The following is a 55,977-nucleotide window of genomic DNA, read 5'->3' on the forward strand; positions in this document are numbered from 1 at the left end:
AAGCTCAAACTAAAAGGCCTGAGCCCGGTGGAGTACCGAACTCAGGCCTTGAGCCGCTAACATTCAACTGTCCAACTTCTTGGGGTCAGTTCAAAGGCGGCCTGGCTGCGGCGGACAAGCGGCGGGCGCTAGGCGATCAGAGCGTGGCCACCAGCTGCTGCAGCTCACCCGATTCGTACATTTCCATCATGATGTCCGAGCCGCCGACAAACTCGCCTTTGACGTACAGCTGCGGGATCGTGGGCCACTGGCTGTAGTCCTTGATGCCTTGGCGGATCTCGGGATCTTCCAGCACGTTAACGGTGGTCAGACCACGGGTCTCCACGCCACTGGCTTTGAGAATCTGAATGGCACGGCCGGAGAATCCGCATTGCGGAAAGCTGGCTGTTCCCTTCATGAACAGCACGATGTCATGGCCTTTGACCAGCTGGTCGATGCGTTGTTGGGTATCGCTCATGGATGGGCTCCGTCGGGGCGTGTGGGTTGCAATGTAATCGGGTCGTCGCTTGCCTAGATACGGGCGTTTGGCCGCATATCAAGCGCAGGCATGGTCACTATTATTTCACGGAAGGCCATTGCCCGCCGCTGGCGCGCTCGATGCCAGCCAGGTCCTTGCGGCTTTGCACCTGGGCAAAACCGCGCTGGGCCAGCAGCGCGCGCACGTCGTCTGCCTGGTCCCAGCCATGCTCGATCAGCAGCCAGCCGCCTTCGCGCAGATAGCCGGGAGCGGTATCGACGATATGGCGGATGTCGTCCAGGCCATCGGCGCCGCTGGTCAGTGCCTGGCGGGGCTCATGGCGCAGCGCGGGCATGTGCGGGTCGTCGTCGCGGATGTAGGGCGGGTTGCTGACGATGGCATCAAACAGGCCCTGCAGGGCCGACAGCCAGTGGCTGTGCGCAAAACGCAGCGGCAGCTGCAAGCGCGCCGCATTGGCCTGGGCAACGGCCAGTGCATCGGTACTGGCATCCACCGCCCAGACCTCGGCTGCAGGCCGCGCATGCTGCAAGGCTAGCGCAATCGCGCCGCTGCCGGTGCCCAGGTCGGCCAGGCGCAGGGCTGGCTGGCCTGGGGTGGCATCGGGCAGCAGCTCCAGCGCCCAGTCCACCAGGGTTTCGGTGTCGGGGCGCGGGTCCAGCACGCGGGCATCCACGGCCAGGTCCAGTCCGTAAAAGCCTTTGTGGCCCGTCAGATAGGCCACCGGCTCGCCATCGGCGCGGCGCTGCAGCCATTGCTGCCACTGCGCGGTCTGCGCGCTGGTCAGATAGTCGCCATCATGGGTGATGAGCCAGGCGCGCGCATGGGTGGGCTGGCCGCAGAGCTGCAGCAGCAGCATTTGCGCATCGATGCGGGCAATGCCCAGCGCAGCGGCTTGCGCCAGCGCCTGGGTGACCGTGATGGGGGTGTCGGGGGTGGGAGTATTCATGTCGGTGCGCGATTCGCTGGTGCTGCGGGCTAGCGGTTGGCGGCCTGCACAAAGGGCCGCGATTGCAGGATCAGGACCTGGTCGCCAGCAACCGCCCATTCAATATCCTGGGTGCGGCCGCCAAACTGCTTCTCGATCGCAGCGGCGGCATCGGCCAGTCGTTTGACCAGCGCATCGCTCAGCACCTGGCGCTGCGCGACGGCCACTTCCTGCACGCCACCGCCGGGTGCCAGGCGCAGCTCGGTGTCCTCGGCCGAGCGGCTGAGCACCTGCACGGCCTTGCTGCGGCGCGAGTACAGCACCTGCTCGGCCACCCTCCGGCCTTCCACCACGCGGATGCCGATGCCGCGCTTGGCGGCGATAAACACGCTGTGCGGGCTGTGGCCCAGCGGGTCGCGCGTGACCATCACACCCGAGGCCTCAGAGTCCACCGCCTTTTGTACCAGCACGGCCATCGCAACGGCGTCCTGCGCAATGCCGGCGGCACGGCGCGCCTCCCAGGCCTCAAAGTTGAAGACCGAGGCCCAGACCTTGCGCACGGCATCCTGCAAGGCCGCCTCGCCCTTCACATTGGGCACGGTGGTGTAGAGGCCGGCACCGCTGAAGCCGGGCAAATCCTCCGAGCTGGAGGAGCTGCGCACAAACACGCCGGCCTGCTGCAACTGGCTGGTCCAGCGCGCCTGCAGGCTGTTCACAAAAGCGGCATCCAGCGGCATCTGCTCGATCTCGGCGCGCAGCGCGGCCAGGGCGCTGCGACGCAGGGCGGCATCGCTGTCAAAGCCTGGCTGCTGCTGCATGCGCGCCACTTTTTCCGCCAGGCCAAAACGCTGCATTGCGCTGGCATAGGCGCCAAACGGCAGGCAAAAACCATCGGGCACCTGGACCCCGGCAATGCCCGCATGCCGCACCTCACCCAGGTTGGCGGCCTTGGCCCCGCACTGGCGGCGGTGGCTGGCGCGCAGGGCCGCCAGCGGCTGCAGCGCGCTGCTGCGCGTGTCGGTCTGAATACTGGCGCCCGCCAGGCTGCGCTTGATGGCTGTGCGCTCCAGGGCCTGGCTGCGCTCGGCATCGGTGGCGGCACGCAGCTGGTAGTCCTTGGCGCTGACCGCCAAATGCACCCATTGGCCGTTGTAGGCGGCCAGCAGCTGGCTGGCATCACGCACATAGGCATTGGGCACGCCCCAGCCCTTGGCCAGCAGGTTGACATGCGACACCATGGTCGAGGGTTGCTCGGTCAGCACGCCAGCCACGGGCGGCAGCGCGATGGGCACCTGGCGCAGCAGCACGATGTCGCTGGGCTGCAGGTCATGCACCTGGTCGATATCGTCTACCAGGCGCAAGCGGCCCACGGCCTGGCCCGGGTTCAGCGGCAAAAAGGTCTGCTGGCCGATCAGCGTGCTTTGCGTCAGCGCGGGGATGCCTGCGGCGACCGCCACCTGCTCTTGCGCGCTGGCATTGGCCTTGAACTGCACGGCCGCAAAAAAGTGGTTGCGCAGCTGGGCTTCGGTTTCGCGCAACAAGCTGCCGGTCAGCTGGTCGCCTTCCCAGAATTCATAGACAAAGCCCTCGATCTGCGGCTGCCAGCTCAGGGTGCCCAGGATAAAGCGGCGCCCCGCGTCGCGGTAGTTGCGGTTCAGCGCATCCTTGCCACCGCGCAACAAGCCTTGCTCGCGCAGAAAACGGTCGTGCAGCTGGTAACGCGGCGTGTTGATGAAGTAGAGCTTGGCCACAGGCCGGGCCTGGCGGTCGACCACAAAGATCACATGGGGCTGGGCCAGCGGCGTGCCGGCGTTGTAGACGCGGGCCAGCTGGTCAAAGGCGGCCTGGTTGGGCAGATCGGCGGCAAAGGGCTGGCTGCTGTGGTTGGCCATGGCCTGCGCGGGTGTGCTGCCTGGCCTGGCGATCAGCTCCTGCGCTGCGCGGCCATCCTCATACATCGAGGGCTTGCGCGCCAGCTGGGCCGAGGCGCTGCTGGCGACCAGCGCCAGGGTCATGTATCCCGCCGCACGCCAGGCAGCGCGCAACGCAAAACCGGGGTGGTGGCTGGGCATGGCTGGCCTTATTGGTTGACTTCCAGCTCGGCCAGCAACTCGGCCTCGCGTTCCGACTGCAGCGCTTCCATCAGCTCGCTCAGGTCGCCGTCCATGATGAAGCTGAGCTTGTACAAGGTCAGGTTGATGCGGTGGTCGGTGACACGGCCCTGCGGGAAGTTGTAGGTGCGGATGCGGTCGCTGCGGTCGCCCGAGCCGATCAGGCCCTTGCGCATGGCGGCCTCCTTGGCGGCGCGCTCGCTGCGCTCTTTTTCCTGGATACGGGCCTGCAGCACCTGCAAGGCCTTGGCCTTGTTGCTGTGCTGGCTGCGGCCGTCCTGGCATTCGGCGACGATGCCGGTCGGCAAGTGGACGATGCGCACAGCCGAATCGGTCTTGTTGATGTGCTGGCCGCCGGCGCCGCTGGCGCGGAAGGTATCGATGCGCAGATCGGCCGGGTTCAGGGTGATGGCCTGCTGCTCATCGGGCTCGGGCATCACCGCGACCGTGCAGGCGCTGGTGTGGATGCGGCCCTGGGTTTCGGTGGTGGGCACGCGCTGCACGCGGTGGCCGCCCGATTCAAAGCGCAGGGTGCCGTAGACGTTGTCGCCGCCGTCGACGCGCAGCACCACTTCCTTGTAGCCCCCCAGCTCGGCCTCGTTGGCGCTCATGATCTCGACCCGCCAGCCCATGCGCTCGGCGTAGCGGGTGTACATGCGGGTGATGTCCCCGGCAAACAGCGCCGATTCATCACCACCAGTGCCGGCCCGCACTTCGACAAAGGCGGGGCGGGCATCGTCCGGGTCCTTGGGCAGCAGCATGCGTTGCAGCTGCGCGGCCAGCTGCTGCAGCTCGGCTTCGCCATTGCTGATTTCTTCGCGCGCCATGTCGGCCATGTCCGGGTCGGCCAGCATCTCCTTGGCGCCTTCGATATCGGCCTCGACCTGCTGGTAGCGCGCATAGCGCTCGGCCACGGCGGCGACATCGGTGTGCTCCCGCGAGAGCTTGAGGAACTGCGGCATGTTGGCCATGATGTCCTCGCGCGAGAGCAGAAAATTCAGCTCATTGAGGCGCTCGGCATAGCGTTCCAGCTGTTGGCGGAGAAAGTCTTTCATGGCGGTCTGGTAGGCAGGGCCTGCGCCGGGGCTGCCGCAAATGCAGCGATCAAACCGGCAGGCCGAGAAAAAGAGGGGGGCGGGGAGCGAGCAGGGGCGGCAAGCCGCGCAGCGTCGCTACAAACCCGATTGGTGGCCGTTGCCACCGCCGCGCTGGCTGCGCAGGAACAGGCGCGACACCATGTCCGCGGTCTGGGCACGTGCCTGGGCGTCGCCCGCGTGCAGCTCGGCCATGGTGCCGTGCAGAATCTTTTGCGACAGGCCGCGCGTCAGCGCATCGAGCACTGCGTCCATGTCTTCGCCCTTGGCCAGGCGCTTTTTGGCACGCTCGATCTCCAGCGCACGCCAGACATCGGCCTGCGCATGGATCTGCTGGATCAAGGGCACGGCGCCGCCTTCCGGGGCGCGCTGGTCCATCCAGTGCATGAAGCGCTGCACACCGGCATCGATGATGGTTTCGGCCTGCACCACGGCAGCCTGGCGCTGCTCCTGGCCGGCCTTGACCACATGGGCCAGGTCATCCACGGTGTAGAGGTAGACATCGCCCAGGTTCTTGACTTCGCCCTCGATATCGCGGGGAACGGCCAGGTCCACCATGAAGATCGGGCGGCGCTTGCGTTTTTTCAGCGCACTCTCGACCGCGCCCAGGCCGATGATCGGAAGGCTGGACGCAGTGCAACTGATGATGGCGTCGTATTCGTGCAGGTGGTCGGGCAGGTCTGCCAGGCGCATGGTGCTGGCGCCAAAATGGGCCGCCAGTTTTTCGCCGCGCTCCAGGGTGCGGTTGGCCACCGTGATGTGGGCGGGCTGCTTGGCCGCGAAATGGGTGGCGCAGAGCTCGATCATCTCGCCAGCGCCGACAAACAGCACGCGGATCTTGGTCAGGTCTTCAAACAGCTGGCCTGCCAGGCGCACCGCAGCGGCGGCCATGCTGATGCTGTGCGCGCCGATCTCGGTGGCACTGCGCACTTCCTTGGCAACGGCAAAGCTGCGCTGGAACAGTTGGTTGAGTGTGGTGCCCAGCGAGCCGGCTTCTTCCGCAGCGCGCACGGCGTTCTTCATCTGGCCCAGGATCTGGGCCTCGCCCAGCACCATCGAATCCAGACCGCTGGCGACGCGGAAAGCGTGGCGGGCGGCCAGGTCGTTTTGCAGGGTGTAGGTGTAGTTTTTCAGCGCTTCAGCGGGCAGGTCGCCGCTTTGGGCCAGCCAGCGCAGGGTGTGGTCAAGCGCCGGCTCTTGGGCGGCGCAGTAGATCTCGGTGCGGTTGCAGGTGGACAGGATGGCGGTTTCCACACCGGCGTGGCTATGCACACCCGAGATCGTGCTGCGCAAACTCTGCAAAGTTGGCGCAATCTTGTCGAGTGCAAATGCAAACCGGCCGCGAATGTCGACCGGTGCCGTTGTGTGGTTGATGCCCAGGGCCCAAACTGCCATGCCACGGATTATAAAATCTCTGTAAATCCATTGCTTGTCGTATCAGTACCAGCTTGACTTATATCAACCTGCCCGCTCCATGCTTGCCTCCACCAGCCTCTGGCATCTGCTGAACTTCTGCGCCCCAGCCGCCTTTTTGGCGCTGTTGCTGGTGTTGGCCCGCTGGCTGTTTGCACGCAAGGCCACGCCCTTGCTGCCCTGGTACGGCCAGCTGGCGCTGCATTTTCTGATCGGCTGCGCCGCGCTTTTCATCGCGATGCTGTGGCAAGGCCGCGACGGCAGCCTGCTGGGCTATGCGCTGTTGGTGCTGGCGCTAGCCAGCAGCCAATGGGCGGTGCTGGGCGGCTGGCGGCGTTGAGGCCGGTGGCCACTACTATTTCTGCAACGATAGCTATACGTTTATTTACAATTCAGACATAATTGTGGGATGACCACCACAACGACCTTGTCTGGCCACCGCTCCCGGTGGCTTTTCTGTTTCTGCTTCCTGGTGGTGGCGGTTGTTGCGGTGGCCCTGGTCTGGGGCTCGCAGGCCTTGCTGTTTGCCGATACCAATGATTTCCAGCGCGTGGTGGGCCACCTCTACCTGACACCGATGGGCGATGGCATCCACTGGGCGCTGCCCGATCACCCCTTCCGCACGCCGGGCAATCCGGAGCTGGCCTCGCACATCTTCAGCTTCGCGGGCTGGGTGCAGCGCTTTATGCCGGGCCACCTGTTTGACCTGTCGCGCACCGCGCTGGCGGCCAAGCTGCTGCTGCTGGCCTATGCCGGCGTGCTGGCCTGGCAATGTGCGGCGGCGCTGCAGCGCGGCGCGCTGGGCTGGTCGGCCATGGCGCTGGCCTGGTTGGCCGTGTTCTTCATGGCACACAACATCGGCATGGCGCAGTCGTTTTATGCCGAATACGCCTGTCTGATTGCGCTGCCATTGCTGCTGCTGGGCCTGCTGGCCTCGCGCCGCGCGGTCCGGCTGCTGGGCCTGGGCCTGGGGGCGTTGGTCTGCGGCCTGGCCAAGGTGCAGTATTTCTATGTGCCGCTGCTGGCGCTGTTGTGTGTTTGGGCCGGCAGCCGCTGGCAGCGCATGCTGCCGGACAAGGGCCTGCTCAAGCTGCTGCTGGCGGTGCAGGTGCTGTGCCTGGTGCCCTTGTTGATCGGCAAGAATGCGAGCCTCAATGCCTACCATGGCGTCTACCTGGGCTCCTACATGGTGCTCAGCCCCGCGCAGTTCGATGGGCTGGGCGTGCCGGCCGAGCGCCGGGACTGCATCGGTGTCGATGCCTGGGGCAATGCGCTCTCGGGCCCCGGCGGCACCCAGGTGCAGCATATTGACCGTGATTGCTACCCGGTGGCGCCCAAGCTGGGCAAGGGCGATGTGCTGCGGCCCTATCTGCACTACCCGCTGACCTTGTGGCGCCTGGCGCGCTTTGCGCTGCCCAGCCATTTCACGGTGCAGTACTTCCATGTGTTTCCCGGTAACTTCTACCTGCACCGCCACGAAGGCGGCGCCAAGCCGGTGACGGATCTGTTGCAGCAGCTGACCCTGCTGCGCGACCGCAGCATCACGCCGCTGGCGCCGCTGTTTCTGCTGGCTGCATTGGCGCTGTTTGCCGCCAGCCGCTGCCGCCAAGCCGCTCGCATGCGCCCACTGGCCGTTGGCGGTCTGCTGCTGGCGCTGTTGGTGGTGTCGCAGGTCATCATCGTGCTGCTGGGCGAAGGCGTGCGCGACATGAGCAAGCACCTGTGGGCGGCGCAGCTGGCGCTGGACATGCTGGTGCTGCTGGTGGTTGTGCAAGGCCTGGGCTGGCTGGGGCTGCTGTGGCGGCGCAAGACCGCGCCCGCTGCCGAGGCGGCGGCAGCTACCGCCTGAAGGCGGCAACGTCAATTCGGAAAAAATGCGAGACAGGCGCTGGTTGTAGAAGCGGGGTGTGCCGGTCATGATGGGCTTTGCAGGCTGCGTTTGCGCTGCTTGCCTCTCTACCGATAACAAACCCAAGGAGACAAACCATGAAGCACATCGCACACGCCTGCCTGGCAGCGGTCGCCGGGCTGGCGTTCAGCGCCGCCGCCCAGGCGCAGCAGCCCTTTCCGACCAAGCCGGTGCGGGTGGTGATCGGCTTTCCCGCAGGTGGCCCGCTGGACCAGCATGCCCGCCTGCTGACCGACAAGCTCCAGGGCGTGCTCGGCCAGCCCATCATCGTTGACTACAAGCCCGGTGCCGGTGGCGCGGTGGGCGCGCAGGACGTCATGAAGGCGCCGGCCGATGGCTATACGCTGATGCTGGCCAACACCGGGGTGATGGTGATCAACCCCGCGCTCTACCCCAAGTTGCCCTACAGCACCCTGCGCGATTTCACGCCGGTGGCGCGCACGGCCATGCAGCCCTTGGCCTTGCTGGTCAACAACAAGGTGCCGGCCAAGAACCTGCAGGAGTTCATTGCCTATGCCAAGGCCAACCCGGGCAAGGTCAACTTTGGCTCGGCGGGCAATGGCGGCATCAGCCACCTGGTGCCTGAGATGTTCAAAAACGCCACCGGCCTGGACCTGGTGCACATCCCCTACAAGGGCAGTGCACCGGCCTTTACCGATCTGGTGGGCGGCCAGGTGCAGTTCATGGCCGAGAGCATTCCGCAGGCCGCTGCCTACCACAAGCAGGGCAAGGTGCGTGCGCTGGCCGTCACCAGCAAGGAGCGCAACCCGGCGCTGCCTGAGGTGCCTACGGCGATTGAAAGTGGGCTCAAGGGCTTTGAGGTGGTGGGCTTCTATGGCTTTCTTGCGCCCGCTGGTACGCCCAAAGCGGTGGTGGACCAACTCAGCGCCGCCTTTGGCCAGGTAATGCAGATGCCCGATGTGCGCGGGCGCATGGTGGAGCAGGGCGCCGACCCGGCCTTTCTCGGTGCCGATGCCTTCCAGCAGTTTCTGACGGCAGAGATGCCGCGCTGGGCCGAGGCGGTGAAGGCCTCGGGCACCAAGATGGACTGAGGCGCATTGCGCGCAAGCAAAAGCCCGGCATGGCCGGGCTTTTGTCTGGTGGTCAGCCAATGATGGCTGCGATGGCTTTACAGCAGCGGGCCGTCCTGCGCCGGGCTGAACAGATCCACCCGGTCGGTGATGATGCCGTCGGTGCCCAGGTCGATCAGGCGCTGCGCGGCCCATTCGTCGTTGACGGTGTAGCTGCTGCAGCGCAGGCCAGCGGCATGGACCTTGGCCACCAAGGCGGCATCCCAAAGCGCATGGTTGAGCACCAGTGCCTGGCAGCCCAGATCCAGCGCCAGCTGCAGCTCGGCATCGCCGCTGCCATCGGCCAGCTTGTCGACCAGCAGGCCGCGTGGGATATGGGCTGCCACTTCGCGGGCGCCACGCAGCGAATCGGCCTTGAACGAGGTGAAGAGCGGCGGCACCACGGTTTGCGGCCAGATGCGGTTCATCAACGCGCCGGTGGCACGGCCGGTTTCCAGCTCCTGGCCGGGGGTGGGCTTGATCTCGACATTCAGAAAAAGGTGGTTGGCCAGGCACCAGCGGGCCAGCGCCTCCAGGGTGGGCAGGTTCTCGCCCGCATGGCTGCGGGAATGCCAGCTGCCGGCATCGAGCTGGGCCAGCTCGCCCATGCCCAGATCGCTGCCCGTGCCCTGGGCATTGGTGGTGCGCTTGAGGTCGGCATCGTGCATCAGAAACAGCACGCCATCGCGGCTGAGCTTGGCATCGCATTCAAACATGCGGTAGCCGTGCGCGGCGCCCAGGCGGAAGGCGCTCATGGTGTTTTCGGGTGCCAGCTTGCCTGCGCCGCGGTGGGCCACCCAGCGTGGATAGGGCCAGTTGCTAGAAAGCGTCATATCAATCTCGATGAGAAAAAAGAAAAGCGCCACAAGTGCTGCACTTGGGCGCTGGTGTTCAACCGTTCAGGTCAGGAGCCAAGGCGTGGCCGCTGTGCACATCGCCTTGCCGCGCTCAGATGCGCTTGCCGGTTTCTGCGTGGAACCAGTGCAGGCGGTCTTCTCGGGCGCTGATGCGCGCCACTTCGCCGGGCTTGGGGAAGGCTTCGCCTTCTTCCACGCGCACAACGACTTCTTCACCGCCGACCTTGCCGTACAGCAGGCGTTCGGCACCCAGCAGTTCCACGGTTTCCACCTGGAACTCCCAGCCGCCCGAGGCCACCAGGTCGATGTGCTCGGGGCGGATGCCCAGGATCTGACCGGCCTTGCCGATGGGGGCGTTCTTCAGCAGGTTCATTGGCGGCGAGCCGATGAAGCCGGCCACAAAGGTCGAGGCTGGCGTGTGGTAGACCTCTTCGGGCGTGCCGAACTGCTCGACATTGCCGCCGTTCATCACGATCATGCGCTGGGCCAGGGTCATGGCCTCGACCTGGTCGTGGGTCACGAACAGGCTGGTGATGCCCAGCTCGGCGTGCAGCTTCTGGATTTCGATGCGGGTCTGGCCGCGCAGCTTGGCGTCCAGGTTGGACAGCGGCTCGTCAAACAGGAAGACCTGGGGCTGGCGCACGATGGCGCGGCCCATGGCCACGCGCTGGCGCTGGCCGCCCGACAGCTGGCGCGGTTTGCGGTCCAGCAGGTGGGACAGCTCCAGAATCTTGGCGGCCTTGTCCACGCGGCGCTTGATTTCGTCCTCGGGCACCTTGGCGAGCTTCAGGCCATAGGCCATGTTCTCGTAGTTGCTCATGTGCGGGTAGAGCGCGTAGTTCTGGAACACCATGGCGATGTTGCGCTTGGCGGGCTCCAGGTTGTTGACGTTTTTGTCGCCAATCATCAGGTCACCGCCGGTGATTTCTTCCAGGCCGGCAATCATGCGCAGCAGGGTCGACTTGCCGCAGCCCGAGGGCCCCACCAGGACGATGAATTCGCCGTCCTTGATTTCGGCATTGACGCCATGGATCACGGGCACGGCCGATTTGCCGGTGCCGTAGCGTTTGACAATGTTCTTGAGAGAGATGGAAGCCATAAGAAGGTTTCGTTGTATCGGTCAAAGATGGTGGAGGGACAAGATGGCGAGGGGTTACTTTTCGGTATCCACCAGACCTTTGACAAACCACTTTTGCATCAGCATCACCACCAGGGTCGGTGGCAGCATGGCCAGGATGGCGGTGGCCATCACGATATTCCAGTCCACAGCGGCTTCGCCGCCTGCCAGCATGCGCTTGATGCCGATCACCACGGGGTACATGTCTTCCGACGTGGTCATCAGCAAAGGCCAGAGGTACTGGTTCCAGCCGTAGATGAACTGGATCACGAACAGGGCCGCAATCGAGGTGCGCGATAGCGGCACCAGGATGTCCTTGAAAAAGCGCATTGCGCCGGCGCCGTCGATGCGTGCGGCTTCCACCAGCTCGTCCGGTACCGTCAGGAAGAACTGGCGGAACAGGAAGGTGGCGGTGGCCGAGGCGATCAGCGGCAGGGTCAGACCGGCATAGCTATTGAGCAGGCCCAGTTCTGCTACCACCTTGTAGGTGGGCAGAATCCGCACTTCAACAGGCAGCATCAGGGTGAGGAAAATCGCCCAGAAGCAGATCATCTTGAAGGGGAAGCGGAAGTAGACGATGGCAAAGGCCGACAGCAGCGAGATGGCGATCTTGCCGACGGTGATGATCATCGCCACCCAGAAGCTCACCCACATCATGTGCATGACGTTGGTGTTGGAGCCCAGCTTGCCCGAGCCGAACAGTGCGGCCTGGTAGTTTTCCCAGAGGTGGGCGCCAGGCAGCAGCGGCATGGGGGACTGCACGATGGCATCCGCCGTGTGGGTCGATGCAATGAAAGCCAGGTACAGCGGAAAGGCCACAATCGCCACGCCGAGCACCAGCACGGCGTGCGAGAAGAAATTGAGCCAGGGATTGCGGTCAACCATGATCAGTACTGCACTTTCTTTTCAACATAGCGGAACTGAACCACGGTCAGCACAATGACGATCAGCATCAGAATCACCGACTGCGCTGCAGAGCCGCCCAGATCCAGCGCCTTGAAGCCGTCCTGGTAGACCTTGTAGACCAGGATCGAGGTCGATTGGCCCGGGCCGCCTTGTGTGGCTGCATCGATGATGCCGAAGGTGTCGAAGAACGCGTAGACGATGTTGATCACCAGCAGGAAGAAGGTGGTGGGCGACAGCAGCGGCAGCTGGATGTTCCAGAAACGACGCCAGGGGCCGGCACCATCGATGGACGCCGCTTCGATCAGCGCCTTGGGGATGGATTGCAGGCCCGCGAGGAAGAACAGGAAGTTGTAGGAAATCTGCTTCCACACCGAGGCCATGACGATCAGCGCCATCGCCTGGTTGTCATTCATCATGTGGTTCCAGTTGTAGCCCAGCTTGCCCAGGTAATAGGTCACCACGCCGATGGAGGGCGAGAACAGAAACACCCACAGCACGCCGGCAATGACGGGCGCAACAGCGTAGGGGACGATCAGCAAGGTCTTGTAGACCATTGCGAAGCGCACGATGCGGTCTGCAAAGATGGCCAGCACCAGCGAGATGCCAATGCCGGCGCCTGCGACCAACACCGAGAACATGGCGGTGCGCTTGAAGGAATTCAGATAGGTGGGATCGGCGAACAGGTTGCGGAAGTTATCCAGCCCGACCCATTCGGTGCTCATGCCGAAGGCGTCTTCCATCTGGAAGGACTGCAGCACAGCCTGGCCAGCGGGCCAGAAAAAGAAAATGCCAATGATCAGCAACTGCGGTGCAATCAACACCCAGGGCAGCCATTTAGAGCGGAAAAGTACGCGTTTTTCCATGATGGAGCTCAAAAACAAAAAAACCGCCGGGGCTGCAGGCAGCCGCCGGGCGATGGTTCATCGACTGCGCCAGCCCCACGCGTGCAGGGTTGGCGCCTGTGATGAAAGGATTAAGGCTTGTACGACTTTTCGAAGCGAGCCAGCAGTTCGTTGCCACGGCTCACGATGGAGTCCAGGGCTTCCTTGCCGGTCTTCTTGCCAGCCCAGACCTGTTCGAGTTCTTCGTCCTCGATGGTGCGGATCTGTACGTAGTTGCCCAGACGGATACCACGCGAGTTGTCAGTGACCTTGCGGATCATCTGGGTCACGGCGGTGTCGGTGCCAGGGTTCTTTTGGTAGAAGCCGGACTTCTCGGTCAGGTCATACGCTGCCATGGTCACAGGCAGGTAGCCGGTGCGTTGGTGCGAAGCGGCCTGCACCTTGGTTTGCGACAGGAATTCGAAGAACTTGGCCACGCCCTTGTACTCTTCGGACTTCTTGCCAGCCATCACCCACAGCGATGCGCCACCGATCACGGTGTTCTGTGGTGCGCCCTTGACGTCAGGGTAGTAAGGCAGAGGTGCCAGGCCGTAGGCGAACTTGGCGTTCTTGGCCACGTCACCGTAGAAACCGGACGAGGTCTGGATCATCGCGCATTCACCGGCGGTGAACGAAGCCTGGGCGGTAGAAGCACGGCCCTTGTAGACAAACTCACCGGCCTTGGCAGCAGCGGCCAGGTTGTCGATGTGCTTGACGTGCAGCGGCGAGTTGATCTTCAGGCGTGCCTTGTAGCCGTTGGCGGACAGGCCGTTGTGCTCGGTCGCGAACTCAACGTTGTGCCAGGTGGAGAAGGACTCCAGCTGGGTCCAGCCTTGCCATGCCAGGGTCATCGGGCAGCTGTGGCCGCTTTCCTTGAGCTTCTTGGCAGCAGCGAACACTTCAGGCCAGGTGGTGGGCGCCTTTTCCGCGTCCAGACCTGCCTTCTTGAAGGCGTCCTTGTTGTAATAGAAGATGGTGGTCGAGCTGTTGAACGGGAAGCTCAGCATCTGGCCGTTAGGGGCGGTGTAGTAACCGGCCACGGCAGGGATGTAGGCCTTGGGGTCGAAGGACACGCCGGCGTCCGACATCACCTTGCCCACAGGCACGGTAGCGCCCTTGGAGGCCATCATCGTGGCGGTGCCCACTTCAAACACTTGCAGGATGTGGGGCGCATTGCCCGAGCGGAAGGCCGCGATCGCTGCGGTCATCGACTCGTCGTACACACCCTTGAAGGTTGGCACAACCTTGTATTCCTTTTGGCTGTCGTTGAACTCCTTGGCCAGATCGTTGACCCATTCGTTGTTCACGGCGGTCATGGAGTGCCACCATTGGATCTCGGTGACGGCATGGGCGGACAGGCTGGTAGTGGCTGCAATACCGGCAGCGATGACCAAACGCTTGAAGTGCATGAATGCTCCTAGGGGTTTATAAAACGCTCAAAAACGAATCGTATGTGGCGTTTGTGAATGTTCTGTGACGTTGTGGCATATCCGCTGGTTTTAGGCAACTGGGGAAAGCCAGCGCCCGTCCGCACAGCGTCAACAAATACAAGGCGTTACGATTGTAGTTCAGCCGCCATTCGTAATCGAGAGAAAAGTGTAACCTTAGGGGCTTAGACGCGACACTGCTTTGGGGTTGTCACATGGGACTGTCAAACAGTTGTGGTAGAGGCGGTCTGCTGCTTCGAAATGCTCAATTTCGATCAAATAAGAAAAAATAGGAAAAAGTACGCACTGACGCAGGCGGGAACGGGCCTGCGCTGACGACTGGCTGATGACGCCCGGCAAAGCCAGACTGCGGCGTACCATGTTTTAAAAGGGCCAGCCATGCGTGCAAGCCCGGTGTCATAAAATCGGTGGCCCCACTGCTTACCCATAAAAGGGAGCGCCCGCTCCCGTACAGGTCCCCACACATGAACGCACCGATTGCGCTGGCAAGCTTGCAAGCACAGGTTGACGGGCCCGCCCGTCTCCGCGAGATCCCCTACAACTACACCTCGTTCTCCGACCGCGAAATCGTGATTCGCCTGCTGGGCTCGCAGGCCTGGGATCTGCTGGACCAGCTGCGCCAGGAGCGCAAGACGGGCCGCTCGGCCCGCATGCTCTATGAGGTGATGGGTGATATCTGGGTGGTGCAACGCAACCCCTATTTGCAGGACGACCTGCTGCACAACCCGGGCCGCCGCAAGCAGCTGGTGGAAGCGCTGGAGCACCGCCTGGCCGAGGTGCAAAAGCGCCGCGCGCCCGCCGAGGACCCGGCGCGCGATGCACTGGTGGGGCAACTGATTGCAGCAGCGCAGGTGGCGGTGTCCGAGTTCGACACCACCTTGCAGGAGGCCACCGAGCTGCGCCGCAAGGTGCAGCGCACCTTCAAGCCGCTGACCGCCAAAGACAACGTCAAGTTCGACGGCCTCTCGCGCGTGAGCCATGTGACCGACGCGACCGACTGGCGCGTCGAATACCCGTTCGTGGTGCTGACGCCCGACACCGAAGAGGAAATGGCCGTGCTGGTCAAGGCCTGCATTGGCTTGGGGCTGACGATTGTGCCGCGCGGTGGCGGCACCGGTTACACCGGCGGCGCGATTCCGCTGAGCTGGCGCAGTGCCGTCATCAACACCGAGAAGCTGGAGAAGATGTCCGAGGTGGAGATGGTGTCGCTGCCGGGCATCGACCACCCGGTGCCCACGGTCTGGTCGCAGGCCGGTGTGGTGACCCAGCGCGTGGCCGATGCGGCCGAGCGCGGTGGCTTTGTGTTTGCGGTGGACCCGACCTCGATCGAGGCCTCGTGCATCGGCGGCAATATCGCGATGAATGCCGGCGGCAAGAAGGCCGTGCTCTGGGGCACGGCGCTGGACAACCTGGCCAGCTGGCGCATGGTCACGCCCGATGCGCAGTGGCTGGAAGTCACGCGTCTGGACCACAACCTGGGCAAGATCCACGACGCCGAGATGGCAAGCTTCGAGCTGAAGTACCTGGAGGCCGACGGCAAGACCCTGGTGCGCACCGAGCGCCTGGACATTCCCGGCTACAAGTTCCGCAAGGAAGGCCTGGGCAAGGACGTGACCGACAAGTTCCTCTCGGGCCTGCCGGGCATCCAGAAAGAGGGCTGCGATGGCCTGATCACCAGCGCGCGCTGGGTGGTGCACCGCATGCCTTCGCACACCCGTACCGTCTGCCTGGAGTTCTTTGGCAATGCCAAGGATGCCGTGCCCTCGATCGTCGAGATCAAGGACTATATGTTTGGCGAGCAAAAGCGCTGCGGCGTGTTGCTGGCCGGGCTGGAGCACCTGGATGACCGCTACCTGAAGGCGGTGGGCTATGCCACCAAGAGCAAGAAGCATGGCGGCCTGCCCAAGATGGTGCTGTTTGGCGACATCGTCGGCGACAACCCCGATGAAGTGGCGCGCGTGACCAGCGAAGTGGTGCGCATTGCCAACTCGCGCAGCGGCGAAGGCTTTATCGCCATCAGCCCCGAGGCGCGCAAGAAATTCTGGCTGGACCGCAAGCGCACGGCGGCCATCAGCCGCCACACCAACGCCTTCAAGATCAATGAAGACGTGGTGATTCCGCTGCCCCGCATGGCCGAGTACACCGACGGCATTGAGCGCATCAATATCGAGCTGTCGCTGAACAACAAGATCAAGCTCTGCGACGCGCTGCACGACTTTTTTGCCAAGGGCAAGCTGCCACTGGGCAAGCAGGACGATGCCAACGACATCCCGTCCGCCGAGCTGCTGGAAGACCGCGTCGCGCAAGCGCTGGTGCTGCTGACCGAGGTGCGCAACCGCTGGCAGGGCTGGCTCGACGGCGTGGCCGAACAGTTCCGTCAGCTGCAGGACCACAGCCTGCGTGCCAGCTGGAAGAACGACCTGCGTGCGCCGCTGGCCACCATCTTTGCCGGCTCAGCCTACCAGCCGATCATGGACGAGGTCATCGCCATCCACCAGCGCGTGCTCAAGGGCCGCGTGTTTGTGGCGCTGCACATGCATGCCGGCGACGGCAATGTGCACACCAACCTGCCCGTCAACAGCGATGACTATGAAATGCTGACCACCGCGCATGCCGCCGTGGCACGCATCATGGCGCTGGCGCGCAGCCTCGATGGCGTGATCTCTGGTGAGCACGGCATCGGCATCACCAAGCTGGAGTTTTTGAGCGACGACGAGCTGCGCCCCTTTGCCGAGTACAAGGCCAAGATCGACCCGCACGGCCACTTCAACAAGGGCAAGCTGCTGCGCCCCGAAGAGCGCCGCCTGCTGCTGGAGCAGACCTATGCGGGCGACAAATCTCGCAAGTCGCTGATGTATGCCGATCTGACCAATGCCTACACGCCATCCTTTGGCCTGATGGGGCACGAGTCGCTGATCATGCAGCAAAGCCATATCGGCGCGATTGCCGATTCGGTCAAGGACTGCCTGCGCTGCGGCAAGTGCAAGCCGGTCTGCGCCACCCATGTGCCGCGCGCCAACCTGCTCTACAGCCCGCGCAACAAGATTCTGGCCACTTCGCTGCTGGTCGAGGCCTTCCTGTATGAAGAGCAGACGCGCCGCGGCGTGTCCATCCGCCACTGGCAGGAGTTCGAAGACGTCTCGGACCACTGCACGGTCTGCCACAAGTGCGCCACGCCTTGCCCGGTCAAGATCGACTTTGGCGATGTGACGATGAACATGCGCAACCTGCTGCGCCAGATGGGCAAGAAGAGCTTCCGTCCGGGCAACAAGGTGGCCATGGCCATGCTCAACGCGACCAACCCCGACACCATCAAGCTGCTGCGCAAGACCATGGTGGGCGTGGGCTTCAAGGCCCAGCGCCTGGCCGTTGATGTGCTCAAGGGCTTTGGCAAGCGCCAGACCGCGCACCCGCCCGCCAGCGTGGGCACGGCACCGCTCAAGGAGCAGGTGATCCACTTCGTCAACAAGAAGTTGCCCGGTGGCCTGCCCAAACAGACGGCGCGCGCGCTGCTCGATATCGAGAACAAGGACTACGTGCCCATCATCCGGGACCCGAAGACCACCACCTCCGAGACCGAGGCGGTGTTCTACTTCCCCGGTTGCGGCTCCGAGCGCCTGTTCAGCCAGGTGGGCCTGGCCACGCAAGCCATGCTCTGGCATGCCGGCGTGCAGACCGTGCTGCCACCGGGCTACCTGTGCTGCGGTTATCCACAGCGCGGCTCGGGCCAGTTCGACAAGGCCGAGAAGATGATCACCGACAACCGGGTGCTCTTCCACCGCGTGGCCACGACCTTGAACTACCTGGACATCAAGACCGTGGTGGTGAGCTGCGGTACCTGCTACGACCAGTTGCAGGGCTACCAGTTCGACAAGATCTTCCCCGGCTGCCGCATCATCGACATCCATGAATACCTGCTGGAAAAGGGCGTGACCTTGCAGGGCAAGAGCTCCTACCTGTACCACGACCCCTGCCACACGCCGATGAAGCAGCAGGACCCGATGAAGACCGTCAAGGCCCTGGTGGGTGACAACGTGCTGAAGAGCGAGCGCTGCTGCGGCGAATCGGGCACCTTGGGTGTGACCCGTCCCGATATCTCTACGCAGATCCGCTTCCGCAAGACCGAGGAAATCCGCAAGGGCGAAGCGCAGCTGCGCGAGTCCGGCCAGGTGGAGGCCAAGGAGAACGTCAAGATCCTGACCAGCTGCCCGAGCTGCCTGCAGGGCCTGAACCGTTACCAGGGCGACCTGCAAAACGGCCTGCTCGAAGCCGACTACATCGTGGTCGAGATGGCGCGCGAGATCCTGGGTGAGAACTGGATGCCCGAGTACGTGCAGCGTGCCAACCACGGCGGCATCGAACGGGTGCTGGTATGACGGCTGCCCACGCCAACGCCAACCCCGACTGCCCGCTGTGCCAGACCGAGGGCGGACGTCTGGTCTGGCAGGGCGCCCGGGGCGGGGCGCTGCTGCGCGTCATCCATGCCGAGGAGGCCGGTTTCCCCGCCTTCTACCGCGTGGTCTGGGGCACGCATGTGGCCGAGCTGTCGGATCTGTCCGAGTCCGAGCGCCAGTGGTGCATGGATGCGGTGATGGCGGTGGAGCTGGCGCTGCGGGCCCTGGAGTCCGCACCGGCCAAGATCAACCTGGCCACTCTGGGCAATATGGTGCCCCATCTGCACTGGCATGTGATTGCACGCTATGCGGAAGACAGCCACTTCCCCGCGCCCGTCTGGGCGGCGGCCCAGCGCCCGCGCAATGCCGGGCTGGAAGCGGCGCTTGCCGCGCAACTGCCCGCAGCCGAGGCGCGCATGCAGGCTGCATTGGAGCGCCTGCGTACGGCATAATTGCTATTGTTTTTGATAGCACGGCGCTGCCTTGCATGGCCCGCCCTGCGTTCATCTGGGCTGGGGCCTGCGGGCCGCTGCGCCTGGTTTGCAAAGGATTGACATGGCTGGCTTGAACCAGGATACCCCCACCCCGACCGCACTGACTGTGCATGGCGCAAGCCGCGTGCTGGAAGTGCAATACGCCGATGGCGCGGCCTTTCGCCTGCCGTTCGAGCTGCTGCGCGTGTACTCGCCCTCGGCCGAAGTGCAGGGCCATGGCCCGGGCCAGGAAGTGCTGCAGACCGGCAAGCGCGAGGTGACCATCGTCGCGGTGGAGCCGGTGGGCAACTATGCCATCAAGCCCATCTTCTCCGATGGCCATGAAAGCGGCCTCTACAGCTGGCAGTACCTCTACGAGCTGGGCAGCCGCCAAAGCGAGCTCTGGCAGGACTACCTGGACCGCCTGCAGGCCGCAGGGGCCGACCGCGACCAGCCCATGCCCGGCAAGGCCGGCAGCGCCTGCGGACACCAGCACTGAGCCAGCGCTGGCCCTGCCAGCCGAATGGCGACACGGTCATTCGGAAAAATTTTGTATTTAAAGCTATTAAACTTATAGCTTTGAGTATTCGCCATCATTGGCTTTGGGCGTTTTATGCATTGAACTGCATACCCTCGAATAATCCGGGGTATGGGGGTCGGACGTTACAGAGCTTGCTAGCATTCACACCATGAGTACCACCCACTTTGGATTTGAGACGGTTGACGAGAAGGACAAGGCGCGCAAGGTGCGCGGTGTGTTCGACTCGGTCGCGAGCAAATATGACGTGATGAACGACCTGATGTCCGGTGGCCTGCACCGGGTCTGGAAGCACTACACCGTCATGGTTGCCAACCTCAAGGAAGGCCAGCGGGTGCTGGACATCGCGGGCGGTACCGGTGATCTATCCTTGGCCTTTGCGAAAAAGGTCGGCCACAGCGGCCAGGTGGTGCACACCGATATCAACGAAGCCATGCTGCGCGTGGGCCGCGACCGCCTGATCGACAAGGGTCTGAACCTGCCGACCACGGTCTGCGATGCCGAGGCCCTGCCTTTCCCCGACCAGTACTTTGACGTGGTGAGCGTGGCCTTTGGCCTGCGCAACATGACCAACAAGGACCAGGCGCTCAAGGAAATGTGCCGCGTGCTCAAGCCACGCGGCAAGCTGCTGGTGCTGGAGTTTTCCAAGGTAGCCAAGCCGCTGGAGAAGGCCTACGACTTGTATTCCTTCCAGGTGCTACCACGTATAGGTCAGATGGTGGCGGGCGATGCCGACAGCTACCGCTACCTGGCCGAATCGATTCGCATGCATCCTGGCCAGGCCGAACTCAAGGCCATGATGCAAAAAGCAGGCTTTGGTCATGTGGACTACCACAACATGACGGCAGGGATTACCGCCTTGCATGTCGGGATCAAATGCTGAAAAAGTGAGACGCGATACCGGTCGCAAAGCCAGGCGCCTGCCCAGTGCCCAGCGCAATACAACACAACAGACCGGTGTTGCTGAGAAGTGGGCGTGAATGTAATAGCCGGCGCAAAGGCGTACCGGCCCTAACAAAACGGAGCAAATATGACAAAACTGTGGTCAGTGGTCTTGGTGGTACTGCTGGCATTTGTGCACCTCGATGCCGATGCCAAGCGCATGGGAGGTGGCAAGTCCATGGGCCAGCAGTCCGGCAATGTGACCCAACGGCAGGCCACGCCTGCGCAAGCGCCTGGCAACAATGCCACCGCGCCTGCGCAAGCCCAGCGCCCCGCTACCCCTAACGCCGCCCCTGCGGCGCCCAAGAAGCCTTGGGGCGCGATGCTCGGCGGCCTGGCCGCTGGTCTGGGCCTGGCCTGGCTGGCCCACTCGCTGGGCTTTGGTGAAGCCTTTGCCAACATGCTGCTGATCGGCCTGGCCATCATGGCGGTGCTGGCCATCGTCGGGTTTGTGATGCGCCGCAAGGGTGCTGCTGCGGCCCAGCCTGCGCAGTCGCCTTTCGCCTTCCAGGGCGCTGGCAATGCCGCGCCGCAAGCGCCGGTATCGGCACCGGTGGCCCCGCAGTACAACCCTGAGAAGGTCGGCAACGACGCCTCGGCCCGCCCCTGGGAGCAGGGTGCAGCGCCTGTTGCAGCCGCCGCTGGTGGCAGCATGATTGGTTCTGGCCTGGCCGGTGCGCAATCCTGGGGTGTGCCTGAAGGTTTTGACACCAATGGCTTCCTGGAGGCTGCCAAGCGCAACTTCGTGACCCTGCAGTCCGCCTGGGACCGCTCGGACATCAACACCTTGCGCTCGATGATGACCGACGACATGCTCGGCGAAGTCAAGGGCCAGTTGCAGGACCGTGAGCAGCACCGCGAAGGCGTGCAGCCCAACCAGACCGATGTGGTGATGCTCGAAGCCCAGCTGCTGGGTATCGAGGATGTGGGCAACGCCTACATGGCCAGCGTCGAGTTCTCGGGCATGATCCGCGAAGAAGCCCATGCCGGCCCAAGCCCCTTCCGCGAAGTCTGGAACATGACCAAGCCCAAGGATGGCACCAGCGGCTGGCTGGTGGCAGGTCTGCAAGCACTGCAGTAGAACGTGTTAACGATCTCTACGCAGCCGCGTTGGGGTGCAATCGGGATGAGTTCGAAGCGATGGAACGCCGCTTGCACCGGGGTGCAAGCAAGGGCCAGCGCGCAGAAATCGCCCGATTTCACCCCAACCCGTAGGGACAGTGGCTTTGCGAGCGGTCCGCTTCGTTGCAGCGCTTGCCAATAGCTGGCTATTGGCTGCGCACAGCGTCTCGCATCCCATCTCGCAAAGACACTGTCGCGGCGCGAGGAGATCGTCAACACGTTCTCGCAAACCGTAAAACTCCACCGCTTTGCCTGTTAATGCTTACGACAGGCGGCGGACTTGGGGAATAATTGGGGACTATGGCAACACAGTCCCCTTTTTCTTTTCCGGGCGGCATTTTTGCGCGCATTCTGGAGTCGGCCCAACCCCCGCAGTGGCTGGTGTCTGAGGTGCAGCACCGCGTGGTGCTGTTCCTGAACCATGTGCTGATGCAGGAAAGTGCGGCCATGGAGCGCCTGGTGCGCCAAAGTGGACGCGTGGTCCAGGTGCAGTGGCGCAGCATTGTGCTGGCGCTCAAGATCACGCCCGCCGGCCTGCTGGACCTGGCCGGCACCCAGGAAACCCCCGATCTGCGCGTGCAGGTGGTCGATGATTCGCCGCTGGCCTTGGCGCGCGGCGTCATCCAGGGTGAGAAGCCCGCTATCCGCATCGATGGCGATGTGCAGTTTGCCGCCGAGATTCAGTGGCTGGTCGACCATGTGCGCTGGGATGTGGAAGAAGACCTGGCACGCCTGGTGGGCGATACCCCCGCGCATTGGCTGGCCCAGCTGGGCCAGCGCGTAGCGGCTGCGCTGCGCCAGTTCGTCAGTATGGGTGTGCGCACCGCTGACCGCTTTGGCGCCGGCCGCGCGAGCCCACAGGCCCAGCCGCCTGCACCGCCCACGCCCCCTGGCTACGGTGCGGACAGCAGCGACACGGCCAGCGAGCGCAAAGCGACATGAAGCGCTTTTTTCGCGGCTTCACCATTTTGTGGGTGGTCTGGCGCTATGGCTTGCACGACATGGTGCTGTCCAGCTTCAACCACCCATGGCTCAAGGGCATCACCCGCGTACTGCGCATAGGCCGCAAGTGGACCGAGCCGCGCGGCCAGCGCCTGCGCGAGGCGCTGGAGCAGCTGGGCCCCATCTTTGTCAAGTTCGGCCAGGTGCTGTCCACCCGGCGCGATCTGCTGCCCCCCGATATCGCCGAAGAGCTTTCGCTGCTACAGGACCGCGTGCCCTCGTTTGATCCGCGCATTGCAGTGCAGACCATCGAGCGGGCCTTCCGCAAGCCGCTGGCCGAGGTCTTTGTCAGTTTTGACGAGAAGCCCATTGCCAGCGCCTCGATTGCGCAGGTGCACTTTGCCACCATCCGCACCCGTGCGGGTGAGCTGCGCGATGTCGCCGTGAAGGTGCTGCGCCCTGGCATGCTGCCGGTGATCGACAGCGACCTGGCGCTGATGCGCACAATGGCCGAGCTGGTCGAGAAGTTCTCTGCCGACGGCAAGCGCCTCAAGCCGCGCCAGGTGGTGGCCGAGTTTGACACCTACCTGCACGACGAGCTCGACTTGATGCGCGAGGCCTCAAATGCGGCCCAACTGCGCCGCAACATGGAAGGCCTGGACCTGGTGCTGATCCCCGAGGTGTTCTGGGATTTCTGCCACCAGGAGGTGATGGTGATGGAGCGCATGAATGGCGTGCCCATCAACCAGGTCGATACCCTGCGCGCTGCCGGTGTCGATATCCCCAAGCTCGCCCGCGATGGCGTGACCATCTTCTTCACCCAGGTGTTCCGCGATGGTTTCTTCCATGCGGACATGCACCCCGGCAATATCCAGGTCAGCCTGGAGCCCGAGAGCTTTGGCCGCTATATCTCGCTGGACTTCGGCATTGTCGGCACCCTGACCGAGTTCGACAAAGAGTACCTGGCCCAGAACTTCACCGCCTTTTTCCGCCGCGACTACAAGCGCGTCGCCGAGCTGCACATCGAAAGCGGCTGGGTGCCACCCGATACCCGGGTGGACGAGCTCGAAGCCGCCATCCGCGCCGTATGCGAGCCGTACTTTGACCGCCCGCTCAAGGAAATTTCGCTGGGCATGGTGCTGATGCGCCTGTTTCAGACCTCGCGGCGCTTCCAGGTCGAGATCCAGCCTCAGCTGGTGCTGCTGCAAAAGACCCTGCTCAACATCGAAGGCCTGGGCCGCCAGCTCGACCCCGATCTGGACCTGTGGAGCACGGCCAAGCCGTTTCTCGAGAAATGGATGCTCGACCAGATGGGCCCCCAGCGCCTGTGGCGCGAGCTCAAATCCCAGGCGCCGCGTTATGCCAAGCTCCTTCCCGACATGCCCCGCCTGGTGCACCAGTACCTGGCGCGCAATGGCAGCAATGGCCACAGCGACGAGGCGCTCAAGGAGCTGCTGGCGCAGCAGAAATTGACGAACAAGCTGCTGCAGATCATCATTTGCGGCGGCATTGGTTTTGTCCTGGGGCTGGTGGTACTGCAAGTACTCATCCGCATCCGACTTTTTTAAACCTTTCAACCTTAGCCTTACGCTTTGCAGGAGTGACAACGTGCTGCTCTACATGGTGATCGCCTACCTATTCGTAACCATTGGCGTGGGGCTGTGGGCCGCCAGGCGGGTCAAGAACACTGCAGATTTCGCCGTTGCCGGCCGCCATCTGCCGCTGTTCATGATCATCACCACCACCTTTGCGACCTGGTTCGGCTCCGAGATCGTGCTGGGAGTGCCGGCCAAGTTCATCGAAGGCGGCCTGCGCAATGTGGTGGAAGACCCGTTTGGCGCCGGCATGTGCCTGATCCTGGTGGGCATGTTCTTTGCGGCCAAGCTCTACCGCATGAACCTGCTGACCATCAGCGACTACTACCGCAAGCGCTATGGCAGCGCGGTGGAAATCATCTGCTCGCTGATCATCATGCTGAGCTACCTGGGCTGGGTCTCTGCCCAGGTCACCGCCCTGGGCCTGGTGTTCAACCTGCTGTCGGGCGGCGCGGTCAGCATCCCCATGGGCATGGTGATCGGCGTGGTGTCCATCCTGGCCTATACCTTGTTTGGCGGCATGTGGTCGGTGGCAGTCACCGATTTTGTGCAGATGATCATCCTCGTGGTGGGCCTGATGGTGCTAGCCTTCTTCGCATCGGACATGGCCGGCGGCGCCGGCAAGGTGATCGACCTGGCCACCAGCCGCGATCTGTTCCAGTTCTGGCCCGAGCCGAGCTGGCATGACATCGTCTTCTTCTTTGCCGCAGCCATCACGATGATGCTGGGCTCGATCCCGCAGCAGGACGTGTTCCAGCGCGTGATGTCGGCCAACACCGAAAAATCGGCCGTGCGCGGCACCATCATCGGTGGCTCGGCGTACATCCTGTTCGCCTTTGTGCCCATGTTCCTGGTGGCCAGTGCGCTGATCATCATGCCCGAGGCCACTTCGGCCCTGCTCAAGGACGATCCGCAAAAAGTGCTGCCCACGCTGGTGATGGAGAAGATGCCCTTTGTGATGCAGGTGCTGTTCTTTGGCGCGCTGCTGTCGGCCATCAAGTCCTGCGCATCGGCCACCTTGCTGGCCCCGAGCGTGACCTTCACCGAGAACATCTGGCGCCAGTTCCGCCCCAAGGTGAGCGACCGCGAAAACCTCAAGACGATGCGCATCAGCGTGCTGGTGTTCAGTGCCTGCGTGCTGGCTTACTCGATCCGCATGCAAGGCACCCCCATCTATGAACTGGTCTCGGGCGCGTACCAGGTGCCGCTGGTCGGCGCCTTTGTGCCGCTGGTGATGGGCCTGTACTGGAAGCGTGCCACCACCCAGGGCGCGCTGCTGGCGGTGTTCCTGGGCATCGGCATCTGGCTGGCGGGCCTGAACATGGCCTGGGGCGCTGCCTTCCCGGCCCAGCTGGCCGGCGTGCTGGCCGCCTTTACCGGCATGGTGCTCGGCTCGCTGCTGCCCCAAGCCATCCGCAACCAGAAGACGGATGTGCAGGCCTTTGTGGCTGCTAGCGCGCCTGCTGCCAGCGGCGCAGCGGTGGCGGGGCGCTGAGCGGGGCGCCTTGAGGAGGGCCGTGGTGCTTAGCCCGCGGCCCGGATCGGTTTTGCAACCCGCCTATAATCAAGAGTTTCCCTCCGTTTTCTTACACGCGCGATGCCTATTTACGCCTACAAGTGCAGTGCCTGCGGCTATGCCAAGGATGTTTTGCAAAAAATATCGGATGCGCCTCTGACGGACTGCCCCGAGTGCAAGCAAGCCAGCTTCTCCAAGCAACTGACGGCCCCAGGGTTCCAACTCAAGGGCACGGGCTGGTACGCCACCGATTTCAGCGGCAAGTCGGCCGCGGCGGCTCCGGCCAGCGCGCCTGCTGCCGATGCGGCTGCGCCCGCACCAGCAGCAACCCCCGCACCTGCACCGGCTGCCAGCGGCGGCTCGGCGGTCTGAGGGCTGACGGCGGTGATGGCTTCCCTGCGTAAATGGTTGCTGACCGGGCTGCTGGTCATTGTGCCGGGGGTCATCACGGTCTGGGTGCTCAACTGGATCATCGGCACGCTCGACCAGACCTTGCTGATCCTGCCGCAGCACTGGCAGCCTGACGAGGTCCTGGGATACCATATCCCCGGTTTCGGCGTGGTGCTGACCTTGGCGATCCTGCTGATCGTCGGCGGCATTGCCAGCAATTTTGTCGGCCGCAAGCTGGTGGCCTGGGGCGATGCGCTGGTCAGCCGTATTCCGGTGGTGCGCTCGATCTACTCGAGCGTCAAGCAGGTGTCCGACACCTTGTTTTCCGAGAGCGGCAATGCCTTTCGCACCGCCGTCATGGTGCAGTGGCCCCATCCCGGCATGTGGACCATCGGTTTTGTGACCGGCGCGCCCAGCGGTGAGCTGGACAGCCACCTGCACCAGAGCCCGGACAGTGCCGATACCGCGTTTGTCAGCGTCTACGTGCCCACCACGCCCAACCCCACGGGTGGCTACCTGGTGATGGTGCGCAAGAGCGACTGCATTGAATTGAACATGAGCGTGGATGCTGCGCTTAAATACATCGTCTCGATGGGGGTCGTGGCTGCGCCCGATGTCCCCACGGGGTCTAAATAACTGAGAACTAAGGCACCTTCATCGGTGCAGGAAGATTGGCTATGGCAATGCGTTCCCAATACTGCGGTCAAGTGACCGAAGCCCAGATGGGCGAAACCGTGAGCCTGTGCGGCTGGGTCAATCGCCGCCGTGACCACGGTGGTGTGATTTTCATCGACCTGCGTGACCGCGAAGGCTATGTGCAGGTGGTCTGCGATCCTGACCGCGCCGAGATGTTCAAGGTGGCCGAAGATGTGCGCAATGAGTTCTGCGTGCAGGTCAAGGGCCTCGTGCGTGCCCGTCCTGAAGGCACCACCAATGACTCGATCAAGAGCGGCAAGATCGAAGTGCTGTGCCACGAGCTGACCGTGCTCAACGCCTCGGTGACGCCTCCGTTCCAGATCGACGACGAGAACCTGTCGGAGACCGTGCGCCTGACCAACCGCGTGCTGGACCTGCGCCGCCCCGTGATGCAGCGCAACATGATGCTGCGCTACAAGACGGCCATCCAGGTGCGCAACTTCCTGGACAAGGAAGGCTTTATCGACATCGAAACGCCGATGCTGGGCAAGAGCACGCCCGAAGGCGCGCGTGACTACCTGGTGCCCAGCCGCGTGCACGACGGCGAATTCTTCGCGCTGCCCCAGTCGCCCCAGCTGTACAAGCAGATGCTGATGGTGGCCGGCTACGACCGCTACTACCAGATCACCAAGTGCTTCCGTGACGAAGACCTGCGCGCTGACCGCCAGCCCGAGTTCACGCAGATCGACTGCGAAACCTCGTTCCTGAACGAAGAAGAGATCCGCGCCATTTTCCAGCGCATGATCAAGGAAGTGTTCCAGACCCAGCTGAATGTGGATCTGGGCGAGTTCCCGATCATGACCTACCAGGACGCGGCCTTCCGCTTTGGTTCGGACAAGCCTGACCTGCGCGTCAAGCTGGAATTCACCGAACTGACCGACGTGATGAAGGACGTGGACTTCAAGGTCTTCTCCGGCGCTGCCAACATGAAGGGCGGCCGCGTGGTGGGTCTGCGTGTGCCAGGCGGCGCGCGCGAGCAGGGCGGTCTGTCGCGTGGCGACATCGACGCCTACACCGACTTCGTCAAGATCTATGGCGCCAAGGGCCTGGCCTACATCAAGGTCAACGAGCTGGCCAAGGGCCGTGACGGCCTGCAGTCGCCGATCGTCAAGAACATCCATGACGCCGCGATTGCCGAGATCCTCAAGCGCACCGAAGCGCAGGACGGCGATTTGATCTTCTTTGGCGCTGACAAGGAAAAGATCGTCAACGACGCCATCGGCGCGCTGCGCATCAAGATCGGCCACAGCGCCTTCGGCAAGAGCACCGGCCTGTTTGAAGACCGTTGGGCACCGCTGTGGGTGGTGGACTTCCCGATGTTCGAACACGACGAGGAAAACGACCGCTGGGCGGCCGTGCACCACCCCTTCACCTCGCCCAAGGACGGCCATGAGGACCTGATGGACACCGATCCCGGCAAGTGCATCGCCAAGGCCTACGACATGGTGCTGAACGGTTGGGAACTGGGCGGTGGCTCGGTGCGTATCCACCGCGCCGATGTGCAGTCCAAGGTGTTCACGGCCCTGAAGATCAGCGCCGAAGATGCACGTGCCAAGTTCGGCTACCTGCTGGATGCGCTGCAGTACGGCGCGCCTCCCCACGGTGGCCTGGCCTTCGGTCTGGACCGTCTGATCACCTTGATGACCGGCTCCGAGTCGATCCGCGACGTGATCGCCTTCCCCAAGACCCAGCGCGCCCAGGACCTGCTGACCCAGGCACCATCGCCTGTGGACGAGAAGCAGTTGCGCGAGCTGCACATCAAGCTGCGCAACCCAGCCGGCGCGCAGTAAGCGGACCGCGCGGTGCATGGGCCTGCCTGATGCACGGCGCCGCCACAAGGCCAAAGCCCTCCAGGCTTTGGCCTTTTTTGTCATTCTGGGGCGCTATGCTCTGGCCTGACTGACAGATTGCAAAGGTAGCCATGCAAGCGATGACTGCGACTTCCAACCGAACCGGGCGCTGGCTGCGCGGCATGGCCTGGGCTGCCATCGCGCTGGCCTTGGCCGGCTGCGGCGAGAAAAAGACCGAGCTGGGCGAGGGCGGCTCGGAAGTCTCCGGCTCGGCCGGGCCGGCGGGCGGCCAGGGCGCGCATGCCAGCCTGGAGCGCTGCGATGAGCCGATCGCGACGGTGGCCCTGCTGGAGAACCCGCGCGGCTATGTGATGCCCAGCAGCGTCAACCTGCCGCCCACCCCCGTGCCCCTGGTGCGTTTGCTGATGCAGCAAAGCGGCTGCTTTCGCGTGGTGGACCGGGCCGGAGGCCTGCAGGGCACCATCCGCGAAGGCGAGCTGCAGGATGCCGGCGTGCTGCGCCCCAATGGCACGGTGCAAAAGCGCAAGGGCTATGAGGCCCAGTACACGATGGTGCCCAACCTGACCTTCAGCGAGCAGGATGCCGGCCGGGGTCTGGCGGGCATCATCGCGATGATCCCGGTGCTGCGCGATATCGCGGGCCTGGCCGGTGTGGCCGAGCAGGTCAAGTTCAAGGAGGCGCAGACCGCCTTGTTCCTGACCGACAACGAAACCACCGAGCAGGTCGCAGCCGCCACCGGCTCGGCCCGCGCCACCGACCTGGGCGTGGGCGGCGTGCTGCTGGGCCGCCTGGGTGGCGGCGCTGGCATGGGCTGGAGCAATACCAATGAGGGCAAGGTGATCGCCGCTGCCTTCCTGAACGCCCACAACCTGATGGTGCAGCAGGTGCGGTTGCTGCAGGCCAAGGCCTTGCCACCGGCCGTGGCCACCCGCAAGCCCGAGGCCCAGCGTTGAAGATGCAAGCGACCCCAGGCGCCAGCCTACCCTACAAGCTGCCCCGTTCGGTGCTGGTCATCATCCACACCGCCGATCTGCAGGTGCTGCTGCTGCGCCGCGTCAGCCAGATGGAGGGCCAGGACTACTGGCAGCCTGTGACCGGCAGCCAGGACAGCGATAGCGAGAGCTGGCAGAAGACGGCGATCCGCGAAGTCTTCGAAGAAACCGGCATCGATGCCCAGAAGCCCGGCTGCGTGCTGCGCGACTGGGATCTGGAGAACACCTACCCGATCTACCCGGCCTGGCGCCACCGCTATGCGCCCGATGTCTGCATGAACACCGAGCATGTGTTCAGCTTGCAGGTGCCGTCCTACACCAAGATCGTGCTCAGCCCGAGGGAGCACACCGCCCATGCGTGGCATGATTGGCATGAGGCAGCAGAGCGCTGCTATTCCATCTCGAACAGCGAAGCCATTCTGTGGCTGCCGAGGTTCATAGCTTCATGACCGATACTCACGACGATTTACCCATTCTGCGGGTAGCGACCTACAACATCCACAAGGGCGTGCAGGGCCTGGGCCCCGTGCGCAGGCTGGAGATCCACAACCTGGGCCTGGCCATCGAGCAGATGGATGCCGACATCATCTGCCTGCAGGAAGTGCGCAAGGACAACCGCAAGGAAGAAAGCTTCTTCAACAACTGGCCCGAGCAGAACCAGGCGGATTTTCTGACCCCGCTGGGCTACACCGCCGCCTACCGCACCAATGCCACCACGCGCTGGGGCGAGCATGGCAATGCCTTGCTCACCCGCTGGCCGATTCTGGAATCCAACCACCGCGACATCTCCGACCACCGCTTCGAGCAGCGTGGCCTCCTGCATGTGGCGATGGAGATTGCCGGCCAGCGCATCCACACCATCGTGGTGCATCTGGGCCTGGTGCATGGCAGCCGTCTGCGCCAGACGGCCTTGATCCATGAGTTCATCAAGGCCCATGTGCCCGATGACGAGCCCGTAATTGTCGCGGGCGACTTCAACGACTGGGGCTTTCAGGTCAAGCGCATGCTGGCCGGTTTTGGCCTGTTCGAGTACGACGAGCAGCCGCTGATGACCTATCCCTCGCGCCTGCCCGTTGTGCAACTGGACCATGTCTATGCCCGGGGTTTGACGCCCTGCGGCCTGTTTGTGCCCCGGGGCCGAATCTGGTGGCGCATGTCCGACCATCTGCCCTTGATTGCCGAGTTCCGGCTGCGCGACTGAGGCCAAAACCGCTTTTCGGCTTTTGGGCGCCGGATGCTATCGAATCCATAGCTTTTACCCTTTTCTTGCGCTGGCCTAAGGGCGAGAAACACCTTATGCTTGCGGGTCTGCAATCGCTGCTACCATCCCCGCTATGTTTACAGAACTATCCGATCCGAATAAAGCACCCGCCAGCGACGAAGGCACGCCGGTGTCCGTCAAGATCCGTGAGCGGATAGTGGCAGCACAGCAGCGCTTCCATGCCAATGACAACATCTCCGAGTTCATCGAGCCCGGTGAGCTCGAGCAGCTGCTCGACGAAGTCGAGAGCAAGATGCAGGGCGTGCTTGACAGCATGGTCATCAACACCAAGGATGACCACAACACCCGCAATACCGCGCGCCGTGTCGCCAAGATGTACCTGACCGAGGTGTTCAAGGGCCGCTATGTGCCCCAGCCCGAGGTGACCGCCTTCCCCAATGCCGAGCACCTGAACGAGCTGATGATCGTCGGCCCGATCACCGTGCGCAGCGCCTGCAGCCACCACCTCTGCCCGGTCATCGGCAAGGTCTGGATCGGCGTGCTGCCCAACAAGAACACGAATGTGATCGGTCTGTCCAAATACGCCCGTCTGGTCGACTGGGTGCTGGGCCGCCCCCAGATCCAGGAAGAGGCCATCGTGCAGCTGGCCGATCTGATCATGAAGAAGACCCAGCCCGATGGCCTGGCCGTGGTGCTGGAGGCCTCGCACTTCTGCATGTCCTGGCGCGGTGTGCGCGAGATGGACTCCAAGATGCTCAACTCCGTCATGCGTGGCGAGTTCCTGAGCAACCCTAATCTGCGGCGCGAGTTCCTGTCGCTGATTCCACAGCGCGCAGGCAACTGATCTGCACCCTGACCTTGTGACACCCGGGCCCGCCCCGGGTTATTTTTTTCCCGCCTCGCTTCTTCTGTCCCGCCAGCCATGACGCTCCACGCTTTCACGCTCATCATCGCGGCCGGCATCATCCACGCTTTCTGGAACATCGTCGCCAAGAAAGCCGGTGGCGATGCCCGCTTCTCGCTGTTCACCTCGGTGCTCAATGCGCTGGTGTGGCTGCCGGTGGGCTGGTGGGTGGGCAAGGATGTGGTGCCGCAGTGGGGCAGCACCGAATGGGCCTTTGTCTCGGCCAGCGCCTTGCTGCATATCTTTTACTTTGTCACCCTGCTGCGCGGCTACCGGGTGGCCGACCTGACCGTGGTCTACCCGCTAGCGCGTGGCAGCGGGCCGCTGATCTCGTCAATGGTGGCGGTGCTGTTTCTGGGCGAGCATCTGTCGAGCCTGGGCGCCGTGGGCATTGCCGCCGTGGTGGCGGGTGTGTTTCTGATTGCTGGCGGCCCTGCCATGCTGCGTGCCGCTACCCGGCCCGGCCCCGGCGAGGCCCGCGACCGCACCATCAAGGGCCTGTACTACGGCCTGCTGACAGGCCTGTTCATCGCCGCCTATACGGTGGTGGACAGCTATGCCGTCAAGGTGCTGCTGCTGTCGCCCATCTTGCTGGACTACATGGGCAACCTGGTGCGTGTGGTGATGCTGGCGCCGCTGGGCGTGATGAACTGGGGCGAGACCCGGCGCCTGTGGCTGCAGCAGTGGCGCTTTGCGCTGGTGGTTGCCATCTTCAGCCCCATGGCCTATGTGCTGGTGCTGTATGCGGTGCAGACCGCGCCCATCTCGCATGTGGCGCCTGCGCGTGAGGTCTCGATGCTGTTTGCCGCGCTGATTGGCGGCAAGCTGCTGGGCGAGGGCGACCGCCTGCTGCGCATTGCCGGCGCGCTGCTGATTGGCGTAGGCGTGGTCGCGCTGGGATTGGGCTGAGCGATGCCAAAGGCCGCACTGCCACCGGTACTGGGCTGCGATTTCAGCAGCAGCCCGAGCCGGCGCAAACCTGTGGTGGTGGCCTGGGGCCAGCTGGATGCCGAAGCGGGCACGGTGGCGCTGCAGGGCTTTCACAGCTTTGCCAGCTTGGCGCAGTGGCAGGACTTTTTACAGCAGCAGCCAGCCTGGGTCGGCGGCTTTGACCTGCCGTTTGCACTGCCGCGCGCGCTCGTCAGCCAACTGGGCTGGCCCAGCGACTGGCAGGCCTGCATGCTGCACTACGCCAGCATGGAGCGCAGCGAGATCCGCACCCTGTTCAAGGCCTTTTGCGATGCCCGGCCCGCCGGCGGCAAGTTTGCCCACCGCGCTACCGATGGGCCCGCAGGCTCCAGCCCCTCGATGAAATGGGTCAACCCACCCGTGGCCTGGATGCTGCATGCCGGCCTGCCCCGGCTGCTGGATGTGGGCGCTGATTTTCCGGGCCTGCTGCGCAGAGAGAGTGCCCGCGTCGCGCTGGAGGCCTACCCCGGCATGCTGGCGCGCGAACTGATCGGCCGGCGCAGCTACAAAAGCGATGACCGCCAGCGCCAGACGCCCGAGCGCGCCCAGGCCAGGGCAGAGTTGCTGGAGGCCTTGCAGCAAGGCGCCCATTCACTGCAGCTGCGCCTGCTGGCCAGCCCGGCGCAGCTGGGCAGCATGCGGGATGATGCCGGTGGCGACCACCTCGATGCCGCCATCTGCATGTTGCAGGCGGCCTGGGGCCTGCGCTGCCATTTACAGGGCGATGCGCTCTATGGCCTGCCGCCGGGCACCGATCCGCTGGAAGGCTGGATTCTGACGGCGCCGCTGTCGCGCGCGTAGGTTGGGGCGGAGACAGCGCGCAGGGCGGCAGGCCATAATGTGCCGGTCCTGAGCCCTGATAAGACCTTGCCATGCCCACTTTCCAATCCCTGCTGGCCTTTTTTGGTGTTGCCGTGTTGTTGGCGCTGTCGCCCGGGCCGGACAACCTGTTTGTGCTGATGCAATCGATCCAGCGCGGCTGGCGCGTGGGCATTGCCGTGGTGGTGGGCCTATGCCTGGGTGTGGTGGTGCACACCACGGCGGTGGCGCTGGGGCTGGCAGCGGTGTTTGCGGCGTCCAGCATGGCATTCACGCTGCTCAAGTGGTGTGGCGCGGCCTATCTGGCCTACCTGGCTTGGGGAGCCTGGCGGGCACCGGTGGCTGCAGATGCATCTGCTAGCAGCGCGGCTGCCAGCGGAAGCGGTCGGGCGGACATCGCGGGCAAGGACCTGCTGGTGATGGTGCGCCGTGGCGTGATGATGAACCTCACCAACCCCAAGGTGCTGATCTTCTTCCTGGCCTTTTTGCCGCAGTTTGCCGACCCGGCCATCGGCCCGGTTGGCCCGCAGATCTTTGCCTTTGGCGCCGTGTTCATCCTGGCGGCCTTCCTGGTGTTTGGCGCCATTGCGCTGTTCTCGGGCGCTTTTGGCAACCTGCTGCTGCGCTCGCCGCGCGCGCAGTTCTGGCTCAACAAGGTCACCGCCGTGGTGTTTGTGGGCCTGGCAGTCAAGCTGGCCACCGCGCAGCGCTGAGGCGCTGTCAAGACCCCAGCGGCTGCGCGGGCGGGCCGCTTTAGCCGTGGTGGTAGCGGTATTCCTGCGTCTTGCCGCCATAGCCATAGGCGGCGGCGCGGGCATCGATCACATGCACATAGGACACCGGATGCAGCTTGGGCATCAGGCCGGCCATCGTGTCGTAGACCGCTTGCAGGTAGCGCGCCTTTTCGGCCTTGGTATTGGTCTCGTCGGTGATGCTGATGTCCAGCTGAAAGGCCGACTGCCCCAGCTCCTCCAGCGTCTGGCCGGCAATCCACCAGTCCTGTGCAGCGACCTGCGTGAAGGCGATGGCAATCACCTCGGGGCGCTTGCCCAGAATATCTTGCGTGAGCTGGGCGATGGCCTGGCTGATCTGTTGCTGGCGCTCGGCATGGCGGGGGCCGGAGAGTTGGATGGCGATGTGGGGCATAAAAGGCTCCTGGGTTGAACAATGGGCCCATTGTGTGAGCCCTCTATGCATTTGAAAAACGGGAAGATATGATGACTTCCATCTGATAAACCGTTGGATAGACCATGGCCCCTCTGGACCTCTCCCAGCTCCGCACCCTGATCGCCGTCGTCGAGGCCGGTAGCCTGACCGCCGCTGCACCCCAGCTGTTTCTGTCGCAGTCGGCGGTGAGCGAGCAGATCAAGAAGCTGGAAGACTGCATTGGCAAGCCGCTGCTGCTGCGCAGCAAGACTGGCGTGCTGCCCACGGCGGCTGGCAGCCAGCTGCTGGGCCATGCGCGGGCGCTGGTGGGCATGGCCGACCATGCCTTGCGCGACATGCGCGGCTTGGCGCTGCAAGGCGCGCTCAAGCTGGCGGTCACTGATTACTTCAAACCCGATGCGCTGGCGCGCATGCTCAAGGCCTTGGCCGAACGCCACCCTGCCGTGCGGCTGGAGGTCAGCGTGCTGCGCAGCGCCGAGGTGGAGGCCGCCTATGCCCAGGGCCAGTGCGACCTGGGCCTGGTGATGGCGCTGCCCCCTTTCAAGCAGCGCCTGCAGTTGCTGGGGCCGGAGGAGCCGCTGGTCTGGGCCCGTGCCCGGCAATGGGCCGCCGAGCCCGGCCAGCCGCTGCCCTTGCTGGTGCTGCCCGACAGCTGCGCGCTGCGCCACTATGCCGAGACGCGTTTGCGCCAGCAGGGTGTGGACTATGTGCTGGCCCACCAGGCCTCGGGCGTCGCCGGCCTGCAGTCGGCCATTGCGGCGGGACTGGGCGTGGCATGCATCAACGCTGCGGTGCTGACCGAGGCGATGGCGCCCGTCCTGCCCGGCGCGGGCCTGCCGCGCCTGAGCCGCGTGCGCTTTGGCCTGCTGCCGGTGCAGGGCGCAGAGCCGGCCCTGGTGCAGCAGGTGCGGGCCTTGCTGCAATCGGATTGGGTCGCTTAAAAGATCAATGGGCCAGCGCCGATGGCAGACCCAGGCCCTGGTAAATGCGCCGCATATGCGCGGCCAGGCGTTTGGACTGCGGCTGCTGGTTGTGCCAGGGCTGCACCAGGTTTTGCAAGGCCGTCCACTGGCCGCTGTGCCGCAGGGCGCTGCAGTAGAGCTGGCTGAACAGGTCGCGCTGGGCATGGCTGCCGCCGACTTCGACCAGGCGCGCAATCAAGGGCCCCAGCTGCTGGGCGGCCTGCTGGTACTGGCCTTGTGCATGGGCCAGCAGGCCATGCGCTGCGGGCAGGCAGACCTCCTGCCAGGCGGTGCGCAGCCGGGGCTGCAGCTGCGCATCGGCATGGCTTTGCATGCTGGCCAGCAGTTGCTGCGCGGCCTGCCATTGCCCGGCACGGGCCAGGCCGTAGAGGTATTGCAAATCCAGAAATGGCAGCACATGGTCGTGCTGGCGCTGCAGCAGATAGGGGCTGAGCTGCTGCCAGCGCTGGCCCACATCGACGCCCTCCAGCTCCAGCCGCGCCAGCAGCGAGATGGAGCCGATCTGGTCCTGCGAATAGGCGGGCACCACGCCCCAGACCTGGCTGTCATGCAGCTGCAGGGCTTCGTCGTGGCGCGCATCCTCCATCAGGAACAGTGCCAGGTGCCACCAGTTGTGCGTCTGCATGAAGGAGTTGAGCCCCGTCCAGCTGCTGCTGGCGCCTTGCATAAAGGTCAGGCCTTCGTCCACGCGGCCTTCGGTCAGCAGCACATGGGCCAGCGCATGGTGGGCCCAGGGCTCTTTGAAACGCAGCTGCAGCGCATGGCGTGCCGCGTGCTCGGCCTGGCCCAGCAGATGGCATTGCTCATAGGCAAAGGCCAGCATGCCGTGGAAATAGGGGATATCGGCGCAGTGCGGCTGGGCAGCCAGCGCCATGCGCAGCATGGCTGGAGAATCGCCCAGGTTGAAGGCATGGTAGTGCGCGAGCTTGAGCGCGGCCAGATCGCGGGGGTAGTGCTGGACCAGCGCCTCCAGCCTTTGCGCGGCCAAGGGCGTGTCGCCATCGGCCCAGGCCTCGATGGCGGCCAGCCATTGCGTTTCGCGGTCATGGGCCTGCGCCAGCTGGGTACGGGCGCGCTGCAAAAAGGGCCGCGCCTGCTGGGCGGCATGGGCATCTTCGGCAAACAGATGGAGGGCGGCGCACCAGGTTTGCACCAGCGGGCTGGGGTCCTGCGCGGCAATGTCCAGAATGCGCAGCACGCGCATTTCGCAGGCGGCAAAGCCTTCTGCAAAATCGTTCAGATAGGGCAGCGCGGCCGCATCGCTGCTGACCGGGTTGCCATACAGGTCGTGCTGCCAGGCCATGCGCTGCACTCCCCGGATCAGGCCTGGGGCGGCTGGGGCCAGGGCTTTTGCGGGCCGCGGATCTGCTCGAAAGCCCGAGACAGCTGCAGCACACCCAGGTCGTCAAAACGTGCACCAGCAATCTGCAGGCCAATGGGCAGGCCGGCAGCGGTGTAGCCGCAGTTGATGGAGGCAGCCGGCTGCTCCGACATGTTGTAGGGGACGGTAAAGCCGATGTGCTCCAGCGGGCGCATGGGGTCGTTGGTGGGCGATGCCCATTCGGCATCAAAGGCGACGTGTGGCGCTACCGGCGAGATCACAAAGTCAAAGGCGCTGCAGGCCTTGACGGTGGCCAGGCGCACCTGGTGGAACTGCTGGCTGGCCTGGAAGACCGCGCTGCCGCTCATGCCCTCGGCGCTCTCGGCCCAGCTGCGGATATAGGGCAGCACCTTGTCGCGCTGCGCGCTGCTGAGCGCCTGCAGATCGCTGAGCGAGCGCATGCGCCAGAAGCGGTCCATGCCGTCCAGCATCGCCGGCGTCATGAAGGGCTGCATTGGTGTGATCTGGGCGCCAGCGGCTTCCAGCAGCGCAGCGGCCCGCTCGATGGCGGCGCGCACCTCGGGCTGCAGCGGCAGGCCGCAGCCGGCATCGAGCAAGAGGCCAATGCGCTTGCCCTGGATAAAGTCCACGCCGGTGGTGGCCACGCTGCTCCAGGCAATGTCCTGCGGCGGCAGGCTCATGGTGTCGCGCACATCGGGGGCCGACAGCACCTGCATCATCAGTGCCGAGTCATCCACGCTGCGGGTCATCGGGCCAGCGGCGCGGCCTTGGTAAGGCGGGTCGATGGGGATGCGGCCCAGGCTGGGCTTGAGGCTGTAGATACCGCACCAGCTGGCTGGCAGGCGCAGAGAGCCGCCGATGTCGGTACCGATGTGCAGCGGCCCGTAGCCTGCGGCGGCTGCGGCACCGCCGCCCGCGCTGGAGCCGCCCGGGCCCTTGCTCAGGTCCCAGGGGTTGCGCGCCAGCGGGTGGAAGCTGGACAGGCCCGACGACAGCATGCCGTAGTCGGGCATCGTGGTCTTGCTGAAGCAGATCGCATGGGCCTCGCGCAGGCGGGCTGCGGGCGGTGCATCGGCGGCTGCGGGCACCAGGGTGACGGCAGCTGTGCCAGCGGGCAGCGGGTCGCCCTGGGTGGCAATGTTTTCCTTGATGGTCACCGGCAGGCCATCGAGCAGGCCGGCGGGTGCACCCTTGTGCCAGCGCGCCTCGCTGGCGCGTGCCTGCGCCAGTGCCTCTTCAGGCCGGTACAGGTAGGTGGCGCAGAGGCGCGGCTCCCACTGCGCGACATGGTCGATGACGGATTGCATGACATCGACGGGGGAGAGTTCTTGCTTTTGGTAGGCGGCCAGCAGCGCTGTGGCGGGCCAATCGTGCAACGCGGTCATATCGGGCAGAGGTTGTGAAAAGGGTAGGGACGCGGAATGAAAAACGCCCATCTCGACAGGGCCGTAGATGGGCGGTGTGTTGGTGTTCAGCCTAGCGCAAGCAGGGGCCTATGACCAGTACATGGATGACAGGTCGTTGATGAAGATCGGCATGTCCTTCCACAGGCCACGCACGTTCTTGGCGGCAATGGTCACCCACTGCGGCTGGTACAGGTAGACGTTGGCGGCATCTTCGGCCAGCAGGCGCTGGGCCTCGCCCAGCAGGCGAGAGCGGTCGGCCGGGCGGGCTTCGAGCTTGATCTGCTCGAACAGCTTGTTGAACTTCTCGGACTTGTAGCCCCAGTAGTAATCGGGCCGGGTGTAGTTCTCCAGGTCGAAAGGCTCGACGTGCGAGATCAGCGACAGGTCGTAGTTCTTGTTGGTGTAGGTGCCCGAGAGCCACTGCGCCCATTCCACATTCTGCAGCTTGACCTCGACACCGATTTTGGCCAGTTGCGCGGCAATGATCTCGCCGCCCTGGCGCGCGTAGGGCGTAGGGGGCAGGGTCATGCTCAGGCTCAGCGGCGTCTTCACGCCAGCCTCGGCCATCAGCTTCTTGGCCTTTTCCACATCGAAGGGGTTGATGCCGGTGGTGTCCACATAGCCATAGGCGCCAGGCACATAGTGGCTGCCGATGGGCACGCCCAGGCCTTCGGCTGCGCCGGCGATGACGGCCTTGCGGTCGATGGCGGCAGACAGCGCACGGCGTACACGCACATCGTCGAGCGGCTTGCGGCGCTCGTTGATGGCGACGATGGTCTTGGCGCGCGAGCCGGAGATGACCACTTGGTAGCGCGGATTGGTCTTGAACTGGTCGATGCCACGGGCCGAGACGCGCGGGAAGACATCCACATCACCGGCCAGCAGCGCAGCGACTTGCGCAGCGGCATCGGAGATGAAGCGGAAGGTGGCGCGGCGGATGCGGATGCTGCCGGGGTTGCGGTACTGCGGCCAGGCATCCAGGGTGATAGACGCGCCCTTGCTCCAGTTGCCCAGCTTGTAGGGGCCGGTGCCGATGGGCTTGGTGGCGTTGCTGTCGGCGCTCTTGGGGTCGACGATGATCGAGGTGGCCTGGCCCAGAACAAACAGCAGGTCCGGGTCGATTTCCTTGTTCAGGATCACCACCGTGTGGTCGTCCACCACCTGGGCCGTCAGGTTGGCGAAGGTGCGCTTGTCCTTGTTGGTGCTCTTCTCGCCGGCAGCGCGGTCAAAGGAGAACTTCACGCTGTTGGCGTTGAAGGGCTCGCCATTGTGGAAGCTCACCCCTTTGCGCAGCTTGAAGGTATAGCTCTTGAGGTCGGGCGAGACCTCCCAGCTCTCGGCCAGCAGTGGCGAGACGCTGCCATCCGAGTTGATTTTGGTCAGCGTCTCGTAGAGGTTGTAGTGGGTGATCTCGGCGATCGACGAAGCAGCGCCGGCGGTGGGGTCCAGCCCTGGTGGTTCCAGCGTCATGCCCAGCACAACGGTGTCTTTCTTGGCCTGCGCCTGGGCCATGCCAGGCAGCCACAGTGGCAGCGGTGCCAGGGTGCCTGCGGCAAGCAGGTGTCTACGGTTCAGCATCCGGGTACTCCTTGGATAGGGTTTTATTCAATTTATGGGGGAAAGCTGTGTAGTGGCGACGCCCTTGCCGGGCGCGCCGAGAAGCTCAAGCACTGTTATACAGGACTTGCGCCAATCCCTGCTGGCATGCGGTGTCGCCGCGGTCTGACCTGGGGCACGGCCTGCACCAGTTTTTGCGTATAGGGGTGCTGGGCATGCTGGAACAGCTGGGTGGGCGCGCCGCGCTCGACGATCTCGCCCTGGTACAGCACCACCACGGCATCGCAGAGGTGGTTGATGACGGCCAGGTCGTGGCTGATGAGCAGGTAGGTGATGCCGTGCTCGCGCTGTAGGTCCTGCATCAGGTTGAGCACCTGGGCCTGCACCGACACATCCAGCGCGCTGACCGGCTCGTCGGCGATGATCAGCCGGGGCTTGGTGATCAGGGCACGCGCGATGGCAATGCGCTGGCGCTGGCCGCCGGAGAACTCATGCGGGTACTTGTCCACATCCTGCGCGCGCAGGCCCACCTGCTGCAGCACCTGGCTGGCGCGTTCGCGCTGCTCGGCCCGCGAGCTGGTGTTTTGCGCCTGCAGCGGTTCGCTGACGATGCGCTCGACCGTCTGGCGCGGGTCGAGCGAGCCATAGGGGTCCTGGAAGACCATCTGGAAATCCTTGCGTGCCCGCTGCAGCGCGGCCGCTTCCATGCGGTGCAGGTCCTGGCCTTCCAGCAGCACCTGGCCGGAGGTCGGCTGGTCCAGTGCCATCACCAGGCGCGCCAAGGTGGACTTGCCCGAGCCCGACTCGCCGACGATGCCCAGGCTCTGGCCGGCATGCAGGTCAAAGCTCACGCCCTTGAGGGCGCGCACCGTGGGGGGCGCGGAAAACAGCTTCTCGCGGGGCAGGGTGTAGGTGCGCACCAGGTCGCGCACCTGCAGCAAGGGGGTGTCGTGGGAGGCTGCCGTCATGCGGGGGTCTCGTCAGGGGTCTCGGTGGCGATGGCATAGGCCTCGGGCCGCAGGCAGTGCACCTGGTGCGTCTCCTGCGGGTGGGTCGATGGCAGGGCCACCTGGGGCGGCTTTTGCACAAAGCAGGGGGCCTGGGTGAAGCTGCAGCGGCCGGCAAAGGTGCAGCCGGCGGGCAGGTCCACCAGCTCGGGCACCGAGCCGGCAATGGTGTGCAGGCGCTGGGGCTGGCCCTGCAGGCGCGGCTGCATGCTGGGGCGCGCGGCCAGCAGGCCCCGGGTGTAGGGGTGGGCCATGTGCTCAAACACGGCCTCGGTGCTGCCCGATTCGACCACGGTGCCGCCGTACATCACGACCATCTTGTCGACGTTCTGCGAGATCACGCCCAGGTCGTGCGAGATCAGCAGCAGGGCCATCTGGCGCTCTTCGACCAGGCCATTGATCAGGTCCAGGATCTGCTGCTGGATGGTAACATCCAGCGCCGTGGTGGGCTCGTCGGCGATCAGCAGATCGGGGCCGCAGGCCAGCGCCATCGCGATGGTGATGCGCTGGCGCTGCCCGCCCGAGAACTGGTGTGGATAGGCATCAAAGCGCTGCGCGGGCTGGGCGATGCCGACGCGGTCGAGCAGCGCAATCGCCTCTTCACGGGCCTGGCGTGCGCTCCAGCCCTTGTGCAGGCGCAGCGGTTCGCTGATCTGGCGGCCAATGGTGTGCACCGGGTTCAGCGCCGTCATCGGCTCCTGGAAGATCATCGCAATGCGGTTGCCGCGCACACTGCGCCACCAGCGGTCGGGCTGCTGCACCAGGCTTTGGCCATCCAGCGTAGCGCTGCCGTTGACCTGGGCCGACTCCGGCAGCAGGCCCATCAAGGCCATGGCCGTGATGGATTTGCCGCAGCCCGATTCGCCAATCAGGCCCAGGGCCTGGCCGCGCTCGATCTGGAAGCTGACATCACGCACGGCGCGGGCGGGGCCCCGGTGGGTTTGCAGCACGATCTCTAGCTGCTGTACATCGATCAATGCCATCGTGACTCCTTAGCGCTTGCGGGCGAGACGGGGGTCGAGCAGGTCGCGCAGACCGTCGCCCAGCAGGTTGAGGCCCAGCACCGACAGCGCAATCGCCACGCCCGGGAAGACGGCCAGCAGCGGCGCCTGGAACATGAGGGTCTGCGCCTCGCTCAGCATGCGGCCCCAGGATGGCTGTGGCGGCTGGGTGCCCAGGCCCAGGTAGGACAGCGCAGCCTCAGCCAGGATTGCAATCGCAAAGCGGATGGTGCTCTGCACGATCAGGGTGGCCGAGATATTGGGCAGCACATGCTGCCAGGTGATGGCCCAGGCGCCCTTGCCGCAGGCGCGCGCAGCGGTGACGTATTCGCGCCCCCAGATGGTGTTGGCCGAGCCGCGTGCGATGCGGGCGAACATCGGTATGTTGTAGATGCCGATGGCCACGATGGCATTGATGATGCCCGGGCCGAACACGGCGGTCAGCATGATGGCCGAGAGAATGGCGGGGAAGGCGAGCGAGAAATCGGCCAGGCGCATGATGGCCTCTTCAACCCAGCCGCGTTTGGCAGCGGCCAGCAGGCCCAGCGCCGTGCCAACCACGACGCCGATGCCCACGGCAATGACACCGACCAGGATGGAGGCGCGGGCGCCCAGCAGCAGCTGCGATGCGACATCGCGCCCATAGGCATCAGTGCCCAGCCAGTGGGCCAGCGAAGGCCCTTGCAGCTTGGCCTCCATGTTCATCTCGAAGGCCGAGTGCGGTGTCCAGACATAGGACAGGCCAGCCGCGAGCAGGAGCAGGGCCGTGAGCACCAGGCCAATCATGAAGCTGGGGTTGCGCAGCGCACGGCGCCACAGCGTATTGCGAGGTGCCGTGTTGCCTGGCGCTGGGCTGGCAGCGGGCGTGGGCAGGGTGGGGGCGACGGAGGTAGGCGGTTGCATGGCGTGCTCAGATATCGCTGGCTTTGGTGCGGGGGTCGATCCAGGCATAGAGCAGGTCCACCACGAAATTGACGATCACCACCATGGCGGCCAACAGCATCACGCAGTTGCGCACCACCATCAGGTCCCGGTTGGCAATGGCCTGAAAGATCAGGCGGCCCATGCCGGGCAGGTAGAACACGTTCTCGACCACAATCGTGCCGGCCATCAGCTCGGCAAACTGCAGGCCCATCACGGTGACCACGGGCACCAGCGCATTGCGCAGCACATGGCCGTACAGCGCTGCGCGTTGCGACAGGCCCTTGGCCCGGGCGGTGCGCACAAAGTCCTCACGCAGCACTTCCAGCACCGACGAGCGCGTGATGCGCGCCAGAATGGCCGCCTGCACCACGGCCAGGGACAGGGCCGGCAGCATCAGTGACTTGAGTGCGGCCCAGGGCGAGCCGCCCGAGGCCTCGGTCCAGCCCGGAAAGCCGCCGGCCGAGAACCATTTGAGGTGCACCGAGAACAGCAGGATCAGCAAGATGGCGAACCAGAAATTGGGGATGGCAATGCCCAGTTGCGCCATGCCCATGACGCTGACATCGCCGAGCTTGTTGTGGCGGCTGGCGGCATAGATGCCGGCGGCCAGCGCCACCACGGTGGTGATGGCCATGGCCATCAAGGCCAGCGGCAGGGTGAGCGCCATGCGCTCGGTAATCAGTTCGATGACGGGGGTGCCGTAGCTGTAGCTGTTGCCCAGGTCTAGGTGCACCAGGCCCGAGATCCAGTGCACATAGCGCTCCCAGGCGGGCTGGTTGAGCCCGAGCTGCTCGGCCAGCTCGGCCACCGCTTCGGGGGCGGCATCAGGGCCCATCAGCATCTGGGCCGCGTTGCCGGGCAGGATCTCCAGAACGAGGAAGACCACAATCGAGGTGCCCAGCAAGGTGAGCAGCAAGGTGAGTGTGCGCTTGAGAATGAAAAGACCCATGGGTAGCCGTCGTGGTTAGGAAAGGCGCGCAGACCTGCTGGTGCTTGTTGTATTTTTTCGCAGCGGCAAGCATAACGCGAACAATTCCGACACACCATACATGCTTACTCGCAGTTCCACGAGTATGGCTAAGCCACAGGCGGGATAATGTCGCTCATGTCACACTTCTTCCCCCGTGCTGGAATCTTGGAGACGCATCCATGGCTTTGATGATTACCGATGAGTGCATCAACTGCGATGTCTGTGAGCCCGAGTGCCCCAACGATGCCATCTCGATGGGGGAGGACTACTACGAGATCGATCCGCACCGCTGCACCGAATGCGTGGGCCATTTTGATGAGCCCCAGTGCGTGCAGATCTGCCCGGTCGCCTGCATTCCGGTGCACCCCGATTTTCAGGAAGACAAGCCCACCCTGATGCAGCGCTATGTGCGCCTGCAGACTGAGAAGGGTCTGTGACTGCAGGGCTGCCGGGGATGATGGGCGGTGATGGGCGTGTAGCCCGGCGCGCTCAGACGGCCTGAGGGCGCGGCGGCTTGGGCCGCTGGGGTTTGGTGGTGTGGATCTTCAACGTGGCCTTGTCCATGTCGCCCGCCAGCAGCTCGGGCGAGGCCTGCAGCGCATGGATGATGCTGTCTTCGATCAGGGTTCGCTGGTCCGGTGCCGGCTTGCGCAGCACCCAGTTGGGTACTTCCTGCTTGTCACCGGGGTGGCCGATGCCGATGCGCAAGCGCCAGTAATCGGACGATCCCAGTTGCGCATGGATATCGCGCAGGCCATTGTGGCCGCCATGGCCACCGCCACGCTTGAGCTTGACCTGGCCGGGCGGCAGATCGAGCTCATCGTGCACCACCAGAATCTCTTCGGGCTTGATCTTGAAAAAGCGTGCGAGCGCGCCGACCGACTTGCCCGACAGGTTCATGAAGGTCTGGGGCTCGAGCAGCCAGACCGACTCGCCCTGGATGGAGGTGCGTGCAACCAAGCCATAGTAATTGCGGTCGGGCACGAGCTGCAGGCGCAAATCCCGGGCCAGCGCATCAATCCACCAGAAGCCGGCGTTGTGGCGCGTGCCTTCGTATTCAGGGCCGGGATTGCCGAGGCCAACAAACAGCTTGATCATGGGCGGATGGATTGAGATGGGTGGGAAGAATGAAAAAAGGCTGCATTGACCAGCAATGCAGCCTCTGGCTTGCAGACGCCAGAGGCGTCAGCAGCTTGCTGTGCGATTAAGCAGCAGGAGCTTCGCCTTCTGCAGGTTCAGCAGCAGCAGGAGCAGCCACGGACACCAGCGCAGGGTTGGTTTGTGCAGCCAGCTTCACGCCCTTAGGCAGAGCGATGTCCTTCAAGTGGATGGTCGAACCCTTTTCCAGCTTGCTCAGGTCCACCGCGATAAATTCGGGCAGGTCCTTGGGCATGCAGATCACTTGGATTTCGGTCACAACCGGGGTCACCAGGTACTTGTCGATCTTGACAGCTGGGGACTCTTCAGCACCGCTGAAGTGGACTGGCACCTTCATGGTCAGCGCGGTGTTGGCATCGACGCGTTGGAAGTCGATGTGCAGCACCAGCTGCTTGTAGGGGTGGTATTGCACGTCGCGCAGCAGCACTTGGCTCTTGGCGCCGTCCAGGTCCAGTTCCAGCACGGATGCGTGGAAGGCTTCCTTCTTCAGGGCGTACCACAGGCTGTTGTGGTCCACTTCGATCAACTGAGGCTCAGCAGCAGCACCGTAGATGATGCCAGGCGTACGGCCAGAATTACGCAGGCGGCGGCTCGCACCCGTACCTTGCTTAGCGCGCGCAAAAGCGACAACGTTCATTTCATTACTCCAATGTGGGATGAACCGCGACCAGTTCACCCGGTTAAAAAGGCCGCTACAAATTGCAGCGGCCAGCGAAAACTATCTATTTTAGCAGAAAGCAGAAAAAGGGCCTTGCGGGCCCTTTGATCAGTCGGCTTCCTGGAACAGGCTCATCACCGATTCACCGGTGGCGATGCGGTGGATGGTCTCACCGATCAGCGGTGCCACCGACAGCTGGCGGATCTTGCTGCAGTTGCGGGCAGCGGCCGACAGAGGGATGGTGTTGGTGACGACGACTTCGTCCAGAGCTGCACCGTTGCCGATACGCTCAATGGCCGGGCCCGAGAAAATGGGGTGCGTGCAATAAGCGTAGACCTTCTTGGCGCCACGTTCCTTCAGCACTTCAGCAGCCTTCACCAAGGTGCCTGCGGTGTCGATCATGTCGTCCATGATCACGCAGTTGCGGCCGTCGATGTCACCGATCACGTGCATGACTTCGGAGACATTGGCCTTGGGGCGGCGCTTGTCGATGATGGCCAGATCGCAATGGAGTTGCTTGGCCAGTGCGCGTGCACGCACCACACCACCGACGTCCGGCGACACGACGATCAGGTCTTCGTAGTTCTTCTGGCGCAGATCACCCAGCAGCACAGGCGATGCATAGATGTTGTCCACCGGAATATCGAAGAAGCCCTGGATCTGGTCAGCGTGCAGGTCCATGGTCAGCACGCGGCTCACGCCAGCGGCTTGCAGCATGTTGGCAACCACCTTGGCCGTGATGGGCACGCGGGTCGAGCGAACACGGCGATCCTGGCGGGCGTAGCCGAAATAGGGGATCACAGCACAGATGTGCTCAGCCGATGCACGCTTCAGAGCGTCGACCATCACCAGCAGTTCCATCAGATGGTCGTTGGTGGGCGCGCAGGTGGGCTGCACCACGAACACATCGCGGGTACGGACGTTTTGCTTGATCTCGACGGTGACTTCACCGTCAGAGAAACGGCCTACGTCGGCGCTACCCAGTGGGGTATGGAGGTGTTGTGCAATTTCAGAGGCAAGTTCGCGGTTGGCGTTGCCAGTGAAAACCATGAAGTCTGGATGATGGTCTTGCATAGCGTCCCAGTGGGTATGGGTTAGCTGTGTGCGTTGCTTGTACGCGGTAAGAAATATGGCAGGGGAAGAAGGATTCGAACCTTCGCATGCCGGAATCAAAATCCGGTGCCTTAACCAGCTTGGCGACTCCCCTACAAGAATTGGTGCTAAGCATCACCAATCCTTTAAAACTTTCAGTCTTGGGTCCAACCTCTGAGAGGGTGTTCCATCAGACTTGTGCAATCTTTCACTGTCCAGTCTTGTGAAAAACTGCTCTGGCAGCTATTAGCTTGCATTTTCTTCACTGCGAAAACTGCGCTACCTGAGCCCGTCATTCTAGCATGCAATCCTTGTGATTTCAAAAAGTCAGAAACTTTTTTTATCGAAGGGCACAGGCTTTCTGCGACCGGCTGCAAGTCGTTTCGACCGAAGTCAAAGTTCTCTGCAGCGAAGCTCGTCATTGTAGCAGCTTCTGAATCGCGTTTTAGGTTCGGACTTGAAAAAATTAATTTCGTATCCAGACCCTCTTGCGGCTTCACAACTACCAGCGCGGTGTCTGCTAGTTGCTGCTCGTTTTCGAGTGGACGTATTATGTCACCGATTCCTTCGACCCAAGCCGACTTTCCGAAAATAAAAAACGGAACATCGGCGCCCAGGCTCAGCCCGATGCGCTGCAGTTCGCTGCGCGAGAGCTTCAAATCCCAGAGCTGGTTCAGGGCCAGCAAGGTGCTGGCGGCATCCGATGAGCCGCCGCCCATGCCTGCCTGGGCCGGCAGGTTTTTGTACACGCCAATGTGCACACCCTTGTCGCAGCCGGTGGCCTGCTGCAAGGCCCGCGCGGCGCGGGTGATCAGGTCATCGGCGGGCAGCGGGGTGTTCAGGTCTTCGCGGCTGATCTGGCTGCCACTGCGCAGCTCAAAGTGCAGGGTGTCGGCCCAGTCGATCAGCATGAACACCGACTGCAGCAGATGGTAGCCATCAGCACGTCTGCCGGTGATATGCAGGAAGAGGTTGAGCTTGGCAGGCGCGGGAACATCGTACAGCGTACGCATGGATCAGGGTCTCACAAAAAAATCATGGCGCGTCGAGAACGATGCGCAGGCTGGCTTCAGGCAGCGGGTCGAGGCGGCGGGCCAGGATTTTCCCTTCGCTGCGTCCCGCCAGATCGGCCTGCCAGCCGGCCGCCTCCGTGGGCTTGCCCTGCAGCCAGTCAAACAGTGCGGCAATCGGCAAGCTCGTGCCCAGCAGGGTCTGCGTCAGCTCATCGAGCGAGCTGGCCTGGCGGGTCTGCGTGCCTTGCTGCGCGCTGGCCTGGCCGGGTGACCATTGCACGCGTGCCACGATATTGCCCAGCGGGTTGAGCAGCACCAGCTCGCCCGATGCGGCACTGCCGGACAGCTCAAAGCTGCCGCTGGTGCTCTGCGGTGGGCTCTCCAGCACCTGTACCGACATGCGGCCCGACCAGTAGGTCTTGCCCGGTGCGGCTTCCAGCTGGCGCGCAGCGGTGCTGCAGGCCGAGAGCACGGGCAGCAGCCCAGCGCCGATGACGGCCAGGCAGAGCTGCCTGCGCTGCATCGTCATGGCTTGATTCCCAGGCGCTCGAAGGTCTTCTTGACCATGTCGTTGTTGGGCGCCGTCTTCAGAGCGTTGCGCAGCAGCTCTTCGGCGGGCTTGTTCTTGCCCTGCTTCCACCAGACTTCGGCCAGGTGGGCGCCAATCTCGGCATCGGGTTGCTTGGTGTAGGCCTGCTCCAGCAGCTCGGCAGCGCGGTCAAGGTTGCCCAGCTTGAACTCCACCCAGCCCAGGCTGTCGGTGATGAAGGGGTCGCCCGGCGACATGCTCAGCGCCTTTTCGATCAGGCTCTTGGCCTCGTCGAGCTTGAGGCCGCGATCGGCCAGCGAATAGCCCAGCGCGTTATAGGCATGGTGAAAATCCGGCTGCAACTCGATCAGCTTGCGCAGCTGGCTCTCGGCCAGGTCCATATTGTTCATGCGTTCGGCCAGCATGGCCTGCTCGTACAGCGCGTCCGGGTCCTGCGGTTGCAGCGCGACCAGGCGGCCTTGCAGCTCCAGCGCCTTGGCATAGTTCTTGGCAGTCTTTTGCAGCTGCACCTGGGCGGCCAGCTTGGCGCGCGCTTCGCCGGCATTGCCTTCGGGCAGCTGGTCCAGCAAGACCGCAGCGGCATCGTAGTTGCCTTGCTGCATCTGGATGGAGGCCTTGCGCAAGGTGGCCAGCGCGGTATTGCCGGCCTTGGCGATTTCATCGGCCCAGCGGTCGGCTTCGGCCCATTTCTGCTGGGCTTCGGCCATCTGCTCGCGCAGCATCAGGCTTTGGATGCGCACTTCGCGCTGCAGCACCGCTGAGGGGAATTTGTCGATCAGGGTGTCGAGCTTGAGCAGGGAGACATCGGCCTCGGTGTACTGCTTGAGCTGGGCTTCCAGTGCGGCCTTCAGCATCCAGGCGTCGGCAGATTCGGGGCTCAGGCGCGTGGCGTTTTCCAGCTGGGTTTTGGCCTCGTCAAAGCGCTCGGCGTTCATCAGGCTGCGCGCATAGGCCAGGTGGGCCTCGCCGCTCTTGGATTTGTTCAGAAAGTCGACCACCAGCGATTCAGCACCGGGCACGCCGGCATTGACCAGGTCAGCGGCAAGCTTGGCCGCGCTTTCGTTGTCCGGGTTGAGCTGCAGCGACTTGCGCGCAGACGCCAGCGCCTCGGTCTTCCGGTCGGCGGCCAGCTCCATGCGGCCAATGGCAGCCCAGGCCTCGGGGCCGGTGGCGGGGTTTTCCAGTTCAGGGGTCAGCGCCTCGCGCACAATGCGGGCGGCCAGCGCCTGGTCGCTCAGGCGGCGGTAGATGCTGGGGATGGCACGGATCCAGTCCAGCTTTTCATCGGGCTTGGCCAGCGCTATCTCTTGCTTGAGCAGTGGGCCGGTTTCCTCGCCGTGGTTGGTCGAGAGCATCACCTGCAGCATGTAGCGGCTGGCGGCGCGCGATTGGGGGAAGGCGTTTTTCCAGGCCTGGGCCACTTCGGTGGCGCGGCTGGCGGAACGCGACAACAGCGCCAGCTGCGCGCTGCGCTGGTAGACCTTTTCGTCACCCGAGCGCCGGGCGGCATCGAGCAGCAATTCCACGCTGGTCGCCGCATCGCCGCGGTAGGCGTACATTTCGCCCAAAAGCAGCTCGTAAAAAAGCTCCGCATCCAGCTCCACTCTGGCATCATCGGCGCGCTCGGCCGCCGCCAAGGCCAGTGGTCGCTGGGCAGCGCCGTTTTGCGGAGCTTGGGCAGGCGCTGCAAACGCGGGTGCCATCAGGCCAGAGGCCAGAAAATAAGCCAGTAAACGAAGTTTTTGCGTCATCGGCCCATAATAAACGATGCCCAAGGGCCTTGCAGAAGGAAGAAAGTGCCAGAGTTACCAGAAGTGGAAGTCACGCGGCGGGGATTGGTTGCGCCGCTGCAAGGCGCGCGCATCGCCTCTGTGCGTTTGGGAAAGCCTTTGCGCTGGCCGCTGGGCATAGATACCGCCGCCCTGGCCGGGCGCACCATCACCGAGGTGCAGCGCCGGGGCAAGTACATCGTGCTGGTGCTGGACCAGGGTGTCGTGCTGATCCACCTGGGCATGTCCGGCAGCCTGCAGGTCAGCCAGATGGATGTGCCCGCCGGCCCGCATGACCATTTCGACCTGTTCACCGACCAGCATTTGCTGCGCCTGCATGACCCGCGCCGATTTGGTGCGGTGGTGTGGTCGCCCGATGCCGATTCCGGCATGGCCGCCAAGCTGTTTGCCAACCTGGGCGTGGAGCCCTTGAGTGCCGGCTTTAGTTTTGAGCACCTCTGGGCCGGGCTGCAAAAATCGCGCATGCCGATCAAGCAGCTGCTGCTGGGCGGCCAGGTGGTCGTGGGTGTGGGCAATATCTACGCCAGCGAGGTGCTGTTCCTGGCTGGCATCGCACCCACCAAACCGGCCAACCAGACCACGCGGCCCCAGGCCCGGCGCCTGCATGCGGCGATTGTCGAAGTGCTGACCCGATCGATTGCGCTGGGTGGCAGCACCTTGCGTGATTTTGTCCAGGTCAATGGCTATGCCGGTGCCTTCCAGGCGCAGGCCAGCGTCTATGGCCGTGCCGGAGAGCCCTGCCAGCAATGCGGCCAGCCGGTGCAGGTCATCAAACAAGGGCAGCGCAGCACCTATTACTGCAAACGCTGCCAGAAATAAACACCGGGCTGACAGGCCTCCCCAGAGCGGCCGCAGCCATCTATAACTCCCCCCGAGAACAGCGATTGTGAGTCGATTTTCCGAACAGATCGTGGCCTGGCAGACAGTCCACGGAAGACACCTCCTGCCCTGGCAGAACACCCAGGATGCCTACCGCGTCTGGCTGTCCGAGATCATGCTGCAGCAAACCCAGGTCAGCACCGTGCTGGGCTACTACGAGCGGTTTTTGCAGCGCTGCCCCACGGTGGCCGATCTGGCAGCGGCCAGCGATGAAGAAGTCATGGCGCTGTGGAGCGGCCTGGGCTACTACAGCCGGGCACGCAACCTGCACCGCTGCGCCAAGGAGGTGATGGAGCGCTTTGGCGGCGCGTTCCCGCACACGGTCGAAGAACTCTCGTCCTTGCCGGGCATTGGCCGCTCGACCGCAGGCGCGATTGCCTCCTTCTGCTTTGCGCAGCGCGCCGCCATTCTGGATGCCAACGTCAAACGGGTGCTCACCCGCGTGCTGGGTTTTGAGGACGACCTGGCCAGCAGTGCCGCCGAGAAAAAGCTCTGGGCGCTGGCCGAAGACCTGCTGCCCACCAGCGACCTGGCGCGCAACATGCCGCGCTACACCCAGGGCATGATGGACATGGGCGCCACCGTCTGCACCGCCAAAAAGCCCAGCTGCCTGCTCTGCCCGGTGCACAGCGATTGTGTGGCGCACCGCCAGGGCCAGCCGGAGCGCTATCCCGTCAAGACCAAGAAACTGAAGCGCAGCGCCGCCAGCTGGTGGCTGCTGTGCTGGCAACGGCCCGATGGCGCCATCTGGCTGGAAAAGCGCCCGGCGCCCGGCATCTGGGCCGGCCTGTTCTGCATGCCGGTCTGCGACAGCGAAGAAGCGCTGCTCCAGCAGTCTGCGCGGCACGGCGCCACCTCGGCGCCCGAGCATGGCGCCGCGTTCTTGCATGTGCTCACCCACAAGGACCTGCATCTGCACCCGGTTCGGGTGCCGGTCGCGGCCGATTTTGTGCCGGCACAGGCAGGCCAGTGGGTGCTGCCTGCGCAATGGCCCGATGTGGGCCTGCCCGCGCCGGTCCGCAGCCTGCTGCAGCGCGGGTTCTGAACTACAGCATGTCGCGCGCGTAGTTCAGGCCAATGCCATAACCGCCGCCATTGCTTTCCACGATGGCACGGGCGGCATCGTAGGTGCTCTTGCGGGTCCAGTCGCGCTGCAGCTCCAGCAAGATCTGCAGCCAGCTGGTCATCTGCACGCCATGGCCCTGCATGCGGCGCAGCGCCATCTCGTGGCCGTTCTCGCTCAGGCCACCGCAGGCATCGGTCACCACCAGGCTTTCATAACCCGCTTCTTGCGCGCTGAGGGCGGCAAAGCTGATGCATGCCTCGGTGAACATGCCCGAGAACAGCAGCTTCTTGCGCCCCGTGGCCTCGATGGCGGCATCCACTGCCGCATCCTCGAACACATTCATGTTGCGGCGGTCCAGGATCTCGTGCTGGGGCAGCACGTTGCGCAGTGCCGGCATCAGCGGCCCGCTGTAGACCTTGGTGGCCGAGGTGCTGATGACCACCGGCAGGTCAAAGGCGACGGCCGTGCGTGCCAGCGCAACCGCATTGTTCAGCATCGTTTGCTGGTTGATGGACTGGACGCCGAAGGCCAGGCCGGCTTGTTGGTCGATGAGAACCAGCGCGCAGTTGTCCGGGGTCAGCAGTGCTTTGGAGGCGGTCATGGTCGGGCTTTCTTGGGAGGTCGGGAGAATCAGAAACTGTGCTTGAGGCCGAGCGTGAAGCCCCGGCCCACACTGTCATTGCCGGCGCCCTGGTAGCCGTGGCGCCAGCGGGTGTGGTCGAACTCGGCATAGAGCTGGCTGCGTTTGGACAGCAGGTACTCGGCAAAGAACACCGCGCGCGCAAAGCCATCGTCTTGCAGACCGCTGCGTTTGCGCTGCAGGTGGTAGAGCGCGGCGGTCAGGCTGACCGAGGGGTTGAGGTTCCAGCTGGCCCCCAGGCCTTGTATCGCATTCACGGTCTTGGTCGCGTCCGCCTGTGCCGCTTCGGTGCGGCCCAGGTTGCCAGCGATGCGCCAGGCGCCCCAGCGGTAGGCGGCGCCCACGGTGGCCGCATTGAGCTTGCGGTTGTCTGCCGTGCGCAGCTGGTGGAAGGCGGCGCTCAGCTCCAGGCCCTGGGCCGAGTAAGCCAGCCCGGCCCCGGCCGATCCCATGTGCCTGGCCGCGTTGGCCGATTCGCTGAAGCTGTACATCGCGCGCAAAGTCAAACCTTGGCGGCTGATGCTGTATTTGAGTGCGTTGTCCACCCGGAAGGCGGCATTGGTCGAGCCCGAGGCGCCGTACTCCGCGCCCAGGCCATGTGCCCCCAGCGCGGTATTGGCGATATTGGGGTTGAGCGAGGCCATGCGCATGCCCATGGGTTCGACCGGCGCAATCGCCTCGGCCACGGTGTTGATCTGGCGGCCCAGGGTCAGGCTGCCCAGGGGGCCGCTGATACCGACGTAGGAGGCGCGGTCAAAAACCTGCGTGGCACTGATTTGCGAGCCGGTGTCCAGCGCACGGCCACCCTCCATATTGAAGATGGCCTGCATGCCGCCGCCCAGGTCCTCGATGCCGCGCAGGCCAAAGCGGCTGGTGCTGTTGGCGCCCGAGACCAGGCTGCCCAAACGCCCATGGCTGGGTGCCTGTGATGCCGTGAGGCCCGTGCTGTAGCGCACACCCAGGTCGGCAATGCCGTAGATGCTGATGCTGGAGTTGGATTGGGCGCTGGCCAGCAAGGGCAGGCAGAGACTGAGCAGTGCCATTGGCGGGGCCAGCGGCAGGCGGCGGCAGGTACTGCCAGCATGAGGAGAAAAGCGCATGGGTCGTTGGGATGCAGGATGAACGCCGACTGTAGAGAGCCTGGCGCGGCACCGCATCCCGCCAAAGGCCAAGTGCCAGTCCCTCTTTGGAGGGAGCCGCCTGCGCAGCAGCGGCTGCTGCTGCTTTCATCGGATGAGCACGGGCCATAGCTATACCAAGGAACAATATTCATTCGCGTCTCATCTTGCTACGCTTGCGTCTTTCAATGAGGAGTAAGCCATGAGCGCTTGGAATTCAGCCGTGGCCGCGACGCCTATTGCCGTGGCGGTGGCCCACAGAGACCCCTTGGTGCAGGCAGGGCTGCGCGCGACGCTGATGTCCGAGAACGACTTTGCGGTCAGCATTCTGCCGACCGATGGCCCCTCGCTGCGCGTACAGGCCGATGTGGTGGTGGCGGACTACGACACTGCGCTGGAATGGTTCTCGTCGCCACCCGCGTCGTCTGCGCCCTATGGCCCGAGCGCGCGGGTGGCCAAGGTGATGGTGGTCAGCCACCGCGACCGGGAGACCGAGATACGCACCGCACTGGACCTGGGCGTGCGCGGCTACCTGTTGTTGGGATGCGCTGTCGAAGAGATGGTGATGGGCGTGCGCGCGCTGTCACGCGGGCAACTGCACCTGGATCGCTCAGCCGCGCTGCGGGTGGCCGAAAGCCTGGGCCGCCAGGTGCTGACCTCGCGCGAAAGCGAGGTGCTCGAACGCATCGTCGAAGGCAAAGTAAACAAGACCATTGGCAATGAGCTGGGCATTACGGTGGGCACCGTCAAGGCCCATGTCAAGGCCATTCTGGCCAAGCTCGGTGCCCGCACCCGCACCGAGGCGGCGGCCATTGCGCGCCGCCGTGGGCTCACCGATCTGCCCAACTGAGAACGGCGCGCTCGCTATAGCTCGCTATCAAAAGGCCCGCCGTGGCGGGCAAGGTCATCAGCCCTTGAAGAAAGCCAGCAGATCCGGATTGATGACATCCGCATTGGTCACGCACATGCCGTGCGACAGGCCGGGGTAGACCTTCAGCTTGGCATTGGGCAGCAGCTTGGCGGTCTGCTCGCTGGAGCCGGCCAGCGGCACGATCTGGTCGTCATCGCCGTGCAGCACCAAGGTGGGCACCGTGACCTTCTTCAGGTCGTCAGTGAAGTTGGTTTCCGAGAAGGCCTTGATGCCTTCGTAATGGGCCTGGATGGAGCCCATCATGCCCTGCATCCACCAGTGTTCGCGGATGCCTTCGGAGATCTTGGCGCCGGGGCGGTTGTAGCCGTAGAACGGCATCGAGAAATCCTTGAAGAACTGCGCACGGTTGCTGGCCACGGCCGAGCGGATGCCATCGAGCACTTCCAACGGCACGCCTTGCGGGTTGACCGAGCCCTTGAGCATCATCGGAGGCACGGCACCGATCAGCACGGCCTTGGCCACGCGCGAGCTGCCATGGCGGGCGATGTAGCGCACCACTTCACCACCGCCGGTCGAGTGACCGATATGGATCGCGTCCTTCAGGTTCAGGTGGGCGGTGAGGGCGGCCAGGTCGTCGGCGTAGTGGTCCATGTCATGGCCTACCGAGGTCTGGCTGGAGCGGCCATGGCCACGGCGGTCATGCGCGATGACGCGGAAGCCGCGCTGCACGAAGTACAGCATCTGGCCTTCCCAGTCATCGGAGCTCAGAGGCCAGCCGTGCGAGAACACGAGCGGCTGACCGGTGCCCCAGTCCTTGAAGAAAATGCGGGTGCCGTCTTGGGTGGTGAGGTAGTTCATGGTGTCAGCTTTCGGATGGATAGAGGTGCCAGAGTCAGCAGCATGGTGCCGGGATGGCGCAGCCACCGCCGCGAGCGGGAAGCCCGTGGCAGCAGCCAAGCCCAGACCGGTGACGAGCAATCGTCGGCGTGCGGCGTCCTGAGGCGCTGGTATTGGAGTGGAATCGTTTTGCATGAAAGACTTTCAGTGCCTGGCCCTGGCATGGGGTGTTCAGGGCCGGACCGGTTCATGCTAATGATTCCCTCGGTGCTGCACCTCCCCCGCTGAGGCGCGCTGCAGCTACCTCTTAAGGGTCAGGCCTGGGCCAGCGGCAGCGTGAAGGAAATCACCGTGCCTTGCGGTAGGTTGGGGCGTGCCCAGATATGCCCGTGGTGGGCCTCGACAATCGATTTG

At 64.0% G+C, this 55,977-nt stretch carries 54 protein-coding genes and 1 tRNA gene (1 of these 55 only partly in view); 26 read left to right on the forward strand and 29 right to left on the reverse strand.

The features are described from left to right. Window positions 1–136: 136 nt before the first annotated feature. From grxD to hemA, 5 genes are all read right to left on the reverse strand, one after another. A complete protein-coding gene (grxD, locus tag EDF71_RS22145) occupies window positions 137–457 on the reverse strand; it encodes a Grx4 family monothiol glutaredoxin (protein WP_133858703.1) in 321 nt (106 codons plus the stop codon). Window positions 458–557: 100 nt separating this feature from the next. Then, on the reverse strand, window positions 558–1,424 hold the full coding sequence (prmC, locus tag EDF71_RS22150; protein WP_133858704.1) for a peptide chain release factor N(5)-glutamine methyltransferase: 867 nt from the start codon (window positions 1,422–1,424) through the stop codon (window positions 558–560). A 29-nt stretch (window positions 1,425–1,453) separates the two neighbouring features. Further along, window positions 1,454–3,475, reverse strand: coding sequence for a PEP/pyruvate-binding domain-containing protein (locus tag EDF71_RS22155; protein WP_243854406.1), 2,022 nt, complete (start codon window positions 3,473–3,475; stop codon window positions 1,454–1,456). Between the two features lie 8 nt (window positions 3,476–3,483). Further along, entirely contained in the window at window positions 3,484–4,569 is a 1,086-nt protein-coding gene (prfA, locus tag EDF71_RS22160) for a peptide chain release factor 1 (RefSeq protein WP_133858705.1), read from the reverse strand. A gap of 117 nt (window positions 4,570–4,686) precedes the next feature. Then, window positions 4,687–6,003 (reverse strand): glutamyl-tRNA reductase, encoded by a 1,317-nt coding sequence (hemA, locus tag EDF71_RS22165; RefSeq protein WP_133858706.1) that lies wholly within the window; start codon window positions 6,001–6,003, stop codon window positions 4,687–4,689. Window positions 6,004–6,082: 79 nt separating this feature from the next. On the opposite strand from hemA, the gene EDF71_RS22170 reads away from it, so the two are divergent. The 3 genes from EDF71_RS22170 to EDF71_RS22180 all read left to right on the forward strand — a co-directional run bounded on the left by EDF71_RS22170 (window position 6,083) and on the right by EDF71_RS22180 (window position 8,982). Then, window positions 6,083–6,361, forward strand: coding sequence for a hypothetical protein (locus EDF71_RS22170; RefSeq protein WP_133858707.1), 279 nt, complete (start codon window positions 6,083–6,085; stop codon window positions 6,359–6,361). Between the two features lie 135 nt (window positions 6,362–6,496). Next, entirely contained in the window at window positions 6,497–7,870 is a 1,374-nt protein-coding gene (locus EDF71_RS22175; RefSeq protein WP_166656617.1) for a hypothetical protein, read from the forward strand. A gap of 137 nt (window positions 7,871–8,007) precedes the next feature. Then, window positions 8,008–8,982: a tripartite tricarboxylate transporter substrate binding protein gene (locus EDF71_RS22180; protein ID WP_133858709.1), complete on the forward strand. Its 975-nt coding sequence runs from the start codon at window positions 8,008–8,010 to the stop codon at window positions 8,980–8,982. A gap of 77 nt (window positions 8,983–9,059) precedes the next feature. Here EDF71_RS22180 and ugpQ read toward each other — a convergent pair whose 3' ends face one another. From ugpQ to ugpB, 5 genes are all read right to left on the reverse strand, one after another. Beyond that, window positions 9,060–9,833: a glycerophosphodiester phosphodiesterase gene (gene ugpQ, locus EDF71_RS22185; protein WP_133858710.1), complete on the reverse strand. Its 774-nt coding sequence runs from the start codon at window positions 9,831–9,833 to the stop codon at window positions 9,060–9,062. Window positions 9,834–9,948: 115 nt separating this feature from the next. Then, a complete protein-coding gene (gene ugpC, locus EDF71_RS22190; RefSeq protein WP_133858711.1) occupies window positions 9,949–10,956 on the reverse strand; it encodes a sn-glycerol-3-phosphate ABC transporter ATP-binding protein UgpC in 1,008 nt (335 codons plus the stop codon). Between the two features lie 54 nt (window positions 10,957–11,010). Then, on the reverse strand, window positions 11,011–11,859 hold the full coding sequence (gene ugpE / locus EDF71_RS22195; protein ID WP_116927066.1) for a sn-glycerol-3-phosphate ABC transporter permease UgpE: 849 nt from the start codon (window positions 11,857–11,859) through the stop codon (window positions 11,011–11,013). 2 nt (window positions 11,860–11,861) lie between these two features. Continuing rightward, window positions 11,862–12,743 carry a sn-glycerol-3-phosphate ABC transporter permease UgpA gene (ugpA, locus tag EDF71_RS22200; RefSeq protein WP_133858712.1) on the reverse strand — a complete coding sequence of 294 codons (882 nt, stop codon included), beginning with the start codon at window positions 12,741–12,743 and terminating at the stop codon, window positions 11,862–11,864. A 110-nt stretch (window positions 12,744–12,853) separates the two neighbouring features. After that, window positions 12,854–14,170 (reverse strand): sn-glycerol-3-phosphate ABC transporter substrate-binding protein UgpB, encoded by a 1,317-nt coding sequence (ugpB, locus tag EDF71_RS22205; RefSeq protein WP_133858713.1) that lies wholly within the window; start codon window positions 14,168–14,170, stop codon window positions 12,854–12,856. A gap of 503 nt (window positions 14,171–14,673) precedes the next feature. On the opposite strand from ugpB, the gene EDF71_RS22210 reads away from it, so the two are divergent. The 18 genes from EDF71_RS22210 (at window position 14,674) to EDF71_RS22295 (ending at window position 34,247) form a co-directional block, all read left to right on the forward strand. After that, a complete protein-coding gene (locus EDF71_RS22210) occupies window positions 14,674–18,585 on the forward strand; it encodes an FAD/FMN-binding oxidoreductase (protein WP_133858714.1) in 3,912 nt (1,303 codons plus the stop codon). Next, complete coding sequence (locus EDF71_RS22215; protein ID WP_133858715.1) at window positions 18,582–19,055, forward strand: HIT family protein; 474 nt, start codon at window positions 18,582–18,584, stop codon at window positions 19,053–19,055. The genes EDF71_RS22210 and EDF71_RS22215 overlap by 4 nt, the downstream gene beginning before the upstream one ends. Before the next feature lie 103 nt (window positions 19,056–19,158). Continuing rightward, complete coding sequence (locus EDF71_RS22220) at window positions 19,159–19,575, forward strand: DUF971 domain-containing protein (RefSeq protein WP_133858716.1); 417 nt, start codon at window positions 19,159–19,161, stop codon at window positions 19,573–19,575. Between the two features lie 190 nt (window positions 19,576–19,765). Further along, entirely contained in the window at window positions 19,766–20,497 is a 732-nt protein-coding gene (gene ubiE, locus EDF71_RS22225) for a bifunctional demethylmenaquinone methyltransferase/2-methoxy-6-polyprenyl-1,4-benzoquinol methylase UbiE (protein WP_133858717.1), read from the forward strand. Window positions 20,498–20,644: 147 nt separating this feature from the next. Further along, on the forward strand, window positions 20,645–21,637 hold the full coding sequence (locus EDF71_RS22230) for a TIM44-like domain-containing protein (RefSeq protein ID WP_133858718.1): 993 nt from the start codon (window positions 20,645–20,647) through the stop codon (window positions 21,635–21,637). Window positions 21,638–21,978: 341 nt separating this feature from the next. Next, the gene (locus EDF71_RS22235) at window positions 21,979–22,620 is read left to right on the forward strand and encodes a hypothetical protein (protein WP_243854407.1); all 642 of its coding nucleotides are present in this window, start codon (window positions 21,979–21,981) and stop codon (window positions 22,618–22,620) included. Then, complete coding sequence (ubiB, locus tag EDF71_RS22240) at window positions 22,617–24,188, forward strand: ubiquinone biosynthesis regulatory protein kinase UbiB (RefSeq protein ID WP_133858719.1); 1,572 nt, start codon at window positions 22,617–22,619, stop codon at window positions 24,186–24,188. The genes EDF71_RS22235 and ubiB overlap by 4 nt, the downstream gene beginning before the upstream one ends. 40 nt (window positions 24,189–24,228) lie before the next feature. Next, a complete protein-coding gene (locus tag EDF71_RS22245; protein WP_133858720.1) occupies window positions 24,229–25,710 on the forward strand; it encodes a sodium:solute symporter family protein in 1,482 nt (493 codons plus the stop codon). A 102-nt stretch (window positions 25,711–25,812) separates the two neighbouring features. Continuing rightward, window positions 25,813–26,103, forward strand: a complete 291-nt coding sequence (locus EDF71_RS22250; RefSeq protein WP_133858721.1) for an FmdB family zinc ribbon protein — start codon at window positions 25,813–25,815, stop codon at window positions 26,101–26,103. A 15-nt stretch (window positions 26,104–26,118) separates the two neighbouring features. After that, window positions 26,119–26,757 carry a DUF502 domain-containing protein gene (locus EDF71_RS22255; protein ID WP_027011103.1) on the forward strand — a complete coding sequence of 213 codons (639 nt, stop codon included), beginning with the start codon at window positions 26,119–26,121 and terminating at the stop codon, window positions 26,755–26,757. Window positions 26,758–26,798: 41 nt separating this feature from the next. Continuing rightward, a complete protein-coding gene (aspS, locus tag EDF71_RS22260) occupies window positions 26,799–28,607 on the forward strand; it encodes an aspartate--tRNA ligase (protein WP_133858722.1) in 1,809 nt (602 codons plus the stop codon). Between the two features lie 182 nt (window positions 28,608–28,789). After that, entirely contained in the window at window positions 28,790–29,581 is a 792-nt protein-coding gene (locus tag EDF71_RS22265) for a CsgG/HfaB family protein (RefSeq protein WP_208301118.1), read from the forward strand. Window positions 29,582–29,583: 2 nt separating this feature from the next. Beyond that, the gene (gene nudB / locus EDF71_RS22270; RefSeq protein WP_133858723.1) at window positions 29,584–30,069 is read left to right on the forward strand and encodes a dihydroneopterin triphosphate diphosphatase; all 486 of its coding nucleotides are present in this window, start codon (window positions 29,584–29,586) and stop codon (window positions 30,067–30,069) included. Continuing rightward, entirely contained in the window at window positions 30,066–30,821 is a 756-nt protein-coding gene (locus EDF71_RS22275) for an endonuclease/exonuclease/phosphatase family protein (RefSeq protein WP_133858724.1), read from the forward strand. Before nudB ends, EDF71_RS22275 begins: the two co-directional genes overlap by 4 nt. A 133-nt stretch (window positions 30,822–30,954) precedes the next feature. Beyond that, window positions 30,955–31,686: a GTP cyclohydrolase I gene (gene folE / locus EDF71_RS22280; protein ID WP_133858725.1), complete on the forward strand. Its 732-nt coding sequence runs from the start codon at window positions 30,955–30,957 to the stop codon at window positions 31,684–31,686. 78 nt (window positions 31,687–31,764) lie between these two features. Beyond that, window positions 31,765–32,655, forward strand: a complete 891-nt coding sequence (locus EDF71_RS22285) for a DMT family transporter (RefSeq protein ID WP_133858726.1) — start codon at window positions 31,765–31,767, stop codon at window positions 32,653–32,655. A gap of 3 nt (window positions 32,656–32,658) precedes the next feature. After that, window positions 32,659–33,516 (forward strand): DUF429 domain-containing protein, encoded by an 858-nt coding sequence (locus tag EDF71_RS22290; RefSeq protein ID WP_133858727.1) that lies wholly within the window; start codon window positions 32,659–32,661, stop codon window positions 33,514–33,516. A 71-nt stretch (window positions 33,517–33,587) separates the two neighbouring features. After that, window positions 33,588–34,247 (forward strand): LysE family translocator, encoded by a 660-nt coding sequence (locus EDF71_RS22295; protein ID WP_133858728.1) that lies wholly within the window; start codon window positions 33,588–33,590, stop codon window positions 34,245–34,247. Between the two features lie 40 nt (window positions 34,248–34,287). Here the strand turns inward: EDF71_RS22295 and EDF71_RS22300 are convergent, their stop codons facing one another. After that, the gene (locus EDF71_RS22300; protein ID WP_133858729.1) at window positions 34,288–34,680 is read right to left on the reverse strand and encodes a tautomerase family protein; all 393 of its coding nucleotides are present in this window, start codon (window positions 34,678–34,680) and stop codon (window positions 34,288–34,290) included. 104 nt (window positions 34,681–34,784) lie between these two features. Here EDF71_RS22300 and EDF71_RS22305 point away from each other — a divergent pair, with 104 nt between their 5' ends. Continuing rightward, window positions 34,785–35,642 carry a LysR substrate-binding domain-containing protein gene (locus tag EDF71_RS22305; protein ID WP_133858730.1) on the forward strand — a complete coding sequence of 286 codons (858 nt, stop codon included), beginning with the start codon at window positions 34,785–34,787 and terminating at the stop codon, window positions 35,640–35,642. A gap of 4 nt (window positions 35,643–35,646) precedes the next feature. Here EDF71_RS22305 and EDF71_RS22310 read toward each other — a convergent pair whose 3' ends face one another. From EDF71_RS22310 to EDF71_RS22340, 7 genes are all read right to left on the reverse strand, one after another. After that, window positions 35,647–36,987 carry a tetratricopeptide repeat protein gene (locus EDF71_RS22310; protein WP_133858731.1) on the reverse strand — a complete coding sequence of 447 codons (1,341 nt, stop codon included), beginning with the start codon at window positions 36,985–36,987 and terminating at the stop codon, window positions 35,647–35,649. Between the two features lie 17 nt (window positions 36,988–37,004). Next, window positions 37,005–38,411 (reverse strand): amidase, encoded by a 1,407-nt coding sequence (locus EDF71_RS22315; RefSeq protein ID WP_133858732.1) that lies wholly within the window; start codon window positions 38,409–38,411, stop codon window positions 37,005–37,007. 108 nt (window positions 38,412–38,519) lie between these two features. Beyond that, window positions 38,520–40,010 (reverse strand): ABC transporter substrate-binding protein, encoded by a 1,491-nt coding sequence (locus EDF71_RS22320; protein WP_133858733.1) that lies wholly within the window; start codon window positions 40,008–40,010, stop codon window positions 38,520–38,522. 95 nt (window positions 40,011–40,105) lie between these two features. After that, window positions 40,106–40,957: an ATP-binding cassette domain-containing protein gene (locus tag EDF71_RS22325; RefSeq protein ID WP_133858734.1), complete on the reverse strand. Its 852-nt coding sequence runs from the start codon at window positions 40,955–40,957 to the stop codon at window positions 40,106–40,108. Continuing rightward, a complete protein-coding gene (locus tag EDF71_RS22330; RefSeq protein ID WP_133858735.1) occupies window positions 40,954–41,979 on the reverse strand; it encodes an ABC transporter ATP-binding protein in 1,026 nt (341 codons plus the stop codon). The genes EDF71_RS22325 and EDF71_RS22330 overlap by 4 nt, the downstream gene beginning before the upstream one ends. A gap of 9 nt (window positions 41,980–41,988) precedes the next feature. Further along, entirely contained in the window at window positions 41,989–42,900 is a 912-nt protein-coding gene (locus EDF71_RS22335) for an ABC transporter permease (protein WP_133858736.1), read from the reverse strand. Window positions 42,901–42,907: 7 nt separating this feature from the next. Beyond that, complete coding sequence (locus EDF71_RS22340) at window positions 42,908–43,870, reverse strand: ABC transporter permease (protein ID WP_133858737.1); 963 nt, start codon at window positions 43,868–43,870, stop codon at window positions 42,908–42,910. A 200-nt stretch (window positions 43,871–44,070) separates the two neighbouring features. Here EDF71_RS22340 and EDF71_RS22345 point away from each other — a divergent pair, with 200 nt between their 5' ends. After that, window positions 44,071–44,328, forward strand: coding sequence for a YfhL family 4Fe-4S dicluster ferredoxin (locus EDF71_RS22345; protein WP_133858738.1), 258 nt, complete (start codon window positions 44,071–44,073; stop codon window positions 44,326–44,328). Window positions 44,329–44,380: 52 nt separating this feature from the next. Here the strand turns inward: EDF71_RS22345 and pth are convergent, their stop codons facing one another. The 7 genes from pth to EDF71_RS22380 all read right to left on the reverse strand — a co-directional run bounded on the left by pth (window position 44,381) and on the right by EDF71_RS22380 (window position 50,065). Beyond that, window positions 44,381–44,989, reverse strand: a complete 609-nt coding sequence (pth, locus tag EDF71_RS22350; protein WP_133858739.1) for an aminoacyl-tRNA hydrolase — start codon at window positions 44,987–44,989, stop codon at window positions 44,381–44,383. 106 nt (window positions 44,990–45,095) lie between these two features. Further along, window positions 45,096–45,686: a 50S ribosomal protein L25/general stress protein Ctc gene (locus EDF71_RS22355; RefSeq protein WP_021025015.1), complete on the reverse strand. Its 591-nt coding sequence runs from the start codon at window positions 45,684–45,686 to the stop codon at window positions 45,096–45,098. 129 nt (window positions 45,687–45,815) lie between these two features. Continuing rightward, window positions 45,816–46,781, reverse strand: coding sequence for a ribose-phosphate pyrophosphokinase (locus tag EDF71_RS22360; RefSeq protein WP_133858740.1), 966 nt, complete (start codon window positions 46,779–46,781; stop codon window positions 45,816–45,818). 56 nt (window positions 46,782–46,837) lie between these two features. Further along, window positions 46,838–46,914 (reverse strand) — tRNA-Gln (locus tag EDF71_RS22365). 40 nt (window positions 46,915–46,954) lie between these two features. Continuing rightward, complete coding sequence (gene ispE / locus EDF71_RS22370) at window positions 46,955–47,812, reverse strand: 4-(cytidine 5'-diphospho)-2-C-methyl-D-erythritol kinase (RefSeq protein WP_133858741.1); 858 nt, start codon at window positions 47,810–47,812, stop codon at window positions 46,955–46,957. A 22-nt stretch (window positions 47,813–47,834) separates the two neighbouring features. Then, complete coding sequence (locus tag EDF71_RS22375) at window positions 47,835–48,341, reverse strand: outer membrane lipoprotein LolB (protein ID WP_243854408.1); 507 nt, start codon at window positions 48,339–48,341, stop codon at window positions 47,835–47,837. Beyond that, complete coding sequence (locus EDF71_RS22380; protein ID WP_166656618.1) at window positions 48,338–50,065, reverse strand: tetratricopeptide repeat protein; 1,728 nt, start codon at window positions 50,063–50,065, stop codon at window positions 48,338–48,340. The genes EDF71_RS22375 and EDF71_RS22380 overlap by 4 nt, the downstream gene beginning before the upstream one ends. Before the next feature lie 93 nt (window positions 50,066–50,158). Here EDF71_RS22380 and mutM point away from each other — a divergent pair, with 93 nt between their 5' ends. Then, the gene (mutM, locus tag EDF71_RS22385; RefSeq protein ID WP_133858743.1) at window positions 50,159–50,971 is read left to right on the forward strand and encodes a bifunctional DNA-formamidopyrimidine glycosylase/DNA-(apurinic or apyrimidinic site) lyase; all 813 of its coding nucleotides are present in this window, start codon (window positions 50,159–50,161) and stop codon (window positions 50,969–50,971) included. Window positions 50,972–51,038: 67 nt separating this feature from the next. Further along, on the forward strand, window positions 51,039–52,076 hold the full coding sequence (gene mutY / locus EDF71_RS22390; RefSeq protein WP_243854409.1) for an A/G-specific adenine glycosylase: 1,038 nt from the start codon (window positions 51,039–51,041) through the stop codon (window positions 52,074–52,076). Window position 52,077: 1 nt separating this feature from the next. Here mutY and EDF71_RS22395 read toward each other — a convergent pair whose 3' ends face one another. Then, entirely contained in the window at window positions 52,078–52,698 is a 621-nt protein-coding gene (locus EDF71_RS22395) for an isochorismatase family protein (protein WP_133858745.1), read from the reverse strand. A gap of 29 nt (window positions 52,699–52,727) precedes the next feature. Next, window positions 52,728–53,837, reverse strand: a complete 1,110-nt coding sequence (locus EDF71_RS22400; RefSeq protein ID WP_243854410.1) for a porin — start codon at window positions 53,835–53,837, stop codon at window positions 52,728–52,730. A gap of 220 nt (window positions 53,838–54,057) precedes the next feature. Between EDF71_RS22400 and EDF71_RS22405 the strand changes: the two genes are divergently transcribed. Next, a complete protein-coding gene (locus EDF71_RS22405) occupies window positions 54,058–54,705 on the forward strand; it encodes a response regulator transcription factor (protein WP_133858746.1) in 648 nt (215 codons plus the stop codon). Window positions 54,706–54,762: 57 nt separating this feature from the next. Here the strand turns inward: EDF71_RS22405 and EDF71_RS22410 are convergent, their stop codons facing one another. Together EDF71_RS22410 and EDF71_RS22415 are read right to left on the reverse strand one after the other, a co-directional pair. Beyond that, window positions 54,763–55,758: an alpha/beta hydrolase gene (locus tag EDF71_RS22410; RefSeq protein WP_208301117.1), complete on the reverse strand. Its 996-nt coding sequence runs from the start codon at window positions 55,756–55,758 to the stop codon at window positions 54,763–54,765. A 119-nt stretch (window positions 55,759–55,877) separates the two neighbouring features. Next, window positions 55,878–55,977, reverse strand: the 3' portion of a protein-coding gene (locus tag EDF71_RS22415; RefSeq protein ID WP_133858748.1) for an ATP-binding protein. Its footprint extends 1,364 nt past the window's final position; the window shows 100 of its 1,464 coding nt (coding positions 1,365–1,464); its start codon lies beyond the right edge, outside the window — the gene reads right to left on this strand; the stop codon is at window positions 55,878–55,880.

Source organism: Comamonas sp. JUb58 (assembly GCF_004364775.1).
Classification (GTDB): Bacteria; Pseudomonadota; Gammaproteobacteria; order Burkholderiales; family Burkholderiaceae_C; genus Comamonas.

Bases quoted from the DNA above. Each gene is read 5' to 3' on its own strand.
- grxD (WP_133858703.1), bottom strand. From the start codon at position 457: ATGAGCGATACCCAACAACGCATCGACCAGCTGGTCAAAGGCCATGAC.
- prmC (WP_133858704.1), bottom strand. From the start codon at position 1,424: ATGAATACTCCCACCCCCGACACCCCCATCACGGTCACCCAGGCGCTG.
- EDF71_RS22155 (WP_243854406.1), bottom strand. From the start codon at position 3,475: ATGCCCAGCCACCACCCCGGTTTTGCGTTGCGCGCTGCCTGGCGTGCG.
- prfA (WP_133858705.1), bottom strand. From the start codon at position 4,569: ATGAAAGACTTTCTCCGCCAACAGCTGGAACGCTATGCCGAGCGCCTC.
- hemA (WP_133858706.1), bottom strand. From the start codon at position 6,003: ATGGCAGTTTGGGCCCTGGGCATCAACCACACAACGGCACCGGTCGAC.
- EDF71_RS22170 (WP_133858707.1), top strand. From the start codon at position 6,083: ATGCTTGCCTCCACCAGCCTCTGGCATCTGCTGAACTTCTGCGCCCCA.
- EDF71_RS22180 (WP_133858709.1), top strand. From the start codon at position 8,008: ATGAAGCACATCGCACACGCCTGCCTGGCAGCGGTCGCCGGGCTGGCG.
- ugpQ (WP_133858710.1), bottom strand. From the start codon at position 9,833: ATGACGCTTTCTAGCAACTGGCCCTATCCACGCTGGGTGGCCCACCGC.
- ugpC (WP_133858711.1), bottom strand. From the start codon at position 10,956: ATGGCTTCCATCTCTCTCAAGAACATTGTCAAACGCTACGGCACCGGC.
- ugpE (WP_116927066.1), bottom strand. From the start codon at position 11,859: ATGGTTGACCGCAATCCCTGGCTCAATTTCTTCTCGCACGCCGTGCTG.
- ugpA (WP_133858712.1), bottom strand. From the start codon at position 12,743: ATGGAAAAACGCGTACTTTTCCGCTCTAAATGGCTGCCCTGGGTGTTG.
- ugpB (WP_133858713.1), bottom strand. From the start codon at position 14,170: ATGCACTTCAAGCGTTTGGTCATCGCTGCCGGTATTGCAGCCACTACC.
- EDF71_RS22210 (WP_133858714.1), top strand. From the start codon at position 14,674: ATGAACGCACCGATTGCGCTGGCAAGCTTGCAAGCACAGGTTGACGGG.
- EDF71_RS22215 (WP_133858715.1), top strand. From the start codon at position 18,582: ATGACGGCTGCCCACGCCAACGCCAACCCCGACTGCCCGCTGTGCCAG.
- EDF71_RS22220 (WP_133858716.1), top strand. From the start codon at position 19,159: ATGGCTGGCTTGAACCAGGATACCCCCACCCCGACCGCACTGACTGTG.
- ubiE (WP_133858717.1), top strand. From the start codon at position 19,766: ATGAGTACCACCCACTTTGGATTTGAGACGGTTGACGAGAAGGACAAG.
- EDF71_RS22230 (WP_133858718.1), top strand. From the start codon at position 20,645: ATGACAAAACTGTGGTCAGTGGTCTTGGTGGTACTGCTGGCATTTGTG.
- EDF71_RS22235 (WP_243854407.1), top strand. From the start codon at position 21,979: ATGGCAACACAGTCCCCTTTTTCTTTTCCGGGCGGCATTTTTGCGCGC.
- ubiB (WP_133858719.1), top strand. From the start codon at position 22,617: ATGAAGCGCTTTTTTCGCGGCTTCACCATTTTGTGGGTGGTCTGGCGC.
- EDF71_RS22250 (WP_133858721.1), top strand. From the start codon at position 25,813: ATGCCTATTTACGCCTACAAGTGCAGTGCCTGCGGCTATGCCAAGGAT.
- EDF71_RS22255 (WP_027011103.1), top strand. From the start codon at position 26,119: ATGGCTTCCCTGCGTAAATGGTTGCTGACCGGGCTGCTGGTCATTGTG.
- aspS (WP_133858722.1), top strand. From the start codon at position 26,799: ATGGCAATGCGTTCCCAATACTGCGGTCAAGTGACCGAAGCCCAGATG.
- EDF71_RS22265 (WP_208301118.1), top strand. From the start codon at position 28,790: ATGGCCTGGGCTGCCATCGCGCTGGCCTTGGCCGGCTGCGGCGAGAAA.
- nudB (WP_133858723.1), top strand. From the start codon at position 29,584: ATGCAAGCGACCCCAGGCGCCAGCCTACCCTACAAGCTGCCCCGTTCG.
- EDF71_RS22275 (WP_133858724.1), top strand. From the start codon at position 30,066: ATGACCGATACTCACGACGATTTACCCATTCTGCGGGTAGCGACCTAC.
- folE (WP_133858725.1), top strand. From the start codon at position 30,955: ATGTTTACAGAACTATCCGATCCGAATAAAGCACCCGCCAGCGACGAA.
- EDF71_RS22285 (WP_133858726.1), top strand. From the start codon at position 31,765: ATGACGCTCCACGCTTTCACGCTCATCATCGCGGCCGGCATCATCCAC.
- EDF71_RS22290 (WP_133858727.1), top strand. From the start codon at position 32,659: ATGCCAAAGGCCGCACTGCCACCGGTACTGGGCTGCGATTTCAGCAGC.
- EDF71_RS22295 (WP_133858728.1), top strand. From the start codon at position 33,588: ATGCCCACTTTCCAATCCCTGCTGGCCTTTTTTGGTGTTGCCGTGTTG.
- EDF71_RS22300 (WP_133858729.1), bottom strand. From the start codon at position 34,680: ATGCCCCACATCGCCATCCAACTCTCCGGCCCCCGCCATGCCGAGCGC.
- EDF71_RS22305 (WP_133858730.1), top strand. From the start codon at position 34,785: ATGGCCCCTCTGGACCTCTCCCAGCTCCGCACCCTGATCGCCGTCGTC.
- EDF71_RS22310 (WP_133858731.1), bottom strand. From the start codon at position 36,987: ATGGCCTGGCAGCACGACCTGTATGGCAACCCGGTCAGCAGCGATGCG.
- EDF71_RS22315 (WP_133858732.1), bottom strand. From the start codon at position 38,411: ATGACCGCGTTGCACGATTGGCCCGCCACAGCGCTGCTGGCCGCCTAC.
- EDF71_RS22320 (WP_133858733.1), bottom strand. From the start codon at position 40,010: ATGCTGAACCGTAGACACCTGCTTGCCGCAGGCACCCTGGCACCGCTG.
- EDF71_RS22325 (WP_133858734.1), bottom strand. From the start codon at position 40,957: ATGACGGCAGCCTCCCACGACACCCCCTTGCTGCAGGTGCGCGACCTG.
- EDF71_RS22330 (WP_133858735.1), bottom strand. From the start codon at position 41,979: ATGGCATTGATCGATGTACAGCAGCTAGAGATCGTGCTGCAAACCCAC.
- EDF71_RS22335 (WP_133858736.1), bottom strand. From the start codon at position 42,900: ATGCAACCGCCTACCTCCGTCGCCCCCACCCTGCCCACGCCCGCTGCC.
- EDF71_RS22340 (WP_133858737.1), bottom strand. From the start codon at position 43,870: ATGGGTCTTTTCATTCTCAAGCGCACACTCACCTTGCTGCTCACCTTG.
- EDF71_RS22345 (WP_133858738.1), top strand. From the start codon at position 44,071: ATGGCTTTGATGATTACCGATGAGTGCATCAACTGCGATGTCTGTGAG.
- pth (WP_133858739.1), bottom strand. From the start codon at position 44,989: ATGATCAAGCTGTTTGTTGGCCTCGGCAATCCCGGCCCTGAATACGAA.
- EDF71_RS22355 (WP_021025015.1), bottom strand. From the start codon at position 45,686: ATGAACGTTGTCGCTTTTGCGCGCGCTAAGCAAGGTACGGGTGCGAGC.
- EDF71_RS22360 (WP_133858740.1), bottom strand. From the start codon at position 46,781: ATGCAAGACCATCATCCAGACTTCATGGTTTTCACTGGCAACGCCAAC.
- ispE (WP_133858741.1), bottom strand. From the start codon at position 47,812: ATGCGTACGCTGTACGATGTTCCCGCGCCTGCCAAGCTCAACCTCTTC.
- EDF71_RS22375 (WP_243854408.1), bottom strand. From the start codon at position 48,341: ATGACGATGCAGCGCAGGCAGCTCTGCCTGGCCGTCATCGGCGCTGGG.
- EDF71_RS22380 (WP_166656618.1), bottom strand. From the start codon at position 50,065: ATGGCACCCGCGTTTGCAGCGCCTGCCCAAGCTCCGCAAAACGGCGCT.
- EDF71_RS22395 (WP_133858745.1), bottom strand. From the start codon at position 52,698: ATGACCGCCTCCAAAGCACTGCTGACCCCGGACAACTGCGCGCTGGTT.
- EDF71_RS22400 (WP_243854410.1), bottom strand. From the start codon at position 53,837: ATGCGCTTTTCTCCTCATGCTGGCAGTACCTGCCGCCGCCTGCCGCTG.
- EDF71_RS22405 (WP_133858746.1), top strand. From the start codon at position 54,058: ATGAGCGCTTGGAATTCAGCCGTGGCCGCGACGCCTATTGCCGTGGCG.
- EDF71_RS22410 (WP_208301117.1), bottom strand. From the start codon at position 55,758: ATGCAAAACGATTCCACTCCAATACCAGCGCCTCAGGACGCCGCACGC.